This is a genomic window from Chryseobacterium gregarium DSM 19109 (genome assembly GCF_000430845.1).
Taxonomy (GTDB): Bacteria; Bacteroidota; Bacteroidia; order Flavobacteriales; family Weeksellaceae; genus Chryseobacterium; species Chryseobacterium gregarium.
The window spans coordinates 57,672-103,895 of the sequence record NZ_AUMU01000018.1; the positions used below are offsets into that span (position 1 = coordinate 57,672).

The following is a 46,224-nucleotide window of genomic DNA, read 5'->3' on the forward strand; positions in this document are numbered from 1 at the left end:
TTTTGAACTGGAACCTAATGTGGCAGGACAGGAATATCATAATCAATTAATTTCTATATTAGATAAAAATGAGATTACTATTTCAGCAGAAATAAAAAATATATTAAAAAAAATAGAGACTTTAGATCATCAAATCGGCAATTCTATTGAGAAATATAATGATATTAAAAAATTAGTAGAAATATTTAAAGTGTCTTTTGATTCAAAGCATTTATTTCAATGTGACTTAATTTCTACATCAGCAGCTAATTTTTTAGATCAGAGAATCGCGGAACAAATAATTCCGGCGATCAGACTGCTTAACAAAATTTCACCCGCACGCCATAAATCTTACTTAGAAAAGTTTAAAGACCGGTTTTATGAGCGCTATGAAAATATGGAAATTCCTTTGATGGTCGCACTAGATCCTGAAATTGGAATTGGTTATGGTTCCAAAGTAGAAAGTAATGACTTTAATCCCTTAATTGATGATTTACCCATCAGGAATAAGCACGTCAATGAAACTCAAGAATTAAAGTGGTCTTTAACCGATATTATATTTCAGGAGAAATTTTCAAACGCCCTGAAAGACAAAAAGTACAAGATAACGATTACTGATGATGATTTCAAAAGTATTGATAACCCGAATGAGAATAATTTACCCCCGACTATATCCATTATTGCAGAAATTATCAGAGAAGAATCTGATTGCAAAATTTCCTTCAGTGGGTGGGGCGGGGGCAGCGCAGCAAATTTAATGTCCAGATTTTGCCACAGTGATGATTTAATTGATAAACATGTTGCAAATATTATTTCTTCAGAAAAATCAGACAGCAATACTATCATTGCTGAAGTCATCCATCTCCCGGAATCGAGAGTAGGAAATATCTTATCTCGGCCTTCATTTAGAGATTTTGAAATTCCATATTTAGCCAAGTCCACGAAAGATCAGGCAAATCAGATCCGTGTAGAAGATCTTGTGATATCTGTAAAAAATGACCGCCTTTATTTAAAACATTCAAAGCTGAATAAGGAAATTATTCCCAGGTTAACCAATGCGCATAATTTTTCAAATCCAAGGGCTCTACCCGTATATCATTTCCTATGTGATATGCAGTTTATTCATCACAATAGGGGAGGCGGAATTCCACTAACTAATTTTGAGTCGTTGTATTCTTTTATTCCAAGGATAGAATATAAGAATATTATTCTTTCTCCTGCCCATTGGTATATGAAGAATAATGATATAGTTCATTTATTCAAAATAAAAGATGATGTTAAATTATTAAATGAAGTAAAAATCTTAAAAGACCGCTTTTCTTTTTCTCAATTTATTTTATTGTCTGACGGAGACAACGAGCTTTTGATTAATTTGGAAAATTTAACGTCAATAAAAATGTTTCTTTCAACAATTAAAAACCGCACCGGGTTTAAGTTATCGGAATTTCTGCATGATTTTAATAATTCTATTGTGAAGGACGAGCATAATGATTGTTATTCAAATGAATTTATCATTTCTTTTAAAGTTGAATAGTTTGTTATGAAAGAAAGATTAAATATAATAGGAGGAGAGTGGATTTATTATAAAATTTACCTGGGGTCTAAAACAGCAGATAATTTTTTGTCGAATGAAATCAAGTCATTAGTTGATTATTTGACAGCTAATGATGTAATAGAAAAATGGTTTTTTATAAGATATAATGATCCCCAACCTCATTTAAGAATACGCTATAAATGCAATTCATCTCAATTGCCCGTAGTCATAAACATGATGTATAATATTTTATATCCGTTGGTTCAAAACCATACAATCTGGAAAGTCCAAAATGAAACCTATAACCGGGAAATAGAAAGATACGGGTTGCATACTATAGAATTAGCAGAGTTATTTTTTAACTATGACAGTAATATGGTGATTGACTTTTTTTCTAAATATAAAAATGATGATGAGAAAAGATGGTTATTTGCTTTAAAGGCTATTGATCATCATTTAAATTTATTTAAATATTCTTTGTTGGAAAAAAGAGATTTATTGGAGAGGCTGAGTATAAGTTTTAAAAGTGAGTTTTCAAATTCAAAGGAACTCAATACAGGACTTAATAATAAATTCAGAGAAAACAAAAAGAAAATTGCAGATTTCATTGACAGCAATGATGAAAATATGGATGTAATTAATATTTTGACAGTAAAGAATAAAAATTTGTCAGATACTGCAGATGACATAATGAAAATTCTTGCAGACGATACTTCTTTAAATATGAACAGCTTCAATGCCAGCCTGATTCATATGATGCTTAACAGGATTTTTAAATCTAAGAACAGAATGAATGAATTTGTATGTTATGACTTTTTATTTAGGTATTACAATTCTAAAATTGCAATGGAAAAATATAATGCATTATAATATGATTTTATCATTATACTAAATAAATAATTCACTCAGATTATGGTGACAGGGTAACTTCCCTGTTTTTATTTGCATTGAAACAGTCTGATATTGGAGTAAGATTAAAGAAGTTTGTAGAAAGATGGGTGTAGGTGAAGCCACTTTTTACAATGGGAAGAAGAAATCCGGAGCTTTGGCGTTTACGGCAATTAGAGGAAGAAAACAGCAACTCATAAAGTTGGCAGCCAACTTAAATCCGGATAAGCAGATTCTTCAGGATATGCTGAAAAAAAAGTTCTAAGTCCGGTTCAGAAGCGTAAACCGGCGAGAGCAATACAGCACAATTACAGGGGTCCTCAGAGAAAAAGCGGTCATTTGATATTCCTTCGTTCAGGTGTTTATGATTATCATTTTGCCGCAACTTAGAGACTGGTGGCTGAAGGCATTAAAGGGACAGGATTTCTGTCCCTTGTCGTTTTTTGGCAGTAACGCCAGGCATCAGTAACAGGCAGCTTGAAAGAAAATGCTAGAAAACTCAGGAATACATCCGGAATTATTTACCAGGATGACCAGGTTTATCCATGCCTATATATTCTAAAGTTGCTGCTCCTGCACATTGTACAAATGCGGTTTAACCGTTGCTTTTCTTTTCAGTGGTAAATTTTTCAGCAATGATATAAGGCTGATTCAGGCAATAATCATCCGGGCATATCATTTCATTTCCAAAAATTAAGACTTTCATATTCTTATAATCGCTTTCGTATTCCCCGTCAATTTGAACCTGTAAATTTTCAGACTCACAAAGTCTCCTGAATGGATCAAGTAAAATTTTAGGCAAAGTAATATATTCGGCATCGCTTTCTTCAGTCATTAAACCTTTAAAGCTTTCAGGAATTTCTTTTTCTCCAAACAGATTCTGGGTGTTCCAAAAAAAGTCTTCCAGCTTTTTCCAGGAACCGATGTCGTTTTGAAGCAATTGATAAAATTTACCAAGGAATTCGAATTTGTTATCCGGTACCCCGATGATCATGCACTGGATTTCCGGGCTCTCCATTATTTTCAGAAGCGGATGATTTTCGTAAATATTTATTTTCAGATAAGGCATCAGGTTTCCGGAATCAAAATTTTTAAAACCAAAAACATTTTCTGCATTGATGATCCAGTCGTTTTGTTTTTCTGTTTCATCAATTAGAGTGATGTGAAGCTGAAGCCGAGCACGGTCAGCTTCAAAAACAAGTTTTTTTAAATAGGTGAAACCCTGAGAGGCAAAATTCTTTGAATTTGAAACTTCAACCAGTTCTTCCATTGCTGTATGTTTTAGTGAAATTAAAGTTAGGAAAACAGGATTGGTCCTGCAAATGTCCTGTTTTTAAAACCTTCGAAACGGCGTAATCCCAACTTTTGTCAGGGTTATTACTTAACTTAAGCGTATGATCCTGAAAACTTACCTTATTCCCAAGATACTTCCGGACGACGGCGGCAGACGTTCCGGCAGCCTTAACGGCTTCTTTCAGCCGTTTTAAACCGTCAGCAAAAAGAGCGGGTTGCCTTTTCTTTTAAGGCTGAAAGAAAAACGATTTACTTATATTTGCGCCCAAAGCAGATTCAAATGTTCAAAAAACTAATCATTGTATTGATCCTTGGCTTTTCTACGGTTTTTTGTCGGGCCCAGCAGGTCCGGCCCTCAAAATCATCTGAAATTTACCGCGAACTCAAAACCCTTAAACACCTGCCTAAAGTTTTATACCTGGCGGCTCATCCCGATGATGAAAATACAGGACTGCTCTCCTGGCTCATCAACGACCGGAATGTGGAAACGGGCTATCTGTCTTTAACCAGAGGGGACGGCGGCCAGAATTTATTAGGCACAGAGCAGGGGGCGGCGTTGGGTTTAATCCGGACCCATGAACTTTTGGAGGCCAGAAAGTTAGACGGCGCCCAACAGTTTTTTACCCGGGCGATTGATTTCGGGTTCTCTAAAAATACAACCGATACCTTTAAACAATGGGATGCAGATCTTATCACAGCGGATGTCGTCTGGGTCATCCGTCAATTCCGTCCTGATGTAATCATTTGCCGTTTTCCGCCTACCGCGGCGGCAGGCCACGGGCAACATGCGGCTTCGGCAGTGGTGGCGGAAAAAGCGTTTAAGCTGGCCGGCGATAAAACCGCTTTCCCCAACCAACTCAAATATGTTAAGGTATGGCAGCCCAAACGTGTATTGTGGAATACGTTCCGCTTCGGCGCAGTCAATACAACGGCCGAAAATCAGCTGAAAGTTACCGTCGGGCAATATGATGCGCAGCTGGGGATGGGCTACGGTGAACTGGCAGGATTAAGCAGAAGCTTACATAAAAGCCAGGGCGCGGGAACACAGTCCGTAGCCGGGATCAGGACTGAATATTTTAGCCATGTTCTTGGTGAGCCTGCCAAAGCAGCTCTTTTTGATGGCGTAGTCAAAACCTGGACCGCAAAAGGAAACACAGATATTGACCAGTCATTGGATAAAATTATTTCCGCTTTCAATTTCAATCAGCCTGACCTGAGCTTGCCCGCTTTGCTTGTTCTACGGAAAAAGGTAATGGCAATCAATGATGTGAACCTGAAAAAGGATAAAATGACGGCACTTGACCATATTATTTTAAGCTGTGCCGGGTTTATGGGCGAGGCCGTGACGAATCAGGCTGAAGCGGTTGCCGGAGAGCACTACAATTTCAGGTTAAACCTGATTTCAAGAGCTGAAAATCCTGTCGTTGTTGAAAATGTAAAATGGCTGAATCAGTCAGAAAGCTTCAACAGGAAACTGTCAAAAGATTCTTTAATGACCATTGAACATGACATTCAGATTCCTGCGGATGCAGCACTCACAGAACCCTACTGGCTGGCAAAACCAGCCACGGACGCGGCCACGTTCTCTGTTCCCAATGATACTTTAATCGGCCTGCCGGAGGCAGAATCACCGTTGAATGTATTGCTTGACTTAAAAATCGGTCCGGAAAAGTTCCGGGTGAAGCTTCCTTTATCGTTCAAGAAATTAGACCCGGTTCGGGGTGATGTGGTTGAAGCCCTGCGCGTTATTCCTGCACTGGAACTGAAATTTACACAGCCGCTTTATCTGGTCAAGGAAAATGAAGATCTCCGTTTAAGTTTAAATGTTAAGGTAAATTCCAATAAACAATACAATAAAGGGACTCTGAACCTGATGTATAACGGTGAACGGTTAGGCACCGCTGATGTCAATCCGGTCACTGAAAAAGATTTTACCATCGATTACGTTATTCCAAAAACCAAGCTTGCCTCAATCCATTCAAACCGTCTGCAACTGGATGCTGATTTTGTTGCAGATGGAGTCACCTATAACAAAAAACAGGTATTGATCCAGTACCCGCATCTGCCTTCCCTACAATATTTTGTGCCTGCATCGGTAACCGTCATGAAAGGCGATATCCGGGCGACGGTTAAAAAAGTGGGCTACATCCAGGGGGCGGGCGATTTCATTCCTGAGTTCCTGCGCATAGCCGGTATCCAGGTAGAGATTTTGAAAGATGAAGATTTTTATGGCAACCCGGATGGATCAGGCGGAAACGGCAGCCAGAACAGGCTGTCGCAATATGATGCCATCGTCCTGGGGGTCCGTGCCAATAACACGGAGAAAAAGCTGGGCCGCTGGATGCCTTTCTTATGGTCTTATGTAAAAGCCGGAGGCAATCTGGTGATGCAGTACAACACCAGCCAGGATACCACCGTTAAACAATTGGGGATCTACAGTTTCAGCATTGCCAATAAGCGCGTGACCGAAGAAAATGCGGCGGTTACCTTTTTAAATCCAGCTCATAAATTACTCAACTTCCCGAACAAAATTACGGCGGATGATTTTAAGGGCTGGGTGCAGGAGCGCGGCGCCTATTTCCCGGACCAATGGGATGCGGCGTATCAACCGCTTTTTGAAATGCACGATACCGGGGAAGAGCCTCTGCAGGGCTCCACTTTATATGCCCCATACGGCAAGGGTAATTTTATCTATACCCCGCTGGCCTTTTTCAGGCAGCTGCCTGCAGGAAATGTGGGGGCGGCCCGTTTATTTTTAAACTTTTTATCGGCACAGAAAAACTGATGAGCAATCAACTTAAAAACTGGAATACCTGGTACATCCTATTAGCCGTTGCATTGGTAGGTCAGATCATATTTTATTATTTATTTACTAAATTCTGGGCATGAGTACGATAGACTGGACCGTTCTTATTTTCACCCTTGTTGCCGTGGTGGTGTACGGCGTATATATCGGCCGCGGCCAGAAAAGCAACGCCTCCTACCTGAAAGCCGACAATAAAATGCCCTGGTACATCGTGCTGATCGGGATTATGGCGACACAGGCCAGTGCCATTACCTTTCTTTCAGCACCGGGACAGGCGTATACCGACGGCATGCGTTTCGTTCAGTATTACTTCGGCCTGCCTTTGGCGATGATCGTGATCTGCATCACGTTCATCCCGATTTTTCAGCGCCTGAATGTGTACACCGCCTATGAATACCTGGAGAACCGTTTCGATAAGAAAACAAGGGTGCTCACGTCACTGCTTTTTCTTTTCTCCAGGGGCTTGTCCACGGGAATCAGCATTTACGCGCCGAGCATCATCCTGTCAAGCGTCCTCAACTGGAATATTTATGTAACCAATGTATTAACGGGCGGCATCCTGATGATTTATACCTATGTCGGCGGTGCAAAGGCGATTGCCCACACCCAGAAACTACAGTTCCTCATTATCCTGGGAACCATGGCTTTTGCCGGGTACCTGCTGATCCAGGATATGCCGGGCGGCATCGGTTTTAAGGATGCGCTGTATCTCGCAGGAAAATCCGGAAAGCTCAATGTCATCACCACGGAATTCGACTGGAAGGATAAATACAACATCTGGAGCGGGCTGATCGGCGGTTTCTTCCTGGCCCTTTCTTATTTTGGGACCGACCAGAGCCAGGTCGGGCGGTATATTACGGCAAAAGACAATACCAACGCAAAAATGGGCCTGCTGCTGAACGGATTGGTTAAAATCCCGATGCAGTTTGCCATTCTCCTGATCGGGGCGCTGCTGTTCGCCTTCTTTTCCCTGAAACCGGCCCCGGTTTATTTTAACGAACGCTCGTATCAGCATCTCAGGGAAACACAGCCTGAACAGGCGGCGGCTTTTGAAAAAGAGCACCAGGACCTGCAAACGAAATTCAATGCAGAATCGAAAGAAATTTTAAAGCTGAAAGAAACGCATTCTCCCCGACTTAACAAAACAGTTGAGGATTTTAAAAACACACAGACCGCAGTGAAAGAATTGCATGGCAGGGTAGAAGAGGCGATCAATAAGTCAGACTACAATGCGGAGAAAACCGATACCAATTATATTTTCCTGTATTTCGTAAAAAATACCCTGCCTGCAGGGATGATCGGTCTCCTGTTTGCCGTTATTTTCCTGGCCAGCTGGGGTTCCATTTCCGCGGCGCTCAATTCCCTTGCCGCCTGCTCATTGAAAGATGTCCATCTGATCTTTAAAAAAGAAATTCCTGATGATGCCACCGAGCTCAAGTACAGCCGCCTGCACACGTTAGCCTGGGGCATCTTCTCCATCGGCGTCGCGATGTTTGCCACGCAGATGGGTTCCCTTATAGAAGCGGTGAATGTATTGGGTTCCCTTTTCTACGGCCCGATCCTGGGGATTTTCCTGGTTGCCTTCTACTATAAGAAAGTCGACGGGGCGAATGTATTTATTTCTGCCATCTTATCAGAAATTGCGGTGATTGCCGTGTATCAGTTCGATATCGTTTCTTTCCTCTGGCTCAACGTCATCGGGGCCGCGGCAGTCATTATATTTTCTACCGTCGCGTTGCTGTTTTATAAGCCGAAAGCCGTAAATTCGTAGACATACAACAATAATAATAACAATAAACAATAAATAAAAATAGTATGAAATCAATCCTAAAATCGGCGACCGTTCTTGTTGCGGCCATGACGATCTCCGTAAATGCCTTTGCGCAGGAAACCAAAAAACCGGCCAGCCCACCCATGACGGCGACGGGAAAAATCAAGGATGCCACCATTACCATCGCCTACAGCAGTCCTTCTGTGAAAGGCCGTACCATCTGGGGTGGCCTGGAAGCGTATGATAAAGTGTGGCGTGCCGGTGCCAATGAAGCCACGACTTTCGAGACGGATAAAAACATTACCGTTCAGGGTAAACCGTTACCTGCAGGGAAATACAGCTTTTTCCTGATCCCTAAAGCAAGCGGAACCTGGACTGCCGTTTTTAACAAAGAGCCAAAACAGTGGGGCGCCTATAAATACGAAGAATCTAAAGATGCTTTACGGGTAGATGTTAAAACAAAAGCATTACCGGCAACCCAGGAAACTTTGGTGTATAAAATCAACAAAAACGGGTTCACCATGGATTGGGATAAAATCTCGGTTCCTGTAGAGATTAAATAAATTCACCTATAGAAAAGCTAAAATCCCGGTAATGCGGGATTTTCTGTTTGTAATTTTGATTAGGTAGTAAAGATGACCAAATTTCCACAGCTGATAGTACTATTGCATTAGGAAGTTCGTGTTTCTTTTTTTCAGTTGTTTACAGTAGCTAGTAACAATGACTTTAAGATAGGCCTTGTCATAGGGGATAGAACAGACCTTTCCATACACGATAAGGTGATCTAACGTTTTGGAAAGATCTTTGAAATCTAGATAGATATCCAATTTTGGTAAAGCAAAATAAGGTTTAAATGTTTCTAAGTTTTTTAAAATTTTACCTTTATTATAAATGGTTTTCTTAAATTGGTTTATGTCATTTTGACTACTTAAGATTTCTTCTCTTATATTACTTTGTATTTCATTTTTAGTTATCTCTGTCAAGTATAGATTTACAGTTTGATCTTTTCCAAATTGAAAGAGACATTGTAAATTTGTGCTGTCAAAAAAATTATTTGATATAAAAACTTCTGTATCAATATATACATTTCTAGTTTTCAGTATATTCCATTATTTTTAATCATTTCCCAACGTTTTCTCAATGTAAATAACTCGTTCTGCAATAGTTTTTGGGTCCGTTCCTTCAAGAGTTACTTCGTACTCTTCAATTTTCTGTCTCGAAATTAAATCTTGCATTGGGATAGGATCCTTGAAAAACGATTCAAAATTATCTTCAAAAGTTTTAGAAGACGTATAATAGTGATTTTCCTTAATTATTGGTTCTTTATTAACTTCCATTTTGATATTTGTAAGTTTCCCCGTTACAAAGTATGAAAGAAAAAGAAGAAAGTCTGAGACAGGAACATTATCAATTATTCTACCAGCAAATTGTGGAAAGTTTACCACGATAATATTTACTATTTTTCTTTCTCCCTTTTTTCCTAGCATATTTTCAAATCTCTCCCAATTATTTTCTAAAAAAGCAGACTTTCTCAGAACTTGATTTTTTGCTTTTTTAATTGTTTGAAAAGATGTATAAAAATCATGTTGTTCAAAGGGATAGGTTATACATTTGATTTCGGCAACAATTATTGTGCTTTCAGTTTTTAATACCAAATCTATTTCTTCTTCTTGCCTCACGCTATTTTCATCAATGAATGAAAATTTAGATTGTTCAACAATATCAAACTTGGCAAATTCATTTAACTTTTCCGCACGCAGATAGTCTTTTATGTAATCTTCAAATTTAAATCCACGTTTTGCTAAATCGCAATTTCCTGCTTCAAGCCACTTGTCTACAAGATAAAGCATGTTTGCTCTTAAAATAGTAGCGTGAGAAAAAAAGTAAAATTCACCTTCTTCGTAGATAGGATATAGAAAAAGATCGTGTTTATTACCTTTTTTAGTAAGCAGATCTAAGAATATTAAAATTTGACTTTCTTTATATTTGACCGTATTTTTGAAGTACCCTAATAGTAGTGACTTTTTAATCCAAGGATTGAATCGTTTAAATTTCGTTAAATCTTTAATACCTGTGTCATTATAAGCAGGCATTGGGAGTACCGCAACAAAATCGTATAAAGAAGAAAAAAGATTTACAAGATCTATAATTGTTAGATCTTCAAATTTGGAAATTTTTTCCGAATGATAAAAAGGATAGTAGGTAAGAATGGGTGCTAGAAAGGAAATATAGGAATTTGTAGGATTTTTTGATTTTGTCTGATATCTTATTTTTAACTCTTCATTTTCTTCGATTGATTTTATTATTTGAAAAGATCTTGTTAAGTGATATATTTTTCTTATTTCTTTGTATTGTTCCAGATCTGATTGTAGTTCGATCATGGTATTACTGATATTTCTAGTCAATCTCGTCAAAGCAACATTGTCCAGCATTAAATTCCTCTGATTTGACACTAATTTAATCTGTGGATAATCAAATTTTATCTCTTCTCCGCGCCATATTATTTTATCATAAGACTGTTTTATTGCATTAAATGTTGAGCCTATTAATGTGAGATATTTAATGACATCAACCTGTGCAATTTCATCTGTTGTCACATTGTTCTTATTAAACTTAACATAATTAAGATAATTTAAGTTTAATGTTGCAGTTTCAATTGCTGAATCTATTAATCCCCACACAGGTTCAGTACTATTTTGGAATTCAGATTTTTGAATATAGATATTTGCAGGAATATTGCTGTCATAAGAATCACCAGAATGCAATTGTTTATTAGTATCTTCTGTGATAAGGATATCAGTTCTATTTAAATCGGCAATTATTAGATTAATAAACTCTGCTTTATTTAGTGTCGATTTCTCCAGCGCCTTTTCGAGTGCATTACATATTTCTTTAAAATATAAATTAAAGTAGTGAGAATATTTGAAAATTGAAAATGTTGTAGGGTCAACTTTAAGGGGTTCAAATTCGATTTTATGTGCTTCGAGAGTTTTTTCTAAGTCATATTTTAAAGAGAATGGATAAAAACCTTTTATCCATAATATTTTGTCTATAATATTTTTAGTCATTTTATATCTTTAAATTCTAGTGATATTGAATATTAGTGTTGTATTTAAATTTCATGAAATAGTTTTAAAACAGCTATCTCTCAACCTAGATTAATGAGATGTTCAATTAAGATTTAGTTCTTTTTCTAAATCCAAACAATATTTAATGATATACAGGCTTTCATCAACTCCAAGTCTCTGCATCGTTCTTATTGCATTATGTTTATCGGTTTCAGAAAAATATGATAAGGTCCATATTACATTTTCATTGACAGAATTTAAAACTTTCTCAATGTAAGGAAAATCAACATCACTATACGATAGACCCCAAATGATGACTTCCTCTATCGGGGATAGTTTTGAAAAGAAAAGATGATTATGATTGATAACTTCTTCAGTTGGTTTTCTCATTTTATCATAGAATGCAATAACTGCATTTTCAGCAAATTTTTCATGACCTATTTCACTTGACTCAACATTTCCATATTCATCTACCTCTTCAAAAATATTTTGATCGCCATATAAGGCCTCTCTCACATTAAAAGCATCAGTCTTTTTTCCGTGACCAAAAATAAGTTTTTCACCGACTTTATGATGAATGTGAAGAATATTTGAGTCTAGTATTTCATATATTCTTTCTAAAGTTTCTGTGTAATTAAAAGTAATATAAAAGTCATCATTCTTGAGATTAAATTTTTTGCTTAATAGATCAACTTCTAACGAAATAATCCATTCTTCAAAACCATTCCTAATATATTGTAATAATTCATCACACTCTTGTTCAACACTTATTTCAGCGTCGTACCAATCTCCATCCCTGAAATCATCAGACATAAAGTTAGGTGTATTATCTCCTATAATATCTTTAAGTGATTCATATACGATGTTTTTCTCTAGATTTGTTTCGAAATCAGACCATAATTCCGAATCTTCTTCAATGTCATAAAATTTTGCCATACAATCTAGAACGTCATATCTGTGATTCTTCAAATATGTATGAAAATGGCAATATTTGCAATTTAGATTGTGAGTTATATCAAATCCATTACCTATTAGGTATAATCTCATAGTTTATTAGTATTAAAATGGTTTCAAAAATTTCGGTCTTTAGCTTATGGAAGAAGCTAAAGACCGAAATTTTTATTGTGAATTAACTTTATGCAGAAATTGTTTCAAACTGTTTTAATCTTTCGGCTTTGATGACTTCTAATTGTTGGCTAGTAAATTCAAATTTATCAATTGTTTGATCAGAATGAAGTTTGTCAATAATCCATTTTTCCACATCGTATAATAACTCAGTTATTTTTTGTTCTACATCATGCTGCTGGTCTAAATTATTTTGGAGTTTTGTTTCTAAGTGAGGTTGATAGTTATTTCCACTGTAGGTAAGTTCCGCCTTCTTTTTCCTCAGTCCTTCTCGCATGAGAGAATTAAGTCTTAGCAGCTTTGGTGAAAGGTCATATCCAAGATAGATGGTTTCGTTGAATATTTTAATTCTAAGATCACTTAAATCATTGTCAATATCTGTGTATTCTTGGATGTTAGTGCTACTGTCAAAGTTCCATATTTTTTGGTATTTAAAGTATTGTGCCTGTATTGACTGCCAGCACTCAATTTTTTTCTCAAAAGATTTTTGTCCGATTGTTGACAACAAATTATTTCTTACATTTTCATCTCTAAAAAAAAGTCCCATCTGCGTTTGAATGTTTTTTGATAATTGATTTTTAAATTCTTCAATTGCTTTTTTGGAATTCTCTTCAGCGATAGCTTTCATAGAGTATTTATAATAAATACTTGCCAGAAAAACGACAATAATTACGGTCAAAAATAGTATTATTCCCCAAATCCCGAGCTTGCTATCAATACTTTGTAGTAGCTCTTGCAAATCTTTTAAATTAACTTTCATGATATTGTTTTTTTTAAATCTTTAATTCCAATTTTAATACTAACATTCAAATGTAGAAAATTCATTTTATTATTTATTACGGTTTTCCTCAAAGTAAAAGTATTGATATTGGTATAAACAAGATTCAGTATTTTTACTGAAAATTTACTTTTATTAATTAAAACTTTATTGATTTACTTATATTAGTAAAAATTTAGAATATAATAATAACCATTAAAAAAACTTAAAAATGACGTTCACTGAATTTATTACACAATCTTCTTCATTGGATAATTCTACAGGTAACTTCGCAAAGAAAATCTTAGATGATGAGAGGTTTCCAGTTAAGGAATCAGAAAGACAAATGCTGGATTATTTAAATATTAAAACACAAAGTGAAGGAGACAATAATGCATTCCAAAGATTTCTAGCAGAATTTAGAAAGAAAAATAATGAAACACTAAAGATTGTATTAAATTTTCTAAAGGAGAATAATATAAAATCAATTGCTGATGCGACTGACAAAGGAATAGCAATGGGTTATGTAGAAACTTGTGGTTATATAGTAACTATACCTTTGGGAAGTGATTATCCTAAATCTGTGATGAAAGATATGGAGCAGCTTGGAGCTATGAATATGCAATGGGTTGATATTTCGAATGGAGGACAGGTACAAAGTTTTTTATTTGATGGACCTAATTTAGGACATGGTATAACGCTTCGTTTTTGTTGTCAAGAAATACAATTTAACTTTTTACTTTCATTAATAGACTAGTAAATATTAAAAATGTAAAATCTAATTTCCAGAATTAGATTTTACATTTTTTTTAATGCGCTTTTTTCAGTGCACAGTTTATTACAGAGCCATAGTTTATATTCAAAAATTTAAATCATTAGATATCTTACCATTTTGTGTATTTAAGTTTTTAAATTAAAATAAGTTTAATTGTTTACAATTTGGCAGATACATAAGATTGGTAGTAATGTACCAAGCTTCAAACCCTGTTTTCTTGCATTTTTTTTTCTCCACTTCCCAAAGTCTTCCAGCTTTCTCTAATTGTCTTTTGTACCTGCAAATATTCTTTTGAGGAATTCCAGTTGCTTCGGCTATCATAGTTGCTGTTGCGATATGATTTTGTAGATATTGAAATACTATCTGCAATTGATTTTCAAAGTATGTGAATCGTCTATTTTTTTGAAACTGCAAAAATTCTTGCTTACTAAATTTTGTAGCAAATAAAGTTTCCGTTATAACTAACTGATTAAATTTTAATTTTTCCATTATACAAAGTATTTATTATTATACTTTGCAATATTATATGGGGCATTTAGGGGCAACAATAAGGGCGTACTCCCTATAATAGCTTTTCATAGTCCCTATTTACACTTTCTTTATGTTTAAAAGCGGTGTAACGGGATTTATTTTCTGTTGAACTGTTTAAAAGACTGCTAATATTACCTTTGATAGCTCTTCCATCCTTATCACTATTGAACCATCTAGAAACCTCAATATATAATTTATATTTGCTCTTAAAATGATTCTTCTCTAGGTAAGTAAAGTATTCGAGATAATCAAGCATTGCTACTACGTATGGTAACTTATTTTCGATTAGTAACTGAATCAAAATATTTTTATTTTTATCTGAAATATTTTTTAATTTTTCAAGCTCAAAAAAACCATATGTATCTAAATTCTCACTTAGTAGTTGTGATTTTGTTTTTTGCTGCTCAGGATTGTCAATAGTTGGGTTAGACTTACTTTTTTTACCTTTCTCGTAATCACCTTTTATATAGTAAACAAACACCTCATATGGATTTTGTTTTCCGTTTTCGCTATGTCGCCAAGACCAATGCATTACATCACTAAAATCTATGTTATAAACCAATGATTCTTCTGAAATAGTAGTAATTATGCTTCTTAGACATAATAAACATTCGTAAATAAAATTAAATTGATACTCTGAGTATTCCCTATCTTCCAAAGGGATATCTTTAAATGTATGTTCGAATTTACTAACCTGGTACAAATGATAATCTTTGCCATCTTCAAAAAAACCTTTAAAAACCATCTTTAAAAAGCCAGTCCTTTGTTCATTATTCTGCAATTCGAAAAGTTTTTCCTTAATCTCACGGATAGTATCTTTTGTAATTTCAGCATAATCGAGGTCCGGCTTATAATCAAAATCGTCCTCATACATTTTGTTCAAAATTTTGGTAAAATTTTTATAATTTTCTCCTCCTTCGTTACTTAAAGTGTTTAAGGCGTTATATGCCTTGCTATTATTATGAATACTTTTTTTCTCTTCCAACAATTTTCTATTTAGAAACGATTGTCTTTTATCAATCGTATTTAAGAGGTGCTTTTTAAAACTGCAAAATTCATCCTTTATATCACCCAATATTGAAATCTCATTATAAACAGGCTTTTTTAATTCTTGCAAAAATGATAAACATTTTGCTAATTCATTTTTAATAAAGTCATTTTCATTAGTGTCAATATTTGAACTAGTAAAATCATTTCGTAATCCATCATATTTTTCAATATACTTTTCAGTATGAAGAAATGAATTGTATGTGTTTTCTAAATACATTTTTAATAACCCAATCTTCAAATAACCAAATATAATACTTACGGTCATGGGATATTCTAACTTTTCGGAGTTAATCTCTAAATCCAAAAATTTTTTGAAAATTTTTTCTATGGATAGTCCATCAGTTCCTGTAATTAATCTTGAAATATCAATTCCATAAGTTATGAAATCTTGGAGTTTACTCGTGTTACTTGCTTTACATTGTTTCACTATCTCAGTTTGAATTGCAAAAAATGATAGACTGAAATCTTGAGTAAGTTCAAAAACATTTCCGTTGTTTATCATCCAGTCATCTACTTCGAATTCAAATTCGACTGGTTTACCTTTTAGTATATTTACAGCATTCCTGATTCCTTTCTCGTCTAATGTTTCAATAGTAATTTGATGTCTATTAAATTGTATTTGTTTGCTTTTCTCAATTTTATGTTTGTCATCAAAAGACAGGAATGGTTTGAAACAGTCATACAAAGTTTCATGAAAATCTCTAACAAGATCGTATGGTAAAAAATTATCTAAGCTTAGCTCTAAATTTTCTAAAATAGCTACATATTTACTTTTTGCTTCTAAGATCAATTTTACATCTTCTTGATCATATTTTTGAGTTTCGACAAGTATCATGAACTCACCGATATTGTAAAAATGATTGTTAGCAATATTGGATAGGTCGGTTATTTCTAAACTATTTATTTTTTCGTTTACTAAATTTTTGCAGTTATTACGAAAGCTATCGACAAGCTTATCTCCTTTTTCTGCTATAACTTCTCTTTCAAATTTATGTTCAAAATTTATTTTAGGGTCCAAATCGTTATACGCCTTCCTAAGATCATCAATCTGATCCAGCAACGGTTTTTGTTTATTGAAATGCGTTATATTCGAATATAAAAAATCGATGAAATAAAATATATTTTTGACCTGTACTGTAATCATTACCTGCTTTTGTTTTTCAAATTTATTTAGATTATCACTACTTCAATTAGCACTTATCAAAAAATGCTAACAAATTTAAATAAAAAGAAGAGCTGATTCAATAATCTCCCGAGCTTAGCAATAAAGAAAAAGGTATAGACAAAATCCTAATTTAGAAAAAGGTAGAATCAAATATTTGATTCTGCGTTATATCTTTAAAATGTTTGGCAATATTATTCATTCGGCAAATCTGTTATAAATAGCAATTGCTGAATTTATTTTAGTTTCTTCATAATTTGATATTTTTTTAAGATAATCATATATATCTTCATAATTTTTCGAAAATTCATCCTTAAACTTTGGGAAATTATTTATGTTTTGTGAATATTGAAGATCAAAAATTTCATCGATTATTTTTCCTACAATATAGTTTTTATTAATGTTTATTTGTTTGTCGTCTTCATAATATTTTCCAATTGTAAATAAAATTCTCATAATTCTAATGTAAGGATGAGGGTGTGAATTTTCAAAATAATACAAATCTGAATCTGATTGCCCGAATGAGGATATGTAAAAAAATAAATTAGAACATAGAACTATAGTTATTTCTTCTAGTACTTTAATTCCAAATTGTTTAAAATTTTTTTCATAATAATTTATAATGCTTCTTGCAATATGAATTGCACTAAAAGTGTCTGCATCTATTTCTAAGCTGTGTCTTTCGAGAGAAAAAGGTTTACTATCATTTTTCTCAGAATTCCAAAACATCATACTTTCTGATTTTTGTAGAATATGTGCAAATTCGTGGTAGAAGGTAAATAAAATATTCAATTGGAGAGATAACTCTTCAAACTTCAAAAGTTGAATTTTTGAAAAAATATTATTGTAATTTGTGTTGTATTTTCTTAATTGTTCATTCTCTGTGGTGTTTTTGATTTGCCAAAAAATTATTCCACAGTTGATTAAGATAATACTTGTATCATTTATTTTGCCAGCTTTAGCATTAAAGCTTCGATCATTTAAGTAAAGTAAAAAGCAATTTGAAATATTATATTTCTCTGATTCATACTGTAGTATTTCATAAAGATTTTTGTAAATCTTTTGGAATTGCTCGCAATAAGGAGAAAATTCAAAATTAAAAATTTCATCAATTTTGAGAATACCTTTGGATAATATTTCCTTCGCTGAATGAGAATACATGCTTGTTTTTTTATATTATTTTGCTTTAAAATTTTATTTCTATTATTTCTGTATTTTGTATTGTCTAATGCCGAGTGCAAAAAAGTAAAATCCCAACTTTCGTCAGGATTTTTTGTTGATTTCAATTTCTTTGATAAAATCGTATTTCTTCTCATGTATCGGCTCATCGGGAAAAAAATATTTCATTGAACATCCGAGAGCAATAGCAATCAGATTTAAACTTTTGATGTTATATTTTGCTGTTTTGGAATGTGCTTCTATATCAGAAATATAACTTGTGCTCTTTCCAATAGCTAACGATAAAGAAGTTTGACTTATACCTCTTTGTTCCCTAATATCTTTAACTTTCGTAATAACGTAAAGTTCAATTTCGTCTAGTGAATCGTGCATGAATACAAATTGATGCAAATTCAAAATAAAAAACTAAGGACTATAGTCCTGTATTTAATAAATTTTATTATATTTGGAAAAGATTACTTATTAAAGTAATTTTGCGATACTTCAAATTTAATAATAGAAGCTATTGCTTAGAATCTCGTACTAGAAAATCGCCAATTTTCAAACAAACGCAACGAGACCATAAGTAAAGTAGCTCACGACCTAGGCGTGGGCTTACTTACGGAGTTTGTTGCAAGGTGTTTGGCGATGCCTCTAGTACAAGCGATGATGTAGTGAGTTCCACGCTTTATTTTCCTAATGTTGCCCGCAGTCGCTAAAATCTAAGCCCGCTTCCTAAAAATATAGTATCAGACTACACGATACAATAGGAGGGTACAACCTATTGCGGCTTTAACAAGCTTACACGGGAACACAGATTTCATTCATATTAAATTCTTTCCAGTGTCTTTCGGTCACAGCTCAAAGATTATATCATGTCCTTTTCAAACCAGAAGGCACTCAGGAAAGTTATGTTTTCAATGCTATAAATCCTGGTGGCCAGGAAACCATTAAATCAAAAAAACAAAACCTATGAAAAAGAACAGCATAGACTTAGAATCCCGGTTTTGGTCCGGCCGGAACAAACATTCACCCTTATTGGTATTGGAACTGTTTTTCCAGTTCCATGACCTAGCTACGGCGAAGGAGCGGCTCAACCTTATCATGCAGTACGCGGTACAGGGGAAAACGCGGATTCCGGAAGATCCTTCCGTGGTCTTCCATTTCCACCAGTCGATGCGGTCGTTTCTCCGGGCAGGGTGGTGCCTCAGGAAGAAAGCCGGGAAATGGATAGGGGAGAGCGTTCCGGAGCACAGCAGCCCAGTGATGTACGGTTCGCTGTCGGAGCAAGAATACCGGGACCCGGTGCGGGTGTTCCGCAAAGCTTTTAAGGAGTACTGCTTGGGGGACTTTGAGGAATTCCTGTCGGACGTGGTGTATTTCTCGCTCGGGACTTTTAATAATGTACCGGAGCGTGATATTTTAGGTCCGTACCTCCACCTGATCAAAATGCTGGATGCGGCATGGCTGATCACGGAACGGAGAAACAGCAATAAGAATCTTCTGCAATCCCTACCCACAGAAAGCTGAGGTTCAGTTACCGTAGGAATGCGGCCCCAAATCTTTCTATGCGATTCTCTGATACGATGTTTAGATTCCTGCGGAAATCACAGATTCGACGCAGTCAATAACAAACAGCGTGTTGAGATGATTATTCACTTTAATTGTAAGGAACAACCATCCGGTGGCTGAGCGGAGCCGAAGCCACGTTATCATCCATGAAAATCCGTGCAATCCGTGGGATATTTTTTAGCCGCGAGGAAACAAAAGATGTTTTTCAGAATCATTTCGGACATTGGGTGCGGATGTCATCAGAACGGTAATCCCGGAACAGAATTTTGCCGAAATTTTTATCGGAGCATAAGGCATTATTCTTTCTGCCGTCTTTCCAGACGGTATTTTCCCCGTATTTGGAAAGGACGATCTCTTTTGACGGTTCGCTGAATCTGAAGGTGATGTATTTTTCCGAAGTGTATTCGTCCGGAACTTCATTGAACAGTTCAACCGTAAAAAACCGGTCCTTCACGACCAGTTTTCTGAAGGAATCCCCGAAACTGTTCGGGTAGATATTTTCGTTTTTCAGAACGTCGTATTTTTTATTCTGGTCATTTAATAAAATCAGTACAGGGGCAATTTTGGTATCAGGATCCTGAGGATCCAGATCGCGGTTATTTGCCAAAACAACAATTTTGTCGGTAAAATGATCATTGTTCAGATCACAGTCTTTCTCCTCCAGAACAGAATATTTGTCACCGGCAACAGAGGCGATGACCGTTTTGGAATCCAAAGCTCCCGAGCTCTTCGCAGCCGTATTCCCGAAAAACTTCGGATATGCTTCCCTGACGTTGACCAGATCGACGGTTTCATATTTTCCGTCTTTATAAAACAGGGCATGCCAGGGGTTTTTATACCGTGGGATGGCTATGGTCTTATCATCTTTTCTGAAAACAAATATTTTCGTGTCATCGGCATTTTTATAGGATACTTTCAGAGAATCCAGGTAGGCTGATGCTTCAGAAAAATAGTTGTTGGCATCGTCTGCAATGGTGTAGAAATCTTCACCGTTTTTCTTTTTCAGTGCTGCCATCGCCTGATCACCCGGCGAAACGAAAACAATATCCTGATCATTCAGAAACATGGTGTCAGATTTTAAGGGAGCCGATGTTGTTTTTTCCCGGGATTTATTGCAGGCGACAGAAAAAAAGGTAATGAGTACGGTTAAAAGAAGGTTTTTCATGATTTATTGGTTTATTTCTAAATGATAACATCCGTTTTCATCCCGTATCATCCTCTTCTGACAAAGTGAAAATTAGGGTTTCCGCTTTATACTTTAATAAAAAACAGTGTTGTTATTTAATTGTACTGTTTCTAACCATAAATCCAATCCTGTTATTTAATTCTTTCATAAACCCGTTGCGGTACTTTTGATAAATTTTTATTTTGGGATTTCATTAATGACAAATATTTTGTATAATTTATTTTCGCCTGATTCTGATCCTGAATTTTCCAAAGCACATCTGCCAAATTAAGATAAGCAACAATTCGGTCTGGAAATTGACGAATGATTTGTTCTAACAGAATTTTTGATTGTTGATTGGCCCCAATTTTTTCTAAATTAAAAGCCTGATTGTTCGCTGATTCCACATTACTGATGTTAATATCACCGTCTTTTACATCAGGATAGCGAATAAAGAGATCTTCTGTAGAATATTGAAAATTTTGTGTCGCAAAAGGTGTATTTTTAGAATCGTAAATGGACATTGATGAGCTGGCCTGTTCAAAATTATCCGGAAGTTCTGCGCCTAATGACTGTAGATTTTCATAGGTTTTATTTAACATATTAAAATTGTCAATGTATAACCTATTGATCATCAATCCATCCTGTCCGAATTTTATAATTTCTTTATCTATTAATAAGATTCCTGTCTCTGAATAAATAAAATCATATTTTTCTTTGATTTTTGTTGAAGAAGCATTTTGCTCATATAGTAATGAAAAACCGGTGTTATTAGTTTGAATCAGTTCTGTAGAAACAGACATCTCATTTACCACGAGATTCTTATAAACGGTTTTTTTATTGTTATAGAACACTATTAAATCAGCACCTTCTATTACAACTTTGGGAGCCTGATTTTCCTTATCAGAATTCTGAAGCTTGCTTATAGATTTAGTATTACTGTTATGACGGCCTTTTTCCTGATGTTCTGATGGCTTTGCACAAGAACTTAAGAAAATACTAAGTGTTATTATTAATACAAAATGTTTTATCATTGAGTTTATTTAAAATTTAAATGCTCATCATTTATTATACTGTATATCAGAAACTTTCCTGAATCATCCTTTTTTACCAGGACATCAATATTTGTTTTTGCTTCATCTTGTCCACCAAACTGTAAAAAACTTACTCTGTACTCATCATTATTTTTTAAAGGTTTTATTTCTAAGGATTTTTTGATGCTTTCGCCATTATAATCCTGCCCTTTTATAAAAGGATCATAATCAATAATTAAATTTTCAGGATTCTTAGTCAAACTGTCAATTCTTTTTAATACCCTGCTTGAAACAAAATCCTTCATTGATTTTTTCTTGTCAAGAGGTTCATCTGAACTGTAAAAATTAAGGTAAAAATCCCTGAGCATCTTAATCGCTTCTTTAGAATGTGTATTTTTCTGTACCATACCTGTTACTGAATGCGGATTTATTTTCATTTCCTGTTTACAATAGATAAAGAAAAAAGAGACAATTAAAAATGATATTATTTTCATATAGTTTTGTTTTATAATTAATTATTCCAGCGGTATATAGCATATTTTTTATCTGTTGAATATTGGTTTGCAACCCAGAATGATTTCTGCTTAAAATCAGAGACCCATTGTGTGCCATTCCACATAGCAACATGGCCATAAGGATGTCCTTTCACAGAACCGAAAGCTGCAATATCCCCTTTTTTTAGAGTAATTGAATTTATATCGGTTCCTACCTTAGTGAATCCGTATTTTACCAGCTTATCCGTATCATAATATTCTGTAGCGTGCCCAAAAATATTTGCTATTCCTCCGGCATTTATCGCCTTTCTCACGTACTTTGCACAGGCACCTTCAGATTTGGCTAAGGCATTTTTATTAATATAATTTACAGCAGCCTCAATATTATATTTTTCCTTGGTTTGTGGTTTGGATTTACTACTGCTTTCCTTACAGTTACATTCTTTGATTTTTAGGCATTTTTCTATTTTTTCAGCATATCCCTGTATTTTTGCTGCCTGATCTACACCATTAATCACTCTTCTTGCATTATAATAGTCTTTACTGTTATTCGTAATATAATCAGAAAGTTTTCTTCCTGTGAAAACACCTTTCTCACTACCATAGATCATAATCTTCACTGCTAATTCGTGATTAAGGGCATTTTCTCTGTTATCAACAAGATTTACACCAAATTTCTCCTGCATTTTTCTGTAATTCTTTTTCCACGTAAGCTGTACATAACCTCGCCCATAGTATTTTTCACCATCGCCTTCTTTGGTATTTTCATTATCTTTAGCCATCTTTTTACGTTTGTCACTTTTACCTAAAACAGGATCATACATTTCCTGGAAATATTTCTTTCTGACATTTGCGCTTAGCCAGTTTGCTTCTTCCACAGGGTCAAATGTATGCCCGGTTTCCAGTTTAGCAGTAGCTAATAGATAGGCAATATGATATTTATTACAGCATCTTTTCTCGTTAGAATAATACTCGGAAATGCTTCTGAACATTCTTCGCAGACTATTTTTAACAGAATTTGAGAGAGGGATTAGTTTTCCCTGTTTACTTTTTTTAGGAAATTCTAACTCGTAATTTTTAAGAAAATATTCTTCATCTATTATACAGCAATCAGCTTTTTTATCACTTTTTTTATCATCCTTTTCAGGTGTAGGATTAACGGTAGTTGGACTCCTTACTTTTTCCACTTCCATCAGACCATCAGAATTGACACCGAATTTCTGAGATTCTGCTGATACATCAATAGGGATAACCTCAAGGAAATAATTCTGTTTTCCGGAGTCGGAATCCATACTTCCGAAATCTATTCCCTTCCCGAATGTTCCCTGGCTGATGGTAAAACCGCCGGTAAGAATAAGATCATTTACAACTTTAATTTTTCCGCTTTCGTATACCAGGTCATTACTGCCCAAATCATATTCCCAAATTTTGTACTGGACATGTTTGCCCACCATTCCGCTCGTCTTGATTTTTACCTGGACTTTTTTCCCGACCTGAACTTTTGTTAACTTGCCGCCACCGGCATCTGCAAAATAGGCATCCAGGATTTTGCCTTTCGCATCGGGTTGTTTCGGTGTTTTGCCGGTAGAAGTTGCCGGGAATTTCGGAGAATCCGTTTTCGGTTTAGGCTGATAATCAGGATTGGCTACGAGTACATTTATCTGACTTGCTTTCTCACCTTTACCCAAATAGGTTGCCGTGACATAATATTCGTGGTTGGCCCCTTCGTCGCTGTCGCCCTTCATCAGGAATTTATTGGCAACCTGGCGCATAATCTTTTCATCCGCACTCAAAAGAATTTTTGCTTCTGCAATACCTCTTTCATTTACCGTTGCTTTAAAGGTATGCGGAATTTTATTATTTTTGTTAACCGCTGCATCATGCCCTTTACCGGCAGCATCATCTTCCCAGAGCTGGAATTCGATCTCCTTACCAAATAATCCTGTACAAAAAGCCTGAGCGACCAGCGTATCCGTGTAATTTGCCCTGTTGATATCTTTTTTCCCTCTGTTGAAGAGAACAACTTTGTCAATCTGTGCGTTTCTGCTGGCGGCAGGGGTGACTTCCAGTTTGCCGAATAGCTTTTTTGATGGTTCCACACTGGGTAAGAGACCTTGCACCACCTCGAAAACCCGTATCTCGAAAAGCTCTCCGGCAACAGGTTCAAAGAATTTATAATCTACTTTCATTCCTTTTTTCGGAACTCCGTTTTTTGTAATATCCATCCATCCGCCGCTTTTCTGTTTTTTGAAAAGATACCATTCATAGCTGGCATTGCTACTGATGAAAGGAAGAGCACCAAATAGATTGATCCCATAAGAATTAGTCTCTCCGACTATTGGATTCTGATTGCCTGTAATCGCTCCCATATTTATTCGTAATACAATTGATCCGACTCATTGATTTCTTCCTTAAATTCTTCAAAATCCATCACAGGATTATACGTCTGCTGTTCCCGGGAATCTGCTTTGTTTACATTACTTTTTCCAGCTTCACTCTGCTGTCCGTGCTTCATCACCGTAATTTTTCCACCTGTTGCACACATCAGTTCAGAGCGTTCCGTGACAGCACTTTTGCCCATCACTTTTACTTTTTCGTAGGTTTTTTTCCATTTTCCGGCAGGTGAATAAGCGCAGGGATTACCGTTTTTTATACTGCAGGTTCCAAAAGGCATAGCAATAGGATTAAAGGTAAGATCGTCTTCTGTTACCGCAAGATAATCAGCTTCGCCTTTCTCATCATTCCAATAGTGTTTTTGTTGACTGGTGACTTTAAAGTTTGGGAACTTTGTGCCTTTGTCGCAGCATGCCATTCCTTTCTGTACCACAAAATATTTCCCGTCGTGTTCGCTGGAAATGCTTTCCTCCTTTTTGTCTTCTTCTTTTTTGTCACTATTTTCCTCAGTCGGTTCCGTGTTTTCTTCATCTGCGGCATCCGGTTCTTCATTTACTTCTTCATCAAAACCATTCACATCACCGTCAACAAGATCATTATCATTTAGAAATGTTGAAAAACCGGGTTGGAAAAAAGCATGGTCTTTTCCGGATACCTTATTTTTATCAGGATCTTTTTTCATCGCAGATCAGTTTTAATGTTTGTTTTCGATAAAGCTCACCCTCATTCTTTAAAATAACGGAAGCCTCTGCCTGAAGCATTTTTTTTGTTTTCTTATCGGTGCGGTAACGGAATTCTATTGTGCCGTCTGCCTGTTCTTCAGATTTTTCGGTAAATGATACCCCGCGCAATACTTCCTGGATACTGGAGGGTTCTTCAATATAACCTTTTAGCAGAGTTTCTGCTATTCCGGATTCTGTGTGATTGAATTCTGCATTCATTCTGCACTTCAGAAGAAAAGAATTCTGAATAAAATAGAAATCTTCCGTCCAGTCACAGGTTTTATGAAACCATTCCATCTTCGGAAAAATCAGCTGATAGAGCAATGTGGATGAAAACTGTTTTAAAATATACTCCTGATTCCCCAGATTTTCCTGAAATTTGTCAAAATAGGTTCTGTATACTTCACCGATGAAAAAATCTTCAAGATCCGATCTTTTTTCCTGAAACTTCTGTTTTAATTTTTCAAATTCAGAAATCCCGGAGATTTTTCCCTGAAAAGGAATAATGAAAGAAATAGGATATATGCTTTCCATACAGGCCAAAGAGATCTCGCTGATTTTATCATGGGGATGGTTTTCATTTTTTCTGAAGTCATAACAACGTACATCTGCTGTATAATCTGCGGTATCGGTTTCCTGCTTTTTTTTAAAATTGATATCCACTTTATATTCAATTTCAATGGTATTTCCGGAGAAACTCGAAAAAGTTTCTCTCACAGAATAACAATCTGCATAGAAATCTTCGGTAAGGTGGAGTGGAGGGAGCTCTTTGTCGGCTTCTCTTTTTAGTTGTGCCGGGCTTTTATATTCTTTTGGAATAATAACCTGCCTTACTCCTGACAGATTATTGAACCATAACCTTTCCATTTTTTCGCAATGGGTATTGTGGAAATCCTTCAGCTGATTTCCCGTCATTCCGATTGTATCCCCGATTTTGTCGAGGGTATCTCCGGGCTTTACCTGATATAGCAAAATGTTTTCATCCATGATGGTATTTTTGTAAAACAGCTTTTCAGCTTTATAAATTTATTAAATAAAAGGTCAGTAACTTCAAAGAATAATCCGGTATTTTGAGAAAGTTTTGTAATTCTACAAGGCATTTGCAGGTAACGGGATAAATACCGGAACAACAATGACTTTTATTATCGATGCAAATTTAATTACCGGAAAATAAAAAGACGCAAAAAGATTGGATGGGCAGCCTTTCATCAGAGTATTGAATTGAAAAACCCAATAGCCAATCCGCGCAAACCTAACGGAAGTGGTTCGACGACCAACGGGAGTCAATTTTTAAACTTTTCAGCGCGGGCTCAATTTGTAGCGTTTAAAAGTTTTAAGTCTTGATCTTTTGGTTCTTTTGCATCAAGGCAAAAGAACAAATAAAAAAAACTTTCCCAAAAGTTCGGCGACCCGGGAAAGCGCATGGTTTAAAGAAAGCATAATGAAAATCCAAAATAATGATGAACACAGAATAACAACTCCGACTGCGAGTGAAAGCGACCTAAAAACTTTTAGCGTTAAGCAAATTGAAGGCAGGGGCCACCAAGAAAAGTTTTATGTCCGAAGCGCGGTGATACTAGTGATCAAAAAACCTGCAGTGAATCCGCGCAAGTTTTAAACTTTTCAGCGCAGGCTCAATTTGTAGCGTTAAGAAAGTTTTAAGTCTTGATCTTTTGGTTCTTTTGCATTAAGGCAAAAGAACAAATAAAAATAAAAAAACCTTTTCCAAAAGCTCCGGCGACTATAGGAAAATATTTTAGTGAAAAGACCACTTATAATAGGGAATTTAATTTTTGTGAAATAATCAAATAAATCAGCTAAAAATTGACAATTATTCAAAGCTGAAAATTGATATTTCCGGGCAGCAATAACCTGCCGGAAACACCCGATTTTCCGGACATTCTTCGACCCTTCTTCGGGAGTTCTTCGGAAAAACCCCCTATTTTCCGAAGCCGACCCGAAGAAGACCCGAAGCGGACCCGAAGAAATGCCGGATATGACCGGTCACAGGCTGCCAAAACCTGCCAAAACCTGCCAAAACCTGCCAAAACCGGACACAAGCTGCCAAAACCGGTCCAGGCCATGGCCAATTCAAAAACCGGTGATACCTTTGTTCCGTTAACCCAAAAAAGCAACCCATGGCACCAATCACAAAAATGACCCCGGCAGATTTTCAGGAAAAGCAGAAACGGCAACAGTCGCTAACCAGCACGGACAGGACCTCATCCGGAGCAGGCCCAAGTGCCGCCGGGCTGCGGAGAAGCCGCTGTTCCGGCAGGGGGCGTCCAGACGGGGACCGGATTTCCCCGGCCGCTGAACGTCACAGCTGCCCGGCAGACCGGAAAGGTAATCTGTCCGGGGTGGCAGGACCCTCCCGGCAACGGAAAAGCCCATGCAGCCTGCTGCCGTAAAGCTTCAGTCACGCTTGAAGTCTCCGAAGCGCTTGCAGCCGGGACGGGCGTAATGGTAGAGATTACGCTGCCGGATGAGGATGACGGCCAGAAGATCCGGGACTGGTCCTGATGTACTCCAGCAATGCCGGACAGGCACCGGCTTCAACAGCGCATACCCCGGCGCCCTGACCCTGATTTAATATAAATACTGATTTAGTTTGATCTCCACCTTAAGGGGTGGGGATTTTTTGTGCGCTTCCCGGATCCAGAGGTGCCGGCCGGTTAGAAAGGCTGTCAGGTTCTTAAACGCAGCGTTTTGCCGGATTTAAGCCATTTTGGAGTCCTAATGACAGATGAGTAGGATTGAACAGCATTGGCGGCAATACAATGGCTTTACAGCATCCGGTGATGAGGGTTACCTTTGCAGAATCATAAGGCGGCTGCCCGGGCAAACCTGAAACTGCTTTTCATTTTCTGCCCATGCAGGCACTCCATTCTGTCATTGATTTTTTAGAGGCACTTTCTTTAAGAAGTCCGGTTTTCACGCTTAAATTCTCAAAATTTATAACCGTTTTAATTCTGATCAGGACCCAGGGATAGGATATAGGGGTTCTCATAACCGAATTTGTGTAAAATGATTTGCCAAAATGATTTTTACAGCGCATGGTGGACGGACCGGATTTTTACGGGTATCCCATGGATTATGATTGGAATAAATTCAAAAATTTATTGAAAATAGTATGAATTTAACAATGAAGTAATCATGCTTTTTATTGTTGATGCTTTTTTCTTTTTCACCGGGATTGAAAAGCCGGGATTTCGGAAAGAGATAAGAAAGCAGCTTGATCAGATAAAAGAGCTATAATAGGTTTGATAGATCCTTCAACATTAACAGTCAATGGTTACTGTTTTCAAACCTCTGAAAATTAATACTTTTACCCATAGTATTTTTCTGATTGAGAAGGGGTTAATATTGAAGTGATCTAAACAGAAATTATGAGCTTCTGATGGAAACTTCTGAAAATAGGGTCAGGTTATCAGCTATAGAATTATTGTTGTATAAAATCTAAAAAGGCTCTGAGGTGTTATACAGAATATAAATAGGTATAGCCTATCAGCAAAGCACCGCGTTATATTCGTTCACAGGCTTTTCAGATCCATGGTTTTGGCGGTCGCTGGTTTCGTTGTTAATTCCAGGTTATTCTTTACAGCTGTTATCAAGGCAAACCGGTGAGCCATCCACCGATAATGTATTTTTATCAATACCAGCCCTGGCAACAACGATACTCAAAGTATATCCCTCTTTTAATTTGGATATCGTAATGGCATATATTTTATCAGGAAGATTCCATTGATAAAGTTTTGAATGAGAAAAGTCTAAATTTTTGTCCGGCTTCAAATTTACCTTGTAGGAAGCATATTTTGTATTGATTTTTGAAATCAGGGATTCAGGATTTTTATCAGTTTCAATAAACGATGTAAAAGCCTGTATTGCTTTTTTATGATTTGTTATTACATTAATTCTATTGTTTTCAATATCGAAAAAGCGAATAAGATCTGGCTTAATACCACTGTCATCAATTTTGTTTCTATAAATCCAGGCTTTGCTTTTGCCTTCAGTCCTGTCTAAAGCGACGTGTTGAACTTTAGAAAACAAGGTTTCCACATTCTCATTAAAGGTGGCTCTATCCAGGTCGAAAATACCATGTTCAGACCCCAGATATTTAGGATTCTCTTTAGTCTGGGACTGACAGTTTTGAAATAAGGTCATTGAAATCATTAAAATAAAAAAAAGAGAGCTGTTTCTTTTGAGGTTCTTCATTTGATTTTTTTTACTGTTATGCTAATGGGTTGTGACAGAAATTTTATACCAGGCTATGATAGGCAAATATACTTCATAATGCTTTGGAAAAATGCTCTTGGTGAAATGACGCCGGCACTTGCATATTTTCAGAAAGCAGATTCTGTTGTTCAGCGAAATCAGTTTATACTCCCGGAAATCAGAAGTAATGATGAAGAACTGATTTTTTTCATTATCAAAATGAAAAAATACTGCAAAAGAACTTTGCTACACCAATATTTCGGAAAAAGATAAAAAAGCAGATTCATCAGATAAAAGAGCCATAATTAGTTTAATATATCATTCAACGTTAACGTTCAGCGGTGACTATTTACAAACTATTAAAATTAGCAGTGTTTCGGAGAATATATTATTGATTAACAAATAGATAAAGAAAAGCCGATAAAGAAGTGGAAAAACTTTAGAAGCCGGTTTTGTGACCAAAGCCGTATTCTCCTCAAACACTTTTGTCAAAATGCGGCTGAAAACCATCGGAGCTTCCGTTCGGCATGCTTTCATATCCTGTCTTGCAGACAAAACGGAAGCTTAGTTGTGGTGCGTTCACTTTACTTTTCCATTTTGTTGAGAATGAATTTTAATGGAGTGTCAATCCCATCATAAATATCTTTTTGATTTGATTTAACCTCATAATCGGGGGATATGCCTTCGTCGGGCCTGGGCTTTACATAGGCTTGCCAGATAAGGGGGATATCTATTTCCAATTTAGAATAGGGTAAATTTAAAAAGAAAAACTGTCCTCCGTTGATGCCTTTCTTGGTTCCGCCTGTCGTTTCACCGATTAATTTACCGGTATGAGTCTGCTGAAAGATATCAGACATGATAAATGTGGTAGAACTGTTGCCAGGATTAATCAATAAAAAAATTTCACCGTCAAACACATTTTCTTTTGGATAAGTAAGGATACAGTTGGATTGAGAAGCGTCGATTCTTTCGTAATAGCCGTCCGATGTTTTTACATAATCACTTGCATTTTTCGGTTTTTTAAATTCTTTATCCCAGGTTTTTAAATACGGTAACAAAGTATCCGGTACAGAAAGGAACCTGTAAAGCCTTCTCATTGGATTTTCGCAGCCAAAAGGTTTATTGATCAGATAAGACAGAACTTCTGTTCTTGCATCGTCATCACCACCTTCGTTTCCACGAATATCAATAATTAAATTTTTTGCAGATGAACGGTGGAGATTTGTAAAAACGCTGTCAAGGTATTTTTTATAGTCAGCCTTCCATTTCCAAACGGCAAAGTCGCCTAATCTTAAATAGGCGGTTTTTTTATTAATAAATTTGAATTCCCAGTTTTTTTCATTCATAGGAATTGCTCCAACATTTGAAAGATACATATCCTGCCGTTCTTTTTTTGTCAATGATTTTAGATGGGTGCTGATCTTTTTTTGTTTGAAGGTTTTTATCACAAAGTCATAATTTCCGGTGTTAAAATTTTTTGGAAAGTAAAGCGGGAAATAGATGTCAAAAAGAGAATAGCTGGTTGTGGTAATATTTGCAGGCACTATATTGAGATTGTCCATTTTTTTGCCCAATCCGTTATGCCCATCTGAACGGCTCACCTTTAATAAGCTGTGAATGATGGTTTTTACTTTAGTTCCGTTGATGCTAACGATTTCGTCACCTGCTTTAATGGTTTTGTTTTCAGATAAGTTATGGGTAATAATAAATTTATTGTCCACTACCACAAAAAGAAAAGGCATGAAGGATTTTGAAAAATAATGATTAATGGTTCCGTCTGTTTGGTTATAAGGATTTAAATACGTGTGGCCGCATTTAAGAAATGCTGTTAATTCAGAAAGCAAAATAAAATATTGCTCATTATTTATATCGCCTGAAATTTTTTGTTTTAATTTTTTAAAATAATTTTCAATTTCATCAGGTGAATTAAATCGGTAAATTCCCGGATGCAAATTCACAAATGTCGATTTGATAAGGTCTACTTCCTTTACCCGCTCTTCTTTTGTGAGGTTTGATGTCTTATCCTGACCGTAGATGGTTAAAGCAGAAATCAGGAAAAATAAAATAGTTATTTGTTTTATCATCTTGTATGTAAATTCTAAGTTATAAAATTTGATTGTTTTTCAGAAAAGTGACGCCCGACGTTCGTTCAATTTTGTACAAAAGTTCAATCGGGGAACTCCCGTTGAACTTTGCCATTTCGTCCTAAAATTGAAAAATCCTTGTTAGGCGGAGTCTTTTATTTTAGTAGTATTGAATTTTCTTTTAATCCAAAATTAGTATTGACTTCGGGTAGACTTCTTTCACTAATCCAAAAATCGGGACTTGAAGTATCGCCATTTCGTATGGCTTTGGCTTTCCGGGCATTTTTTTTTATTCTTTTAATCAGTTCTACGTAAAGTTTATAGGTCGTTAGGTTTTCAGTTGTAAGCGCTTTGCCATTTTGCCAAATTTCCTTCGGATAGCTAAATTCAAGTCCAATATTTGAATTTCCTGTTCCATCAAAAATGTTTACCCGCAATTGATTTTTTTTTTCATCAACGGTCAAAGAAAAAGGGCTGATATTAATAACCGGTTCTCTTTGAATAGCACGTTTGAATTTCTTTAACTGATTGTTTTCTTCACTCTCAAAAATCTCATAGTCAATATATTTTGGGTTGTCTGTTATTTGAGTATAAATATCTGATTTCCTTTCTTCTTCTTTTCGTTCTCTTCCCGAAGTTAAGTTATTGTAATACAATTCATATTGTTGAAAAATTGAAGTTTTATCTTCAATTTTGTAATCTATCGGGACCCTTCGGTTGGTTATTGCTATGAAATACTCAAGACCAAAAAAAACAATTTCAAATTCTGAAGGATGAAGGACGAATTTAAATTTATTCCATTTCTGTACGATATAACTCATCTTTTTAATTCTGTATTTAATCGGTGGTGTAATTTTCCGGAGCTGTCTGCAGGATGACACATAACGCCAAATCCTTGTTACCTGCTGTTTCTATTCGTCACCTTCCGCCATAAAACAGTCTGAATTTTCTGGAATGATGCCTTTTTCCAACTGCTTCATTGTACTTATTTTCCGGAACAAACACGAATTGTACCGTTTGGTCACATGATGGTAACGGTAAAAATCTATTGTTTAGATCTTCTCCTTTCAGCACCTGTTCATTAATAAATATATTGATAAAATCTTCGTCTATCCAATCTCCAAATTCGTCCGAATCAATTTTGTCGTCATATTTCGTTTTCTCAACTGTTACAGAAATATGTACAGAGTTGTCTTTTTCATATGGCATTATTGACGGATATCTTCAATCTAGAAGTCTTGAGTTTGTCGACTTTTTGATGAAGACAAGATAGTCAAAATCCTTGGTTACATTGGCATCCCAGAATTCACGTTTCAAAGCGACTGCGCCCGTGATCCGGAATTTCACGATATCGTTCACGATCCATTTGGCAAGTGGATCGGCTTCTGATCTTAAGCGCTTCAGGTCAAGGATTAAGATAGGGATATCCAGAGAATTCAACAGATATTCCACTGTGCCCGGAATGGCCGTCTGGGCAATTTGCGGCGTCCGCAGGCTTTCTTTCTTCAGCGTATTGGAGAGCGCCGTATAGGTGCCTTCATAAAAAGCGAAGCCAAAGGTGGTGTAATCATTTTTAAGACCTTCTTTCAAAAAGCTGCCCATCTCATTCTTCCTGTTGTTGATATGGCCATTATGAGCCGAAACAACAATTTTGGAATTTGGATCGTTTTCGGCGATCCACATCACATTTTCTGCCATCAGCTTATCTCGGGTAGAGTAGGATTTGGCAAGATATTGCTCTATGATCCGTACATTCTGGAGAAACCATTTTCTGTCGGTGCCGGCTGGTATTTTTTCAGCGAGTTTTTTTGCATTGTTTAAAAGAACGTCAATATTTTCTTTCTGCTTTTTTGAAACAAGGGTATGCCCTGATTTCTTCTGAATCGTTTTCGTATGGATCTCAGTCAGCAGGACAGAAAGTTCGTTGGCCTCACTCTCCGGAAATTGATATTTAAGAAAGTCTTTTTTTAAATGGGCAAGAGCACCCTGATAAAACTGCATGTCAAATCCCGAAAACCGGACCTTGTTTTGATTTTGGCTATTGTACTGTTTCATCCAATTGATGATGGACAGCATCTCTTCCGTCTGCCAGGTCCAAAAATACATTCCTTTCAACAAAGTTGCAGGGTCACCTTCTCCATTGACCACATATTGATTGACGTTGTATGCTTCGGGCATTGCGGCCTCGAGGGAGAAGATGTCATAACCCTTATTCTGTGCGAGGTAACGGTACATCCTGTCTTTCAGCCGGTAGATCTCACGGGAACCGTGGGTGACCTCTCCCAATGCCACGACCTTTGAATTTCCAACCAGTCCATCCAGTACCTTCAGGTCGTCATTTCCCTGCTGCTCTGGGTCAACAGAAGAGATGGGGTAAACGAAGCTGAGAAGATATTTCTTTTCTTCTCCGGTTAATTGATCTTTGGTTTGCGAAATGGCGAAGCCTGATATCAGGCATAAAAATAACAGAAGGGTAGGACGCTTTGACATATATTCAGAATAACTGTTTGATATTTTTCCATCTTATGCCCATACTTCGACATGGCTGGCAATGGTACTCTTGAAGTTGAGGCCGAATTTACAAATTATTTTCAGTCCCTTTTTACTAAATCTGTTGACTAAGAAGTTTTATTCTCACTTGTACAAAATTTTTCTGTCGCATCAATTGGGTTAAATAATGAACGAAAAGTTCTTCAAAATAAACTTATAGCTAGAATTGACAAAGCGGGAGATATGTATCTGGAAGATAAATGAGATGAAGAGGATTTCAGAAGAATTCAATTAAAGTGTAAAGAGGAAATTGAAAATCTTACTTTTAAATTGAGTTCATTAAAAAATTCAGGGCACACAAACAATATTGAAAATAAAATAAATCAGGCGTTGAACCCGATCACCAATATCTGAAAGATATAAGAACGCAGGCACCATACATAAAAGGGCGATTTTTGGTTTGGTATATCGTGAAAAGTTAATCTTGACGGAGAGAATTTTTCAAACCACTGAAATTAACAGTTTTGCGGAGGATATCTTATTGATTAAGAAAGAGATAGGAAGACAAGAAAACCGACTTCAAATGTCGGTTTTTGTGAACGTAACAGGACTCTATTCAAACCATTTACTGGCAGATATAGATCATATTTTAAAAGTGTTAAATGATGTCTGACTGAAAAAATTCGCAGGGATTAACGACTTAATTTCGGATTACATGAATCGCTAAACGTGACTGAAAATCATCCGTGAAAAGTCAAAAAAGAGACACTAAATGAGTGTCTCTTTTCTATACCTTTTAACTCTCATGTCACTCTGAAAGTTTGAAAGTAAACTCGTTTCTTGCATCCGTTTTATAAGCATTTTTCTGTGTAACCGGCGAAATGCCGAATAGGGGAGAGTAGGTTTTCACTTTTACCGTTTTATTATCCGGATAGAATTCAATAATTCTGATCCAGCCATCACCTCCGTTGCCGTCACGATGACCACCGCCTTCACTCTGCATATCAAAAAGCATCTGGTTCACATTTTTACCATAACTGTTGGGGTCTACACGGAAGCCTTCTCCGGAGATATGCCCGCTTAATACTAATTGTAAATTTTTAGAAGGTTCTATAAGCTTTTTCCAGATCTGTTCACCATTATTGGATTCCGGAAGTACGATGGTTTTGGACTTTTGCGGAACATTGTTAATTAAAAAGGGCTCATACATAAACCATGAATTCTCTTTATCCGTTCTTTTGTCTTTATCATTCAGAAAGGCATGGGTGATTAAAATTGATTTATGGTTTTTGTATTGGGGCATGTCCAACACTTTTTTAGCCCATTCCAACGTTTTATTTCTCGGCGCAAATTCAAGGCTGAGAAATAAATAGTCCTGGCCATTTAAACCTTTCAGTTCCAAAACCGAATTCTCCATGCTTGGTGCACCGGCATCATTATAAAAATTCTGTGTTAAATATTTCTGATTTAAATAATTAAAATTCGAAGGAAAAAACTCATTATAACGGGAAAACCGTCTGCCTTCCTCATTAATGCTGAAGTCATGATTTCCCGTTGCCGCTACATAAGGAACTTTCCCATTGAGCCTTCCTAAGATTGACTGCACAGATTTCCATTGGTCGTCTGCACTTTGATCACCGTCATAACCCTGATTCAAAATATTATTATGTTCCACTAAATCTCCAACCTGACAGACCATTTTAATATGTAAGGAAGAAATATTATCCTCAATCCATCTGACCATCAGATCTAAAACCGGTTGATTCCTGTTCCATTTCACATAATTTTGGGTGTCCGGGATCAGAATAATACTCCATGATTTTTCATGATCTAATTTGGGAGCCTGAAATTTTTCCTGTGCAAAAACCACTGCAGAAAGCAGTAAAAGCAATATTGATATATTCTTCTTCATCCTCTTTTTAATTAATATCCGGGATTTTGTTTCAACAATGGGTTTGCATCCATTTCCGATTGTGGTATCGGCCAGTATTCATCTTTATTTGTTGTATAAACCACTTGCTGTGTTGAAAAAGATGCTGAAGCCTGGGAATGGTTATAGATAGGATTTGCACTTTCATCAAAGCCGGTTACTACAGATTTATTCCAGTTGTTTGCACTACGGTTGAGGTACAGATATCCGTTCATCACGTTATTTGCAATGCCCCAACGTCTTATGTCATACCATCTTAATCCGTCATTGGCCAGTTCTACTTTTCTTTCATACCGAAGTGCTTTTCTTAATTGAGCCTGTGACAATCCTGTTGGTAAAGCAGGCATTTTTGCACGTATTCTGATCTGGTTAATCATGTCATAAACGGAATTATCCAACTGATTCGATTCAATTTTTGCTTCTGAATAAATCAGCATTAGTTCTGATAATCTGAAAATCCCGACATTTAAATCTGAATTTCCACTTACTGAAGTAGAATTAAAATCGGCAAGATCAACTACTTTTCTCCACAGATAACCACTGAAAGAACGATAAGCATTGGTTGCGTCGGCATTCGTAACCTGGGTTGGGGCTCCGGCTGACCAGTAATTATTTACTTTTGCGAAAGAGGTATTTGGCTCAAATTGATATCCGAGATACCTTGAATGCGGTCGCACAGCATACATGTCCAAACGTGGATCTCTGTTTTTAAAAGGGTTTGCATTATCGTATAGTGGAGATTCCAGTATTGAAAGACCGTCTGTCATTTCATAAGAATCGATAAGATTTTGCGTAGGTCCCCAATAGCAAACTCCTTTGCCTAAACGAGATGCTGCATAGTATTGTTGATTATGAAGATATCCCGGGACATTCATGTTGAACTCTGCCACCCAAATCCATTCTTTACTGGTTGAAAAACCATTATGCCCAAAAATATTGCTCGGATCCGGCTCTCCCACAGTATGATCTTTACCGGCAAAATTTACTGAAGCATTGAAGGGGGTCAAACTGTAAACACCTGCCGCTGCATCTAACGCCTGTTTTGACGTAACGGCTGCGGCTGCATATTGTTTAGAATACAGTTCAACTCTTGCTTTTAGCATTAAAGCTGCGATACGCGATGCGCGCACATTTCCGTACTGTGATTGTGATACCGGAAGTTGTGGTGCAACGGCTCCAAGTTCTGCAATAATAAACTGCTGAATTTCTGTGACAGGCGTTCTGGCTACATTTGCATTATCCAGCGTAACGGATGATTTGATTAATGGAACATCACCGTAAAGTTCAATTAATTGAGAATAGGCATAAGCACGGATAAATCTCAGTTCCGAACCAAGCTCCGACTTTTGCGCAGCGGTAAGTCCGGGAATTCCCTCCAGTTTATCAAGTACTGCGTGACATCTTGCAATGGTTTTATAATGAATTTCCCATGGTTTTATGGTTAATGCATTGGTGGTGGTGGTAGAACTTGTGATGGGTGATGTATAATTGGTTCCCGGCCTTGCATATCCGATATCGGTAATATTGTCCATCACGTGCCAGATCGGGGTACTCGCAGCATCGATGGTGCTCAAATTTCTATAAGCAGCAAAAAGACCCATTTTTCCTTCGTCATAAGACGCCGGGAAGGTTCCGGAGGTTGGCCCGTTAAGCGGTTCTAAATCCATATCGGCGCTTGAGCACGAAGTAATTATGGCTAATAAAGATATTTTTAAAAAGTTTTTCATTTATTTATCATTAAAATTTAACATCAATACCAAATGAGAATGTTTTTACCTGTGGATAATAATTTCCGCCTCCCAAAGCAACGCCGTCGGAACTTCCAAGGTTGTAATTGATTTCCGGGTCATAGCCTTCATAAAAATCAGTGAAAGTCAACAGGTTTTGTCCGTTTAAGTAGAGGTAAATACTTTGCATAAATGTGTTATCCGTAAATGATTTAGGCAATTCATACCCGATCTGTACATTTTTTAGACGCATGTACGCTGCACTTCTCATCCATTTGGTTGAGTTCTGTGTATTGTTTGTAGAAGTAAGGGAAACCCGTGGGAATTCAGCATCGGTATTCTCAGGGGTCCAGTAATCAAGCTGCCAAGGTTTCACGGCACTTGAATTGACTGCGGGAATGACATAATGTGAATCCAGATAACCGTCAACTTTACCGACACCCTGTATCAATGCGGATAATTTAAAGCCTTTATAAGATAAGCCCATATTAAACCCATACGTATACCTTGGAACCGTACTTCCGATAATGGTTCTGTCAGCATCTGTAATTTTTCCGTCTCCGATTGGATTACCGTTTGCATCAAAGGCGCCGGCAATATCTTTATATCTGATATCTCCCGGTTTCAAAGTTCCGAATTGTGTAGGGCCGGCATTGATTTCTGCCTGACTTTGATAGAGCCCGTCTGCGATAAAACCATAAATAGAATTCACTGAAGAGCCAACCTGCTGACGGAGAAGTGTTCCGGAAGACTGACCTTTCATGTCCGTAATTTCATTCTTCACATCAGAAAGATTAAAGCCGATATTCATTTTAAAATCTCCCCATCTTTCATTGTACTGCGCGCCGATTTCCCAACCTTTGTTGCTTACTGTTGCAGCATTCTGAACGGGTGCTTCTAAGCCGGTAAGCTGAGAAGTATTTAATCTTAAAAGAATTCCGTCAGTTTTTTTGTTGTACAGATCAAAAGTAAGGTCTAATTTTCTCCATAGAGATACATCGACACCAAGACCGGACATGGTGGTTTCTTCCCATTTCAGATCAGGATTTGACATGATCAGTTGCTGGATCGTCTGATATACAACGCCGTTCATAGAAGTACTTCCCAACGATAAAGGTTCTGAAAAAGGGTAGTACGACGAACTGATGTTCTGATTTCCCAGCTTCCCCCAAGAACCTCTGAATTTTAACTGGCTGACCGTTCTTCTCAAACCTTCGAAAAAGTTTTCTCTGGAAACCACCCAACCCGCTGAAAATGATGGAAAAACAGCCCAACGGTTTTTGCCGATAAACCTTGAAGTGCCATCGTACCTTATATTAGCTTCAAATAAATATTTTTGATCATACTGGTAATTGAACCTTCCAAAAGCAGAAACTAACAGCCATTCATACTCTGCACCTCCGTTATCTTTGGTTTCATTATCTGCTCCGGCATCGATCACTTCGTAACTGTCATAGAGAAAATCTCTCCGGTATCCGGATAGTATTTTTTCATTATAGGTTTCTCTTGAAGCTCCGGCAAGAAGCTCAAAACCGTGTTTGCCAAAATCTTTTTTTGCATCCGCCTGAAACTGATAGGTTCCGTAAAACTGACGTCTTGCAGATTCCGTAAGTTCTGTAAAAGTGTTGGCAGAACCTGCTTCAGTTCCGTCTTCGTAATAGGTCGGGACACTTTTTCTGAAAAGATGAATATTGGTCGTGAGATAACGGGGAGCAACCATGCCTTTTAAGGTTAACCAATCGGTAGGTTTGTAAGAAACATTCATGTTTCCTATAAACTCAAGATTATTTTGCTTACGGTTTCCGCCATTTTCGATATAACCCACCGGATTGATTTTTACCCAGCCGTCAGAATAGTTTTCACCATAATAAATGGGGATATTGGTTGGCATTCTGCCAAGATAGTTCCATACGGTACCTTCATCGGCGATTTGTGTTCTGTCTTTGTTTAAGAATGACATATCCAGTCTGATATTCCATTGATCATTCGGGGTAATATCCATATTATTACGGAAAACAAACCTCGTAAAGTCAGTGTTTTTAATAATTCCTTCCTGTTTTGAATAGCCAAAAGACGGCGATACACTGATGATCCCGGATTTTGCGGATAAAGAAAGATAATGGTCCTGCAAAAATCCGCTTCCCTGAAGGATTGCTTTCTGCCAGTCGTAGTTGTTTGGGTTTTTATTGTATTCGTTTCTGAAATCATTGATGGCTTCGTCGCTGTAGATCTTTGTACCATTATCATTCATGCTTGCATCATTAAATACCTTCATGTAGGTAAGGCCATCGGTAACTTTGGGTATGGCTGTGGCTCTTTGCCATCCCGTATACATTCTGTATTGAGCGGTGAGTTTATTTCCCTTCGCACGTTTTGTGGTCACAAGAATAACTCCACCCGCTGCTCTGGAACCATATATGGCAGCAGAAGCAGCATCTTTCAGAACAGAAATAGACTCAATCATATTTACATCAACATCATTGATGTTTCCTGCAACACCGTCAATGATCACCAAAGGATTGCTGTCTGAACCTCCAAAACTGTTGATCCCTCTGATTCTGATGTTTCCTGCATCACCTCCCGGCGCGCCTGTCTGTGTAGTCACCGTGACCCCTGGTACAATACCCTGCAAAGCGTTTCCCGCTGAAAGTACAGGTTGTCCTTCTGCAGCTGAGCCCTTCACAACAGATACTGAACCTGTGATAATAGATTTCTTTTGTGTACCGTAACCGACAACGACCACTTCTTCTATTTGTTTTTCCTGATTGTTTAAAGTATCTGTTTTAGGCTCAATTTCATTTTCAGCAAAAGAATTCACTGAAGATAATTTTCTGAGGGTTATCGTGTTGTTCTGGATCTGATAATCCAAAGGAACACTCTTTTTCAGATAATTTAAACTTTGCTGTAATGATGAATAGTTGATTTTACTTTCATCTACCCAAATGTTTTTAAAATCTGAAGCAGAATAAAAGAATTTTGTATGGGTAGATTTCTTTAATTTTTTAAGTATTTTCACTAATGCTACCTGCGCTTGATTGTTTGTAACAGGCATATCAGTCTGGGTTTGTGCATAATTTTGCACGGGAAATCCCATAGCGACGAGTAAAGCAATAGAAATTGCAGTTTTTTTCATAAATTTGAAAGAGTTAATTTATTATTCTTAAGCGAGTTTTGAATTAATTTACAAGCACTGATAACGCCACATTATTGGTGCTGTTTTATTTTATTTAATAAAGAGTTATTTCATTTTCATTTTTAATAATAGTTTTTAGATTAAAGGGATAATTGATGATGGAAAGAATTTCTTTCAGATTTCCTGAGAAAGAGCCTGATACCTGGTTTTTAGCAATGTTTTCAGGATATGATATTTTAGTTCCGTATGTATTCTCTATTTCAGATATAGCATCTTCGAAAGTTGTGTTCTCAAAAGTGAAAGTTTTTACAGCATTGCCTGCATAATAATGAAAGTCATTTTTTGTAGGAGATGTGCTCCAGTTTTCATTCGGCAGGAGATAGGTCAGTTTGCCGTTGTGATTGACTTTCACTTTTCCTTCAAATAATTGCACCTTTTTTTCTTCTGATTTCTGATCAACCGAAAATTTTGTTCCCAAAACTTCAACACTGAAACCGCCTGCGTCTACGATGAAAGGTTTAGACTGATCTTTTGCAATCGAGAAGAAACCTTTCCCCTGAAATTGTACATGTCTGTATTTCTTGCCAAAATCTTTATTCAAGGATAATTTACTGTGAGGTTCCAGGGTGATAACGCTATTATCGGATAATCTGAAAGTTTTAGATGATTCATTGGTTTGCCATACACTTACTGACAAATTATTTTTAATTTCTTGTTGACCAGAATCTTTATAAAAAAACAGGATGCCGAATAAAGGAACCAAAACAGCCGCCGCAGCCATCCAATAATATTTTCGCTTATTATTTTGCTTAATTCTCCCGTTGATTCCTCTCCATATTCTGGAATCGGTTGCAGAATCCATTTTCTGTTTTTCTTCGGAGACTGTGTTCCAAATTTTTTCCAAATGCTTTTGAGAATCTTTCATACAATTATAATTACGCGGCAAAATAAAAATATCCACCCCGAAGAGATGGATTTAATAGTTTGTTTATATTGATTAACATTGCGTTAAAATCACCTGAGTTCAGGATAAATCAGTATGAACATTTTGTAGATAAATTATCTTTAACGCAACACCTGCAAAGTCTTATTAATAAGTGATTTTATTTTTCCGTTCGCAAAGGTACTCTGTCAGCAAGGGCTGATTGCGCCTTTAGCTGAGCAGGACACCCATACGACCCTTAAAAACAGTGAGTAGTCAAAAAATATTTGCATGCTTTGCGTTAAAAAAAACATGATTTAAAACGCTAATGTTAAAATAGATTCAAGTTTGCCCTTATGTGCCGGATGACTTTATTGACTTGTTTTTCCACGGCCGTTTTTGATATATTATTTTCTTTTGCGATTTGAGAATAGCTGACTTTCTCCAGTTTGTTTTTATAGAAAAAAATTTTGCTTCTTTCAGGAACTTCTTCCAGAAGGGTATGTATTTTTAATAGCTGCTCTTCCTTGAATTCATGATCATTTTTTTCAGAATGGGCTTCATCTTTGATCAGGCTTTCATCCGAAAAAGAAAAGATCATTTTATTTTTTCTGTAAAAATTAGCAACTTCCTGTTGAGCCGTTTTGAAGATAATAGCTTCTAAAGTTTGAGGATTTTTAAGAGAGGAAGAATGTTTCCAGAGATGTATAAAAATCTCCTGTACAACATCTTCCACATCTTCCATGTTGGAAATAAACTTTTTGACAAAAAAGTATACCTGATGTTTGTAATCTAAATATATTTTTTTAAAATATTCCATTATAAAACACAACACGGTTTCAATGCGTTGGCAAAAGTAGTCAATTCGTTTCTAGCCAATATCAAGTATATATTAAATTTGACTTGGTTTTATTTATTATATATGGTTTTATAGTGGTCTGAAAATGTAATCGATTGCTTTTACGCGCCAAACAAATTAAAAATATCCGGATTGAATTGAGCTGCGAACCTTAAGGAATATTTTATATTTCTGTTGTACTCTGTTCAATAAGGGTTGCCATATTTGAATTAAAGGTTTTCAGGTGTATTCCTAAACTGCAAAAAAACTCAATATCGGCAGCTTCTACGCTGACAATCGCTTTTTGCAGGATTTCTTCCCCTTTAGCGGTCATTCTTATTGTTTTAGCCCTGGTATCAGTAGGATGCCCGTGTCGTGTAACAAACGTTTTGTCTTCCAGTGTTCTCAGCACTTTAGATACCATCATCCTATCCGCATTGCTCTGATTGGCTATATCGATCTGTGTTACTACATCGCTGTCCTTGGAGAGCCAGGCTAAAGCACAGAGTAGGGCAAACTGCGTCTGCGTCAGGTCCAAAGGATCTAAGACGCGTTTCAACCTCCTTTGCCATAGCATGGTCAGCTGACCGAGAAGATAACCCGGACTGTCTTCCGGCTTTTTAAAATGAAATTCAATTTTTTTGCTCATCGTCTATTTGTTGCATCTGTGAAGAAATCAGTTCGAAATCATTCCGTTTTATCTCAAAGAACCCAAAACGGAACGGATAGCCCCAGTGCTCTTTATTCTGAATAAAGGACAAATCATCAATTAACGGCAGAATAGAAATGGCTTTAGGGCTGAAAAATTCTGCGTTCCGTCTTGAAGGAGAAAAGTCTTCCGACACTTCCACCTTATAAATTTCATCGTCTGTTACCTTTCCCAAAGCCGTAAACTCCTGACATTTGTCCGGTTTATCCATCGTCTGCTTTCCTGAATAGCATACCATAAAATCCCCCTTGCTCATTCTTTTTAAAGGCGAATTTTTTCCGTGACAAGCCTGTATAATTCCAAGTTCAACGCCTGATTTTACGTGATCTTCGGATGCTGCGACAATCCAATACTTTGTATCTCTTGCCCTCATTATCTGGATTTTATAGATTCTGAAATTCCGGCAATCTTCAACATTGGTTTTGCTTAAAAAATTCAGTGAGTGAGCTTGTTTTAAGCGCTAAAACAGTTCCCGAAATCTGTTTTATTTTGCATTTAAAAAAGTAAGTTTATATCCGTCGAGATCCTTAACATGGAAAGCCCTGCCAAAAGGCGTGTCTATAATCGGTCCGGCTGTTGTAATTCCTTTGGCTATAAATTCTTCTTTCAGTTCGTCTACATTTTTATCAACGGCAAACCAAAGGGCTACACCAATGCCCGGTTCTTTTCCTTCAAGCGGTTCAAGCGGGGTGCGGATAGCAAAACTTGCCTCTCCCTGGCTGTATTTGAAAACACAGGCTTGCGGGTTAGTGTCTCCAATTTCAAATCCCAGCTTTTTCTCATAGAAGTCTTTTGATGCCTCTAAATTTTTTACCTGCAGTGATGCGAATGTAAGTAGTCTCATATTAAATAAGTTATATTGTTGTCGCAAATATAGTATATACAACAACAATAATCAAATCTTTTATGAATTATTTTATATTGACCATTTTGATTCGTTTATAATTATAAAATATAAGGGATTCCGGATTACTGTTGCACTAAATGTTGCAGATCCGGATCGTTCTGAATTCTTTCCAATTCATCAGCACTAATTTTAATTACATCTTTTTTGATTTGCTTATCGTTGGCTTCAATTTCCTGCTTATTAACAATAAGAGTGATCAAAGTATCGGCACCTGTTTTTTCTAAATTGGTATTGATACTATTTTTCCAAAGAATCAATCCTGAAGTTTTGCGCACCGTTGTCGTTTTAGAAATCATTCTTTTCAGGATCAGCTTTATTGATTTTTTTTTATCTCTGTAAAATTTGAAGATTATATAATAGGATTGGCGTCTTATTTCCAATCGACATTTAGTTTGTTTTCCGCAGCGAAGGTTTTACCCGTGTTCAGAAGATCTGTGTACATAGTTTCAAACTTGGCGCTGTATTTTTGTTCAATAGCATTGGCTAACGCATCTTTTTTTGCCTGATCCGCCTTACTGTCGCAAAGCTTCGCATACTTTGTATATTCATTTTTATAGACAGGAATTACAAATTCATAGAGTGCTACAGACTTTTCCTTAATGGCCTTTCTGTCATCAGAATTTGCGTTCAGTGCTTTGATATCGTTGAGGGACTTTTCCATATACAGGATATTATTCTGTACGAGTTTCCCGGCTTCGTCACCATTCTTCTTACTGGATGGGATGTCAGGAAATTCTGTTGTTTCATCATTGATATGCTTCGCCAGTGTCGGAGTGGCAAAATCACTTATTGTATTGGTGTTCAAAATTGCAGTGGCGAAAAATTTGTCGGCAGGTTCTGCGCAGGATTGGAAAAACAGCGCCGGAATTAGAAATAATACGACAGAGTAGTAGCGGGTAAACGTTTTGATCATGTTCTGCATAATTTATATTAATTTAAAGTTTCTCATCGATGGTAAATGCCGGTTCAGCTCGGTTCGGTTGCCGGAATCCCGATGTCTATTGAAAAAAGCATTCCTAACTAAGCTGAGTCTGTTAGCAAATATCAGACCTTTGGACGTTATATAAAAAGGAATTTCCTAACGGCTTCATTATCCGTTTGACCTTCTCCCAAAAAACCGGATCAGTTAAAAGTAGAGATTTTTCAAGAAATACTTAAATTTAAATAAAGAAAAATCTAATGAAACCTAACGCAATGGTTAGGCGTAGCCAAAAAGAGCAGATTTACAGAGAGTCAGATTATTTTTGCATTGAAGCAGTCTGAAACGGGGGTGAAAGTTGAAGAAGTTTGTCGTAAAATGGGTATAAGTGAGGCAACTTTCTACAATTGGAAGAAGAATCAGACAGGATCTGCAAATTATATCCCTATATAGATGTTTTTATGATTGTTATACATAATGTCAGCCACGATCTGCAAAAATTTTTTCAGGATATCTTAGAAAGTTTTAAAGACCTGCTCTCGGAAGTTCAGGAAGCGATCGATCGCAAAGAGATCAATTATCCTGATGCACAAGTATTTTTAAGCGATCTGTTTTCACTATCATCCTTTTCTTACATCTTTAACAATTTTTTTAGCACTTTGAAAATTCCTTTACATAAAAAGTCCATTTTTGATGATTGTAACAATAAGAACAGAAGAATTCTGAATATTCTTTTTGAAAGCAATTAAGTAATAAAAAGTTAGAATTACATTGATGATATAGTGTCGGATGTAAAGAGAGAATCTATCACCGTTTTTTGACAGGACCATTATTTTCTATAAGAGTTTATCTGGTAGAATAATTTTTTCATCACTTTCTTTTAATTCTTGTGCGTAGGGTATCTAGGGCTTGGAAATATTGAAAAGGAAGCAGTGACTTTGCTTATGCTTGTGACGGAGGAAGTGTTTTTCAAATAATAGTATTTTTACGTTAGATCATTCTGAGTAGTGAAAAAAAAGGATAAAAAAAAGGCGCCAACTGGAAACAGTTGGCGCCATTTGGCATTTTGTGA

41 protein-coding genes and 2 pseudogenes (1 of these 43 cut by a window edge) are annotated in these 46,224 nt (G+C 36.5%); 12 read left to right on the plus strand and 31 right to left on the minus strand.

The annotated features are described in order from the left end of the window. The 3 genes and pseudogenes from H561_RS0117860 to H561_RS22775 all read left to right on the plus strand — a co-directional run. Nucleotides 1-1,513 carry the 3' portion of a lantibiotic dehydratase family protein gene (locus tag H561_RS0117860; protein WP_027388250.1) on the plus strand. Its footprint begins 701 nt before the window's first position, so only the last 1,513 of its 2,214 coding nucleotides appear in the window; the start codon falls outside the window, past its left edge; the stop codon is at nucleotides 1,511-1,513. Between the two features lie 6 nt (nucleotides 1,514-1,519). Next, the gene (locus H561_RS0117865; protein ID WP_027388251.1) at nucleotides 1,520-2,383 is read left to right on the plus strand and encodes a thiopeptide-type bacteriocin biosynthesis protein; all 864 of its coding nucleotides are present in this window, start codon (nucleotides 1,520-1,522) and stop codon (nucleotides 2,381-2,383) included. Between the two features lie 62 nt (nucleotides 2,384-2,445). Next, nucleotides 2,446-2,660 (plus strand): annotated as a pseudogene (locus H561_RS22775) (transposase); the annotation flags it as partial. Nucleotides 2,661-2,996: 336 nt separating this feature from the next. Here the strand turns inward: H561_RS22775 and H561_RS0117875 are convergent. After that, nucleotides 2,997-3,671: a hypothetical protein gene (locus H561_RS0117875; protein ID WP_027388252.1), complete on the minus strand. Its 675-nt coding sequence runs from the start codon at nucleotides 3,669-3,671 to the stop codon at nucleotides 2,997-2,999. Nucleotides 3,672-3,974: 303 nt separating this feature from the next. Between H561_RS0117875 and H561_RS0117885 the strand changes: the two genes are divergently transcribed. From H561_RS0117885 to H561_RS0117900, 3 genes are all read left to right on the plus strand, one after another. Beyond that, nucleotides 3,975-6,479, plus strand: a complete 2,505-nt coding sequence (locus H561_RS0117885; RefSeq protein ID WP_027388253.1) for a PIG-L family deacetylase — start codon at nucleotides 3,975-3,977, stop codon at nucleotides 6,477-6,479. 100 nt (nucleotides 6,480-6,579) lie between these two features. Beyond that, complete coding sequence (locus tag H561_RS0117895; protein ID WP_027388254.1) at nucleotides 6,580-8,271, plus strand: sodium:solute symporter; 1,692 nt, start codon at nucleotides 6,580-6,582, stop codon at nucleotides 8,269-8,271. A 44-nt stretch (nucleotides 8,272-8,315) separates the two neighbouring features. Continuing rightward, nucleotides 8,316-8,834: a DUF2911 domain-containing protein gene (locus H561_RS0117900; RefSeq protein ID WP_027388255.1), complete on the plus strand. Its 519-nt coding sequence runs from the start codon at nucleotides 8,316-8,318 to the stop codon at nucleotides 8,832-8,834. A gap of 99 nt (nucleotides 8,835-8,933) precedes the next feature. Here H561_RS0117900 and H561_RS24520 read toward each other — a convergent pair whose 3' ends face one another. The 4 genes from H561_RS24520 to H561_RS0117920 form a co-directional block, all read right to left on the minus strand. Then, entirely contained in the window at nucleotides 8,934-9,374 is a 441-nt protein-coding gene (locus H561_RS24520; RefSeq protein ID WP_155845847.1) for a PIN domain-containing protein, read from the minus strand. A 12-nt stretch (nucleotides 9,375-9,386) separates the two neighbouring features. Continuing rightward, entirely contained in the window at nucleotides 9,387-11,339 is a 1,953-nt protein-coding gene (locus tag H561_RS0117910) for a hypothetical protein (RefSeq protein WP_027388257.1), read from the minus strand. A 102-nt stretch (nucleotides 11,340-11,441) separates the two neighbouring features. Next, entirely contained in the window at nucleotides 11,442-12,386 is a 945-nt protein-coding gene (locus tag H561_RS0117915; protein WP_081411689.1) for a bacteriophage abortive infection AbiH family protein, read from the minus strand. Nucleotides 12,387-12,474: 88 nt separating this feature from the next. Further along, nucleotides 12,475-13,224, minus strand: a complete 750-nt coding sequence (locus tag H561_RS0117920) for a hypothetical protein (protein WP_027388259.1) — start codon at nucleotides 13,222-13,224, stop codon at nucleotides 12,475-12,477. Between the two features lie 229 nt (nucleotides 13,225-13,453). Here H561_RS0117920 and H561_RS0117925 point away from each other — a divergent pair, with 229 nt between their 5' ends. Next, nucleotides 13,454-13,978, plus strand: coding sequence for a hypothetical protein (locus H561_RS0117925; protein WP_027388260.1), 525 nt, complete (start codon nucleotides 13,454-13,456; stop codon nucleotides 13,976-13,978). Between the two features lie 156 nt (nucleotides 13,979-14,134). On the opposite strand, the gene H561_RS0117930 is transcribed toward H561_RS0117925, so the two are convergent. From H561_RS0117930 to H561_RS0117945, 4 genes are all read right to left on the minus strand, one after another. Then, nucleotides 14,135-14,485 carry a hypothetical protein gene (locus H561_RS0117930; protein WP_228372300.1) on the minus strand — a complete coding sequence of 117 codons (351 nt, stop codon included), beginning with the start codon at nucleotides 14,483-14,485 and terminating at the stop codon, nucleotides 14,135-14,137. A gap of 73 nt (nucleotides 14,486-14,558) precedes the next feature. Beyond that, the gene (locus H561_RS0117935) at nucleotides 14,559-16,721 is read right to left on the minus strand and encodes a hypothetical protein (protein WP_027388262.1); all 2,163 of its coding nucleotides are present in this window, start codon (nucleotides 16,719-16,721) and stop codon (nucleotides 14,559-14,561) included. Between the two features lie 216 nt (nucleotides 16,722-16,937). Then, entirely contained in the window at nucleotides 16,938-17,900 is a 963-nt protein-coding gene (locus H561_RS0117940; protein ID WP_027388263.1) for a hypothetical protein, read from the minus strand. A gap of 102 nt (nucleotides 17,901-18,002) precedes the next feature. Further along, the gene (locus tag H561_RS0117945) at nucleotides 18,003-18,290 is read right to left on the minus strand and encodes a helix-turn-helix domain-containing protein (RefSeq protein ID WP_027388264.1); all 288 of its coding nucleotides are present in this window, start codon (nucleotides 18,288-18,290) and stop codon (nucleotides 18,003-18,005) included. Nucleotides 18,291-18,869: 579 nt separating this feature from the next. Here H561_RS0117945 and H561_RS23430 point away from each other — a divergent pair. Beyond that, on the plus strand, nucleotides 18,870-19,427 hold the full coding sequence (locus H561_RS23430; RefSeq protein WP_051349440.1) for a hypothetical protein: 558 nt from the start codon (nucleotides 18,870-18,872) through the stop codon (nucleotides 19,425-19,427). 253 nt (nucleotides 19,428-19,680) lie between these two features. Here the strand turns inward: H561_RS23430 and H561_RS23435 are convergent, their stop codons facing one another. From H561_RS23435 to H561_RS0117980, 6 genes are all read right to left on the minus strand, one after another. Continuing rightward, the gene (locus H561_RS23435) at nucleotides 19,681-20,634 is read right to left on the minus strand and encodes a hypothetical protein (RefSeq protein WP_051349441.1); all 954 of its coding nucleotides are present in this window, start codon (nucleotides 20,632-20,634) and stop codon (nucleotides 19,681-19,683) included. Nucleotides 20,635-20,786: 152 nt separating this feature from the next. Next, complete coding sequence (locus H561_RS23440) at nucleotides 20,787-21,668, minus strand: tetratricopeptide repeat protein (protein ID WP_027388265.1); 882 nt, start codon at nucleotides 21,666-21,668, stop codon at nucleotides 20,787-20,789. A gap of 5 nt (nucleotides 21,669-21,673) precedes the next feature. Beyond that, nucleotides 21,674-22,162, minus strand: a complete 489-nt coding sequence (locus tag H561_RS0117965; protein ID WP_081411690.1) for a DUF3828 domain-containing protein — start codon at nucleotides 22,160-22,162, stop codon at nucleotides 21,674-21,676. 17 nt (nucleotides 22,163-22,179) lie between these two features. After that, nucleotides 22,180-24,531: a hypothetical protein gene (locus H561_RS24330; protein WP_228372301.1), complete on the minus strand. Its 2,352-nt coding sequence runs from the start codon at nucleotides 24,529-24,531 to the stop codon at nucleotides 22,180-22,182. A gap of 2 nt (nucleotides 24,532-24,533) precedes the next feature. Beyond that, nucleotides 24,534-25,238 carry a DUF4280 domain-containing protein gene (locus H561_RS23705; RefSeq protein ID WP_081411691.1) on the minus strand — a complete coding sequence of 235 codons (705 nt, stop codon included), beginning with the start codon at nucleotides 25,236-25,238 and terminating at the stop codon, nucleotides 24,534-24,536. Continuing rightward, nucleotides 25,222-26,265 carry a hypothetical protein gene (locus H561_RS0117980; protein ID WP_027388267.1) on the minus strand — a complete coding sequence of 348 codons (1,044 nt, stop codon included), beginning with the start codon at nucleotides 26,263-26,265 and terminating at the stop codon, nucleotides 25,222-25,224. The genes H561_RS23705 and H561_RS0117980 overlap by 17 nt, the downstream gene beginning before the upstream one ends. An 861-nt stretch (nucleotides 26,266-27,126) precedes the next feature. On the opposite strand from H561_RS0117980, the gene H561_RS0118000 reads away from it, so the two are divergent. Next, nucleotides 27,127-27,438, plus strand: coding sequence for a hypothetical protein (locus H561_RS0118000; protein ID WP_027388269.1), 312 nt, complete (start codon nucleotides 27,127-27,129; stop codon nucleotides 27,436-27,438). Then, a complete protein-coding gene (locus tag H561_RS24045; RefSeq protein WP_155845842.1) occupies nucleotides 27,417-27,689 on the plus strand; it encodes a hypothetical protein in 273 nt (90 codons plus the stop codon). The genes H561_RS0118000 and H561_RS24045 overlap by 22 nt, the downstream gene beginning before the upstream one ends. A gap of 449 nt (nucleotides 27,690-28,138) precedes the next feature. Here H561_RS24045 and H561_RS24050 read toward each other — a convergent pair whose 3' ends face one another. The 16 genes from H561_RS24050 to H561_RS0118105 form a co-directional block, all read right to left on the minus strand. Continuing rightward, a complete protein-coding gene (locus H561_RS24050) occupies nucleotides 28,139-28,288 on the minus strand; it encodes a hypothetical protein (RefSeq protein ID WP_155845843.1) in 150 nt (49 codons plus the stop codon). A gap of 581 nt (nucleotides 28,289-28,869) precedes the next feature. Continuing rightward, nucleotides 28,870-29,493, minus strand: a complete 624-nt coding sequence (locus H561_RS0118025; protein ID WP_027388271.1) for a hypothetical protein — start codon at nucleotides 29,491-29,493, stop codon at nucleotides 28,870-28,872. A 584-nt stretch (nucleotides 29,494-30,077) separates the two neighbouring features. Then, nucleotides 30,078-31,577: a S41 family peptidase gene (locus H561_RS0118035; RefSeq protein ID WP_027388273.1), complete on the minus strand. Its 1,500-nt coding sequence runs from the start codon at nucleotides 31,575-31,577 to the stop codon at nucleotides 30,078-30,080. A gap of 155 nt (nucleotides 31,578-31,732) precedes the next feature. Further along, nucleotides 31,733-32,398, minus strand: coding sequence for a hypothetical protein (locus H561_RS0118040; protein WP_027388274.1), 666 nt, complete (start codon nucleotides 32,396-32,398; stop codon nucleotides 31,733-31,735). 97 nt (nucleotides 32,399-32,495) lie between these two features. Continuing rightward, complete coding sequence (locus tag H561_RS0118045) at nucleotides 32,496-32,786, minus strand: hypothetical protein (protein WP_027388275.1); 291 nt, start codon at nucleotides 32,784-32,786, stop codon at nucleotides 32,496-32,498. Nucleotides 32,787-32,801: 15 nt separating this feature from the next. Beyond that, nucleotides 32,802-34,067: an erythromycin esterase family protein gene (locus H561_RS0118050; RefSeq protein ID WP_027388276.1), complete on the minus strand. Its 1,266-nt coding sequence runs from the start codon at nucleotides 34,065-34,067 to the stop codon at nucleotides 32,802-32,804. Nucleotides 34,068-34,875: 808 nt separating this feature from the next. Next, entirely contained in the window at nucleotides 34,876-35,979 is a 1,104-nt protein-coding gene (locus tag H561_RS0118060; protein WP_027388278.1) for a metallophosphoesterase, read from the minus strand. 11 nt (nucleotides 35,980-35,990) lie between these two features. Next, nucleotides 35,991-37,724: a RagB/SusD family nutrient uptake outer membrane protein gene (locus H561_RS0118065; RefSeq protein WP_027388279.1), complete on the minus strand. Its 1,734-nt coding sequence runs from the start codon at nucleotides 37,722-37,724 to the stop codon at nucleotides 35,991-35,993. Nucleotides 37,725-37,734: 10 nt separating this feature from the next. Beyond that, entirely contained in the window at nucleotides 37,735-40,857 is a 3,123-nt protein-coding gene (locus tag H561_RS0118070) for a SusC/RagA family TonB-linked outer membrane protein (RefSeq protein ID WP_228372302.1), read from the minus strand. Nucleotides 40,858-40,951: 94 nt separating this feature from the next. Further along, on the minus strand, nucleotides 40,952-41,782 hold the full coding sequence (locus H561_RS23445; RefSeq protein ID WP_027388281.1) for a FecR family protein: 831 nt from the start codon (nucleotides 41,780-41,782) through the stop codon (nucleotides 40,952-40,954). Nucleotides 41,783-42,110: 328 nt separating this feature from the next. Continuing rightward, entirely contained in the window at nucleotides 42,111-42,599 is a 489-nt protein-coding gene (locus H561_RS0118080) for an RNA polymerase sigma factor (RefSeq protein WP_027388282.1), read from the minus strand. A gap of 202 nt (nucleotides 42,600-42,801) precedes the next feature. Next, nucleotides 42,802-43,266, minus strand: coding sequence for a MarR family winged helix-turn-helix transcriptional regulator (locus tag H561_RS0118085; RefSeq protein WP_027388283.1), 465 nt, complete (start codon nucleotides 43,264-43,266; stop codon nucleotides 42,802-42,804). Further along, nucleotides 43,250-43,699, minus strand: a complete 450-nt coding sequence (locus H561_RS0118090; protein ID WP_027388284.1) for an EVE domain-containing protein — start codon at nucleotides 43,697-43,699, stop codon at nucleotides 43,250-43,252. Before H561_RS0118090 ends, H561_RS0118085 begins: the two co-directional genes overlap by 17 nt. Nucleotides 43,700-43,810: 111 nt before the next feature. Then, the gene (locus H561_RS0118095; protein WP_027388285.1) at nucleotides 43,811-44,170 is read right to left on the minus strand and encodes a VOC family protein; all 360 of its coding nucleotides are present in this window, start codon (nucleotides 44,168-44,170) and stop codon (nucleotides 43,811-43,813) included. A 125-nt stretch (nucleotides 44,171-44,295) separates the two neighbouring features. After that, complete coding sequence (locus H561_RS22810) at nucleotides 44,296-44,529, minus strand: hypothetical protein (RefSeq protein ID WP_155845844.1); 234 nt, start codon at nucleotides 44,527-44,529, stop codon at nucleotides 44,296-44,298. 74 nt (nucleotides 44,530-44,603) lie between these two features. Continuing rightward, on the minus strand, nucleotides 44,604-45,155 hold the full coding sequence (locus H561_RS0118105; protein ID WP_027388286.1) for a hypothetical protein: 552 nt from the start codon (nucleotides 45,153-45,155) through the stop codon (nucleotides 44,604-44,606). 288 nt (nucleotides 45,156-45,443) lie between these two features. Here H561_RS0118105 and H561_RS23710 point away from each other — a divergent pair. After that, a pseudogene (locus H561_RS23710) lies at nucleotides 45,444-45,581 on the plus strand (transposase); the annotation flags it as partial. 32 nt (nucleotides 45,582-45,613) lie between these two features. Continuing rightward, nucleotides 45,614-45,901, plus strand: a complete 288-nt coding sequence (locus H561_RS0118110) for a hypothetical protein (RefSeq protein ID WP_081411685.1) — start codon at nucleotides 45,614-45,616, stop codon at nucleotides 45,899-45,901. Nucleotides 45,902-46,224: the final 323 nt, after the last annotated feature.

Coding starts and splice junctions, on each gene's coding strand:
- H561_RS0117865 (WP_027388251.1), top strand. CDS start 1,520: ATGAAAGAAAGATTAAATATAATAGGAGGAGAGTGGATTTATTATAAA.
- H561_RS0117875 (WP_027388252.1), bottom strand. CDS start 3,671: ATGGAAGAACTGGTTGAAGTTTCAAATTCAAAGAATTTTGCCTCTCAG.
- H561_RS0117885 (WP_027388253.1), top strand. CDS start 3,975: ATGTTCAAAAAACTAATCATTGTATTGATCCTTGGCTTTTCTACGGTT.
- H561_RS0117895 (WP_027388254.1), top strand. CDS start 6,580: ATGAGTACGATAGACTGGACCGTTCTTATTTTCACCCTTGTTGCCGTG.
- H561_RS0117900 (WP_027388255.1), top strand. CDS start 8,316: ATGAAATCAATCCTAAAATCGGCGACCGTTCTTGTTGCGGCCATGACG.
- H561_RS0117910 (WP_027388257.1), bottom strand. CDS start 11,339: ATGACTAAAAATATTATAGACAAAATATTATGGATAAAAGGTTTTTAT.
- H561_RS0117915 (WP_081411689.1), bottom strand. CDS start 12,386: ATGAGATTATACCTAATAGGTAATGGATTTGATATAACTCACAATCTA.
- H561_RS0117920 (WP_027388259.1), bottom strand. CDS start 13,224: ATGAAAGTTAATTTAAAAGATTTGCAAGAGCTACTACAAAGTATTGAT.
- H561_RS0117925 (WP_027388260.1), top strand. CDS start 13,454: ATGACGTTCACTGAATTTATTACACAATCTTCTTCATTGGATAATTCT.
- H561_RS0117930 (WP_228372300.1), bottom strand. CDS start 14,485: ATGGAAAAATTAAAATTTAATCAGTTAGTTATAACGGAAACTTTATTT.
- H561_RS0117935 (WP_027388262.1), bottom strand. CDS start 16,721: ATGATTACAGTACAGGTCAAAAATATATTTTATTTCATCGATTTTTTA.
- H561_RS0117940 (WP_027388263.1), bottom strand. CDS start 17,900: ATGTATTCTCATTCAGCGAAGGAAATATTATCCAAAGGTATTCTCAAA.
- H561_RS0117945 (WP_027388264.1), bottom strand. CDS start 18,290: ATGCACGATTCACTAGACGAAATTGAACTTTACGTTATTACGAAAGTT.
- H561_RS23430 (WP_051349440.1), top strand. CDS start 18,870: ATGAAAAAGAACAGCATAGACTTAGAATCCCGGTTTTGGTCCGGCCGG.
- H561_RS23435 (WP_051349441.1), bottom strand. CDS start 20,634: ATGAAAAACCTTCTTTTAACCGTACTCATTACCTTTTTTTCTGTCGCC.
- H561_RS23440 (WP_027388265.1), bottom strand. CDS start 21,668: ATGATAAAACATTTTGTATTAATAATAACACTTAGTATTTTCTTAAGT.
- H561_RS0117965 (WP_081411690.1), bottom strand. CDS start 22,162: ATGAAAATAATATCATTTTTAATTGTCTCTTTTTTCTTTATCTATTGT.
- H561_RS24330 (WP_228372301.1), bottom strand. CDS start 24,531: ATGGGAGCGATTACAGGCAATCAGAATCCAATAGTCGGAGAGACTAAT.
- H561_RS23705 (WP_081411691.1), bottom strand. CDS start 25,238: ATGAAAAAAGATCCTGATAAAAATAAGGTATCCGGAAAAGACCATGCT.
- H561_RS0117980 (WP_027388267.1), bottom strand. CDS start 26,265: ATGGATGAAAACATTTTGCTATATCAGGTAAAGCCCGGAGATACCCTC.
- H561_RS24045 (WP_155845842.1), top strand. CDS start 27,417: ATGGCACCAATCACAAAAATGACCCCGGCAGATTTTCAGGAAAAGCAG.
- H561_RS24050 (WP_155845843.1), bottom strand. CDS start 28,288: ATGAGAACCCCTATATCCTATCCCTGGGTCCTGATCAGAATTAAAACG.
- H561_RS0118025 (WP_027388271.1), bottom strand. CDS start 29,493: ATGAAGAACCTCAAAAGAAACAGCTCTCTTTTTTTTATTTTAATGATT.
- H561_RS0118035 (WP_027388273.1), bottom strand. CDS start 31,577: ATGATAAAACAAATAACTATTTTATTTTTCCTGATTTCTGCTTTAACC.
- H561_RS0118040 (WP_027388274.1), bottom strand. CDS start 32,398: ATGAGTTATATCGTACAGAAATGGAATAAATTTAAATTCGTCCTTCAT.
- H561_RS0118045 (WP_027388275.1), bottom strand. CDS start 32,786: ATGCCATATGAAAAAGACAACTCTGTACATATTTCTGTAACAGTTGAG.
- H561_RS0118050 (WP_027388276.1), bottom strand. CDS start 34,067: ATGTCAAAGCGTCCTACCCTTCTGTTATTTTTATGCCTGATATCAGGC.
- H561_RS0118060 (WP_027388278.1), bottom strand. CDS start 35,979: ATGAAGAAGAATATATCAATATTGCTTTTACTGCTTTCTGCAGTGGTT.
- H561_RS0118065 (WP_027388279.1), bottom strand. CDS start 37,724: ATGAAAAACTTTTTAAAAATATCTTTATTAGCCATAATTACTTCGTGC.
- H561_RS0118070 (WP_228372302.1), bottom strand. CDS start 40,857: ATGAAAAAAACTGCAATTTCTATTGCTTTACTCGTCGCTATGGGATTT.
- H561_RS23445 (WP_027388281.1), bottom strand. CDS start 41,782: ATGAAAGATTCTCAAAAGCATTTGGAAAAAATTTGGAACACAGTCTCC.
- H561_RS0118080 (WP_027388282.1), bottom strand. CDS start 42,599: ATGGAATATTTTAAAAAAATATATTTAGATTACAAACATCAGGTATAC.
- H561_RS0118085 (WP_027388283.1), bottom strand. CDS start 43,266: ATGAGCAAAAAAATTGAATTTCATTTTAAAAAGCCGGAAGACAGTCCG.
- H561_RS0118090 (WP_027388284.1), bottom strand. CDS start 43,699: ATGAGGGCAAGAGATACAAAGTATTGGATTGTCGCAGCATCCGAAGAT.
- H561_RS0118095 (WP_027388285.1), bottom strand. CDS start 44,170: ATGAGACTACTTACATTCGCATCACTGCAGGTAAAAAATTTAGAGGCA.
- H561_RS22810 (WP_155845844.1), bottom strand. CDS start 44,529: ATGATTTCTAAAACGACAACGGTGCGCAAAACTTCAGGATTGATTCTT.
- H561_RS0118105 (WP_027388286.1), bottom strand. CDS start 45,155: ATGCAGAACATGATCAAAACGTTTACCCGCTACTACTCTGTCGTATTA.
- H561_RS0118110 (WP_081411685.1), top strand. CDS start 45,614: ATGATTGTTATACATAATGTCAGCCACGATCTGCAAAAATTTTTTCAG.